This window comes from Phreatobacter sp. AB_2022a (assembly GCF_026847585.1).
Classification (GTDB): domain Bacteria; phylum Pseudomonadota; class Alphaproteobacteria; order Rhizobiales; family Phreatobacteraceae; genus Phreatobacter.
Genome location: NZ_JAPSET010000003.1, coordinates 56,471 through 114,141, shown reverse-complemented (window position 1 = coordinate 114,141; position 57,671 = coordinate 56,471). Strand labels below are relative to the sequence as shown.

The 57,671-nt window shown below is 68.0% G+C and carries 47 protein-coding genes (2 of these 47 running past the window's edge); 33 read left to right on the top strand and 14 right to left on the bottom strand.

What is annotated here, in order from left to right:
- The 5 genes from OZ671_RS03245 to OZ671_RS03225 all read left to right on the top strand — a co-directional run.
- Window positions 1-132: the 3' end of a M20/M25/M40 family metallo-hydrolase gene (locus tag OZ671_RS03245; RefSeq protein WP_268859392.1), read on the top strand. It extends 1,065 nt beyond the left edge of the window; 132 of the gene's 1,197 nt are visible here — the last part of the coding sequence; its start codon lies off the left edge, out of view; the stop codon is at window positions 130-132.
- Between the two features lie 492 nt (window positions 133-624).
- Window positions 625-1,656, top strand: coding sequence for an extracellular solute-binding protein (locus OZ671_RS03240; protein ID WP_268859391.1), 1,032 nt, complete (start codon window positions 625-627; stop codon window positions 1,654-1,656).
- 113 nt (window positions 1,657-1,769) lie between these two features.
- Window positions 1,770-2,900, top strand: a complete 1,131-nt coding sequence (locus OZ671_RS03235; RefSeq protein WP_268859390.1) for an ABC transporter ATP-binding protein — start codon at window positions 1,770-1,772, stop codon at window positions 2,898-2,900.
- On the top strand, window positions 2,897-3,733 hold the full coding sequence (locus OZ671_RS03230) for an ABC transporter permease (RefSeq protein WP_268859389.1): 837 nt from the start codon (window positions 2,897-2,899) through the stop codon (window positions 3,731-3,733). Before OZ671_RS03235 ends, OZ671_RS03230 begins: the two co-directional genes overlap by 4 nt.
- A 5-nt stretch (window positions 3,734-3,738) precedes the next feature.
- Window positions 3,739-4,536 carry an ABC transporter permease gene (locus OZ671_RS03225; RefSeq protein ID WP_268859388.1) on the top strand — a complete coding sequence of 266 codons (798 nt, stop codon included), beginning with the start codon at window positions 3,739-3,741 and terminating at the stop codon, window positions 4,534-4,536.
- Here OZ671_RS03225 and OZ671_RS03220 read toward each other — a convergent pair.
- Entirely contained in the window at window positions 4,471-5,496 is a 1,026-nt protein-coding gene (locus tag OZ671_RS03220) for a LysR substrate-binding domain-containing protein (protein ID WP_268859387.1), read from the bottom strand. The two genes, OZ671_RS03225 and OZ671_RS03220, sit on opposite strands and share 66 nt — an antisense overlap.
- A 245-nt stretch (window positions 5,497-5,741) precedes the next feature.
- Here OZ671_RS03220 and OZ671_RS03215 point away from each other — a divergent pair, with 245 nt between their 5' ends.
- The 3 genes from OZ671_RS03215 to OZ671_RS03205 are packed head-to-tail and all read left to right on the top strand — an operon-like array spanning window position 5,742 to window position 9,741.
- Window positions 5,742-7,448 (top strand): class I adenylate-forming enzyme family protein, encoded by a 1,707-nt coding sequence (locus tag OZ671_RS03215; RefSeq protein ID WP_268859386.1) that lies wholly within the window; start codon window positions 5,742-5,744, stop codon window positions 7,446-7,448.
- Window positions 7,445-8,893, top strand: a complete 1,449-nt coding sequence (locus OZ671_RS03210) for an amidase (protein ID WP_268859385.1) — start codon at window positions 7,445-7,447, stop codon at window positions 8,891-8,893. The genes OZ671_RS03215 and OZ671_RS03210 overlap by 4 nt, the downstream gene beginning before the upstream one ends.
- Window positions 8,890-9,741, top strand: coding sequence for an amidohydrolase family protein (locus OZ671_RS03205; protein WP_268859384.1), 852 nt, complete (start codon window positions 8,890-8,892; stop codon window positions 9,739-9,741). Before OZ671_RS03210 ends, OZ671_RS03205 begins: the two co-directional genes overlap by 4 nt.
- Before the next feature lie 62 nt (window positions 9,742-9,803).
- Here OZ671_RS03205 and OZ671_RS03200 read toward each other — a convergent pair whose 3' ends face one another.
- The 3 genes from OZ671_RS03200 to OZ671_RS03190 form a co-directional block, all read right to left on the bottom strand.
- Window positions 9,804-10,079: a Blp family class II bacteriocin gene (locus OZ671_RS03200; protein ID WP_268859383.1), complete on the bottom strand. Its 276-nt coding sequence runs from the start codon at window positions 10,077-10,079 to the stop codon at window positions 9,804-9,806.
- 231 nt (window positions 10,080-10,310) lie between these two features.
- Window positions 10,311-11,429 carry an ABC transporter substrate-binding protein gene (locus tag OZ671_RS03195; RefSeq protein ID WP_268859382.1) on the bottom strand — a complete coding sequence of 373 codons (1,119 nt, stop codon included), beginning with the start codon at window positions 11,427-11,429 and terminating at the stop codon, window positions 10,311-10,313.
- Window positions 11,423-13,492: a TonB-dependent siderophore receptor gene (locus tag OZ671_RS03190; protein ID WP_268859381.1), complete on the bottom strand. Its 2,070-nt coding sequence runs from the start codon at window positions 13,490-13,492 to the stop codon at window positions 11,423-11,425. The genes OZ671_RS03195 and OZ671_RS03190 overlap by 7 nt, the downstream gene beginning before the upstream one ends.
- A gap of 379 nt (window positions 13,493-13,871) precedes the next feature.
- Here OZ671_RS03190 and OZ671_RS03185 point away from each other — a divergent pair, with 379 nt between their 5' ends.
- Window positions 13,872-14,669 (top strand): AraC family transcriptional regulator, encoded by a 798-nt coding sequence (locus tag OZ671_RS03185; protein ID WP_268859380.1) that lies wholly within the window; start codon window positions 13,872-13,874, stop codon window positions 14,667-14,669.
- Between the two features lie 3 nt (window positions 14,670-14,672).
- On the opposite strand, the gene OZ671_RS03180 is transcribed toward OZ671_RS03185, so the two are convergent.
- From OZ671_RS03180 to OZ671_RS03170, 3 genes are all read right to left on the bottom strand, one after another.
- On the bottom strand, window positions 14,673-15,476 hold the full coding sequence (locus OZ671_RS03180; RefSeq protein ID WP_268859379.1) for an ABC transporter ATP-binding protein: 804 nt from the start codon (window positions 15,474-15,476) through the stop codon (window positions 14,673-14,675).
- On the bottom strand, window positions 15,473-16,555 hold the full coding sequence (locus OZ671_RS03175) for a FecCD family ABC transporter permease (RefSeq protein ID WP_268859378.1): 1,083 nt from the start codon (window positions 16,553-16,555) through the stop codon (window positions 15,473-15,475). The genes OZ671_RS03180 and OZ671_RS03175 overlap by 4 nt, the downstream gene beginning before the upstream one ends.
- 557 nt (window positions 16,556-17,112) lie before the next feature.
- Window positions 17,113-17,499, bottom strand: a complete 387-nt coding sequence (locus OZ671_RS03170) for a hypothetical protein (protein ID WP_268859377.1) — start codon at window positions 17,497-17,499, stop codon at window positions 17,113-17,115.
- Here OZ671_RS03170 and OZ671_RS03165 point away from each other — a divergent pair.
- From OZ671_RS03165 to OZ671_RS03130, 8 genes are all read left to right on the top strand, one after another.
- Complete coding sequence (locus OZ671_RS03165; RefSeq protein WP_268859527.1) at window positions 17,492-18,952, top strand: DUF6212 domain-containing protein; 1,461 nt, start codon at window positions 17,492-17,494, stop codon at window positions 18,950-18,952. The two genes, OZ671_RS03170 and OZ671_RS03165, sit on opposite strands and share 8 nt — an antisense overlap.
- 27 nt (window positions 18,953-18,979) lie before the next feature.
- Complete coding sequence (locus tag OZ671_RS03160) at window positions 18,980-21,667, top strand: glycosyltransferase (RefSeq protein ID WP_268859376.1); 2,688 nt, start codon at window positions 18,980-18,982, stop codon at window positions 21,665-21,667.
- An 810-nt stretch (window positions 21,668-22,477) separates the two neighbouring features.
- Window positions 22,478-23,674 carry a Hint domain-containing protein gene (locus tag OZ671_RS03155; protein WP_268859375.1) on the top strand — a complete coding sequence of 399 codons (1,197 nt, stop codon included), beginning with the start codon at window positions 22,478-22,480 and terminating at the stop codon, window positions 23,672-23,674.
- A 189-nt stretch (window positions 23,675-23,863) separates the two neighbouring features.
- Entirely contained in the window at window positions 23,864-24,877 is a 1,014-nt protein-coding gene (locus OZ671_RS03150; protein WP_268859374.1) for a hypothetical protein, read from the top strand.
- Between the two features lie 48 nt (window positions 24,878-24,925).
- Complete coding sequence (locus OZ671_RS03145; RefSeq protein ID WP_268859373.1) at window positions 24,926-26,050, top strand: calcium-binding protein; 1,125 nt, start codon at window positions 24,926-24,928, stop codon at window positions 26,048-26,050.
- A gap of 84 nt (window positions 26,051-26,134) precedes the next feature.
- A complete protein-coding gene (locus tag OZ671_RS03140) occupies window positions 26,135-26,908 on the top strand; it encodes a SapC family protein (RefSeq protein WP_268859372.1) in 774 nt (257 codons plus the stop codon).
- Entirely contained in the window at window positions 26,905-27,837 is a 933-nt protein-coding gene (locus tag OZ671_RS03135; RefSeq protein WP_268859371.1) for a SapC family protein, read from the top strand. The genes OZ671_RS03140 and OZ671_RS03135 overlap by 4 nt, the downstream gene beginning before the upstream one ends.
- Entirely contained in the window at window positions 27,834-29,123 is a 1,290-nt protein-coding gene (locus OZ671_RS03130; RefSeq protein ID WP_268859370.1) for a glycosyltransferase, read from the top strand. Before OZ671_RS03135 ends, OZ671_RS03130 begins: the two co-directional genes overlap by 4 nt.
- On the opposite strand, the gene OZ671_RS03125 is transcribed toward OZ671_RS03130, so the two are convergent.
- From OZ671_RS03125 to OZ671_RS03105, 5 genes are all read right to left on the bottom strand, one after another.
- Window positions 29,120-31,612 carry a glycosyltransferase family 2 protein gene (locus OZ671_RS03125; protein WP_268859369.1) on the bottom strand — a complete coding sequence of 831 codons (2,493 nt, stop codon included), beginning with the start codon at window positions 31,610-31,612 and terminating at the stop codon, window positions 29,120-29,122. The two genes, OZ671_RS03130 and OZ671_RS03125, sit on opposite strands and share 4 nt — an antisense overlap.
- Before the next feature lie 24 nt (window positions 31,613-31,636).
- The gene (locus OZ671_RS03120) at window positions 31,637-32,269 is read right to left on the bottom strand and encodes a class I SAM-dependent methyltransferase (protein WP_268859368.1); all 633 of its coding nucleotides are present in this window, start codon (window positions 32,267-32,269) and stop codon (window positions 31,637-31,639) included.
- A gap of 111 nt (window positions 32,270-32,380) precedes the next feature.
- On the bottom strand, window positions 32,381-33,457 hold the full coding sequence (locus OZ671_RS03115; RefSeq protein WP_268859367.1) for a hypothetical protein: 1,077 nt from the start codon (window positions 33,455-33,457) through the stop codon (window positions 32,381-32,383).
- A 147-nt stretch (window positions 33,458-33,604) separates the two neighbouring features.
- Window positions 33,605-34,465, bottom strand: a complete 861-nt coding sequence (locus tag OZ671_RS03110) for a beta-1,6-N-acetylglucosaminyltransferase (RefSeq protein ID WP_268859366.1) — start codon at window positions 34,463-34,465, stop codon at window positions 33,605-33,607.
- A gap of 12 nt (window positions 34,466-34,477) precedes the next feature.
- Window positions 34,478-35,329, bottom strand: a complete 852-nt coding sequence (locus tag OZ671_RS03105) for a polysaccharide pyruvyl transferase family protein (RefSeq protein WP_268859365.1) — start codon at window positions 35,327-35,329, stop codon at window positions 34,478-34,480.
- Between the two features lie 541 nt (window positions 35,330-35,870).
- Here OZ671_RS03105 and OZ671_RS03100 point away from each other — a divergent pair.
- The 5 genes from OZ671_RS03100 (at window position 35,871) to rfbA (ending at window position 43,646) form a co-directional block, all read left to right on the top strand.
- Window positions 35,871-37,622 (top strand): type I secretion system permease/ATPase, encoded by a 1,752-nt coding sequence (locus tag OZ671_RS03100; RefSeq protein ID WP_268859364.1) that lies wholly within the window; start codon window positions 35,871-35,873, stop codon window positions 37,620-37,622.
- Between the two features lie 19 nt (window positions 37,623-37,641).
- Window positions 37,642-38,976: an HlyD family type I secretion periplasmic adaptor subunit gene (locus tag OZ671_RS03095; protein WP_268859363.1), complete on the top strand. Its 1,335-nt coding sequence runs from the start codon at window positions 37,642-37,644 to the stop codon at window positions 38,974-38,976.
- Between the two features lie 66 nt (window positions 38,977-39,042).
- Entirely contained in the window at window positions 39,043-41,523 is a 2,481-nt protein-coding gene (locus OZ671_RS03090) for a glycosyltransferase family 2 protein (protein ID WP_268859362.1), read from the top strand.
- Between the two features lie 23 nt (window positions 41,524-41,546).
- On the top strand, window positions 41,547-42,614 hold the full coding sequence (rfbB, locus tag OZ671_RS03085; protein WP_268859361.1) for a dTDP-glucose 4,6-dehydratase: 1,068 nt from the start codon (window positions 41,547-41,549) through the stop codon (window positions 42,612-42,614).
- 168 nt (window positions 42,615-42,782) lie between these two features.
- Entirely contained in the window at window positions 42,783-43,646 is an 864-nt protein-coding gene (gene rfbA / locus OZ671_RS03080) for a glucose-1-phosphate thymidylyltransferase RfbA (RefSeq protein WP_268859360.1), read from the top strand.
- Window positions 43,647-43,673: 27 nt separating this feature from the next.
- On the opposite strand, the gene OZ671_RS03075 is transcribed toward rfbA, so the two are convergent.
- Window positions 43,674-44,414 (bottom strand): GntR family transcriptional regulator, encoded by a 741-nt coding sequence (locus OZ671_RS03075; RefSeq protein WP_268859359.1) that lies wholly within the window; start codon window positions 44,412-44,414, stop codon window positions 43,674-43,676.
- 238 nt (window positions 44,415-44,652) lie between these two features.
- Between OZ671_RS03075 and OZ671_RS03070 the strand changes: the two genes are divergently transcribed.
- From OZ671_RS03070 to OZ671_RS03060, 3 genes are all read left to right on the top strand, one after another.
- Window positions 44,653-45,363, top strand: coding sequence for a fumarylacetoacetate hydrolase family protein (locus OZ671_RS03070; protein WP_328286335.1), 711 nt, complete (start codon window positions 44,653-44,655; stop codon window positions 45,361-45,363).
- Window position 45,364: 1 nt separating this feature from the next.
- Window positions 45,365-46,237 carry a polysaccharide deacetylase family protein gene (locus OZ671_RS03065; RefSeq protein ID WP_268859358.1) on the top strand — a complete coding sequence of 291 codons (873 nt, stop codon included), beginning with the start codon at window positions 45,365-45,367 and terminating at the stop codon, window positions 46,235-46,237.
- Between the two features lie 105 nt (window positions 46,238-46,342).
- Window positions 46,343-47,584: an MFS transporter gene (locus OZ671_RS03060; RefSeq protein WP_268859357.1), complete on the top strand. Its 1,242-nt coding sequence runs from the start codon at window positions 46,343-46,345 to the stop codon at window positions 47,582-47,584.
- 6 nt (window positions 47,585-47,590) lie between these two features.
- On the opposite strand, the gene kynU is transcribed toward OZ671_RS03060, so the two are convergent.
- Window positions 47,591-48,877, bottom strand: coding sequence for a kynureninase (gene kynU / locus OZ671_RS03055; RefSeq protein WP_268859356.1), 1,287 nt, complete (start codon window positions 48,875-48,877; stop codon window positions 47,591-47,593).
- A gap of 593 nt (window positions 48,878-49,470) precedes the next feature.
- Here kynU and OZ671_RS03050 point away from each other — a divergent pair.
- The 8 genes in view from OZ671_RS03050 to OZ671_RS03015 are tightly spaced (at most 58 nt apart) and all read left to right on the top strand, a layout consistent with a single transcriptional unit that may run on beyond the window.
- Entirely contained in the window at window positions 49,471-50,484 is a 1,014-nt protein-coding gene (locus tag OZ671_RS03050; protein ID WP_038309026.1) for a quinone oxidoreductase family protein, read from the top strand.
- Entirely contained in the window at window positions 50,481-50,939 is a 459-nt protein-coding gene (locus OZ671_RS03045) for a PaaI family thioesterase (RefSeq protein ID WP_268859355.1), read from the top strand. Before OZ671_RS03050 ends, OZ671_RS03045 begins: the two co-directional genes overlap by 4 nt.
- A 58-nt stretch (window positions 50,940-50,997) precedes the next feature.
- Entirely contained in the window at window positions 50,998-52,614 is a 1,617-nt protein-coding gene (locus OZ671_RS03040; RefSeq protein WP_268859354.1) for an ABC transporter substrate-binding protein, read from the top strand.
- Complete coding sequence (locus OZ671_RS03035; RefSeq protein ID WP_268859353.1) at window positions 52,595-53,599, top strand: ABC transporter permease; 1,005 nt, start codon at window positions 52,595-52,597, stop codon at window positions 53,597-53,599. The genes OZ671_RS03040 and OZ671_RS03035 overlap by 20 nt, the downstream gene beginning before the upstream one ends.
- A 14-nt stretch (window positions 53,600-53,613) precedes the next feature.
- Complete coding sequence (locus tag OZ671_RS03030; protein WP_038309032.1) at window positions 53,614-54,456, top strand: ABC transporter permease; 843 nt, start codon at window positions 53,614-53,616, stop codon at window positions 54,454-54,456.
- Window positions 54,456-55,457 (top strand): ABC transporter ATP-binding protein, encoded by a 1,002-nt coding sequence (locus tag OZ671_RS03025; RefSeq protein ID WP_268859352.1) that lies wholly within the window; start codon window positions 54,456-54,458, stop codon window positions 55,455-55,457. Before OZ671_RS03030 ends, OZ671_RS03025 begins: the two co-directional genes overlap by 1 nt.
- Window positions 55,435-56,424, top strand: a complete 990-nt coding sequence (locus tag OZ671_RS03020) for an ABC transporter ATP-binding protein (protein ID WP_268859351.1) — start codon at window positions 55,435-55,437, stop codon at window positions 56,422-56,424. The genes OZ671_RS03025 and OZ671_RS03020 overlap by 23 nt, the downstream gene beginning before the upstream one ends.
- Window positions 56,425-56,449: 25 nt before the next feature.
- Window positions 56,450-57,671: the 5' portion of a class I adenylate-forming enzyme family protein gene (locus OZ671_RS03015; protein WP_268859350.1), read on the top strand. 293 nt of this gene lie beyond the right edge of the window; only the first 1,222 of its 1,515 coding nucleotides appear in the window; its start codon is at window positions 56,450-56,452; its stop codon lies off the right edge, out of view.

The following is a 57,671-nucleotide window of genomic DNA, read 5'->3' as shown; positions in this document are numbered from 1 at the left end:
ACCTTGCACGGCATCCCGACCGTCACGTTCGGCGCCGGCCAGAACGAGCCGCACACGGTCGACGAATGGATCGACATTCCGGCTTTCCAGGATGCCTGCCGCCTCGCGCTCGCCCTCGCGACGCTGCGCTGACGGTCTTTGCCCGGGGGCTGCGCGGAGCCTTGCTGCGGCAAGGCTCCGGCTCCGCCAAAGCGGAAGCCGCCCGCGGATCGCCGCGGCGGCCGCCCATGTGCGCGCAAGCCCATATCACGCGCCGCCACCGTCGCGAGCGCTTCAACGATACCCTGATCCGGCCAAACCTGGCGCAGCCCGCGGCGCGCTGCGGACGGGAGGGCGTCCGCAATGGCGGATCGGGCCGGCGCGCGCGATCGTGGCAGCCCGATCGCGTCCTGCGGAGTCCTGCCGCTGCTGCGCCGGCCGGCGAGGTCTCCTGCCGCCTGCCGCATCCTGTTTTGTCAGCCGGCCGGAAACGATAACGCATGTCGGCACCGGTCTCTCGAGATCATAACTTCCAGGAATAAAGTGCGCGCACGTTTGAATTTGCAAAGCCCTGACCTGCATTGGACTGTGCGCTGGCAAGGCCGCGGCTGAGAGCGGCCGGTGGGGAAATTCGGGAGAAACACCATGAAGACGTGGGTCGGTGCCGTCATGGCTCTGGCGATGGGCATGGGTGCGGCGCGCGCCGACATCATTCATGCGACCTGGGGCGGCGGCGGCGCGGCGGTGCTGCGCGACCATTTCCAGGCCCAGTTCGTTCAGCGCACCGGCATCGCCGCCCGCATGGCCGAGGTCCCGAACACGGCCGGCCTCGTCCGCTCGCCCACGGCCTCGCAGTACAATGTCGTCGAGGTCACCTATTTCGAAGCGATCGGCCTCGCCAGGTCGCGCCTGCTCGAAACCTTCGAGGACAGCGAGATCCCGGCCATCGCCCAACTGCCGAAAGAGCTCGTCGTCCGCAATGCGCAGGGCAAGATCGTCGGCCTTTCCACCCATTTCGCCTACTACGGCATCGCCTACAACACGACGCTCGCCAAGGCCTCGGATTTCCAGTCGTGGAACGATCTGGCCGACCCGCGCTGGCGCGGCCGCCTGGCGGTCACCCGCCCGGTCTACGCGACCTCCTACGACCTCACCATCATGGCCCATGCCAATGGCGGCAGCGCCAGCGACGTCCGGCCGGGCCTTGCGCCGCTGCGCGCCATGTTCGCCAATGCGCTGACCACCTATACCTCGCTCGCCCACATGAACACGCTGCTGGCGCGCGCCGAGGTGACCGCCGTGCCGTTCTATTCCACCCGCGTCTGGAACCTGAGGCGCGAGGGGCAGACGACCATCGACATGGTCATTCCCAAGGAAGGAGCGCTGATGCTGCCCTATGTGGTGGTGGTGCCCAAGGGATCGGCCGATCGCGCCCAGACGATCGCCTATCTCAACGCCCTGCTCGATCCGGAGGCGCAGACCCGCCTGTCGGCGCAGAACGGGTCGATCCCGTCGAACAATCAGGCCATGCTGTCGCCGGATGTCGAGCGTGCGCTCGGCATGAGCCGCGCCGACCTGATGAAGCGCATGTACATTCCCGACTGGAATGCCGTGGTCGGCCACTATGAAGAGCGGCTCGACCAGGTCGAACAGATCGCGGCCGGCGCGCGCCGCTGAGACACCGCCGGGCGAGGGGAGGGCATCTCCCGGTCCCGCTTCTCCCTTCCACTGGTTTATCGTTCATGTCCGACGCACAATCAGGGCCTGGCCTCCAGGCCTCGCCGTCCCGCGTGTCCCAGGGTGCCATCGCGATCGCCAAGGTCTCCAAGAGCTACGGCCAGACCGAGGTGCTGTCCGGCGTCGACCTCACCATCGAGGCCGGCACGTTCCTGACCCTGCTCGGGCCCTCCGGCTGCGGCAAGACCACCCTGCTGCGGCTGGTTGCCGGCTTCATCGAGCCGAGCACGGGCGAGATCCGCATCGACGGCCGGCCGATGGCCGGCCTGCCGGCCCAGCGCCGGCCGATCGGCATGGTGTTCCAGAACCTCGCGCTGTTTCCGCATTTCAGCGTGGAGGAGAATATCGGCTACGGCCTGAAGCTGCGGAAGGTCGCGCCGGCCGAGATGCGCCGCAAGGTCGGGATGTTTCTCGACCTTGTCGGTCTCACCGGCCTCGGCGGACGCCGCATCTCGCAGCTCTCGGGCGGCCAGAAGCAGCGCGTCGCGCTTGCCCGCGCCCTCGTGCTGGAACCCTCGATCCTGCTGCTCGACGAGCCGCTGTCGGCGCTCGACCTGCAGCTGCGCAAGCAGCTCCAGGTCAGCCTGAAGGAGATCCAGAAGCAGCTGAAGACCACCTTCGTGTTCGTCACCCACGACCAGGAGGAGGCGACCCTCGTCTCCGACAGCATCGTGGTGATGAGCGCGGGCAGGGTCCAGCAGTTCGGCTCGCCGCGCGCGATCTATGCCCGTCCGGAAAACCTGTTCGTCGCCAAGTTCATCGGCGAGCTCAACGAGATCGCCGGCACGGTGGCGGCTGCCGGCGCCGAGGCGCTGGCCGTCGACACGGCGGCGGGCCGGCTGGTCCTGCCGGCCTCCGCCGCCCGCGCCTTCGCCCCGCGCGAGGGCGCGGCCTGCCTCGTCTGCCTGCGTCCGGAACAGCTCGACGTGCGCCGGCCGGACGACGTGCCCGTGGGCGCGGCCAGCCTCGCGGCGACCGTCGTCGACCGCATCGCGCTCGGGCCGATCATCCGCATCGTCCTCACCTGCGGCGGGCGCCGGCTGACCGCCGTCCGGCTTGCCCGCGACGGCGAGGCTCTGCCGGCGATCGGCGCGGCCTGCGCCGTCACCTTCGCTCCCGCCGACGCCCAGCTCCATGCGCCGCTCGCCGGTGCGATGGCGAGCGCCTTCGGAGAGCGCGAATGACCGACACGCAAGCCTCGTCGCCGGCCAAGGCGCTGCTGCTGGTACCGGTGCTCGTCCTGCTCGGCATGTTCTTCGCGGCGGTGATCCATCTCTTCAGCAGCGGCTTTGCCGACGACGGCGGCTGGTCACTGCGCTATTTCCGCCAGATCCTCAGCCGCGCCGACTATCACGTTGTCTTCCTGCGCACGATCCTGTCGTCGCTCCTGGTCGCCGTTCTCTCGGTCGTGCTGTCCTATCCGATCGCGCTCCTGCTCTGGCGCCTCGACCGCTGGCGCAACCTGCTGCTCATCGTGGTGCTGGTGCCCTGGCTGGTCAGCCTCGTGGTGCGCACCTATGGCTGGCTGGTGCTGCTCGGCCCCAAGGGCGTGATCAACGCCATGCTCGCCTGGCTTGGCGTGATCGAGGCGCCGCTGTCGCTGATGTTCAACGATCTCGGCATCATCATCGGCCTGACCCACGTGCTGATCCCCTTCGCGGTGATCTCGATCCTGTCTTCGCTGCTCGACATCGAGGGCAATCTCGAAGAGGCCTCCGGCGTGCTCGGCGCGGCTGGGCTGCAGACCTTCCGCTATATCGTGCTGCCGCTGTCGCTGCCCGGCGCCTTCACCGCGCTGATGGTGATCTTCCTCGCCAGCATCGGGGCGATCGTCACCCCCATCCTGCTCGGCGGCATGTCGCACCAGTTCGCGGGATCGCAGATCTACCAGGAGGTCATGTACACCTTCAACATCAACAAGGCCGCGGCCTGGTCGATCTGCCTCCTGTCCATCAGCTTCCTGTCCCTCCTGCTGCTCAAGCTGATCGAGCGGCGCCTGCTGGCGAATCTGGAGTAAGCGTCATGGCTTCGCTCAATCCCATCGCCAGGGGCCTCGGCATCGCGCTGCTCGTCTCGCTGCCCGCGCCGATCGCGATCGTCGTCGGCGCCTCCTTCAGCGACAGCGGCTACATCCAGTTTCCGCCCGACGTGCTCAGCCTGCGCTGGTATGTCGAGACCTTGAGCGACCCGCGCTGGCCGCGCGCCTTCGCCATCAGCATCGGCATCGCCGCCGTGACCGCGGTCATCGTCACCGCCTGCAATTTCATGGCGGCCTATTACACCGTGCGCCACGCGCCGCGCATTGCCGCCCTGCTCGAGTTGGCGATCTTCTCGCCGCTGTTCTTCCCGCATGCCGCGATGGGCGTGGCCATGGTCGCGCTGATCGCCAAGCTCGACCTGATCGGCACGGCGCCGGGCATCATCATCGCCCACCTGATCGTGACGCTGCCCTTCTCCTACCGGCCGATCCACGTCGCGCTGCGCAGCATCGATCCCGATCTCATCCGCGCGGCCAACGTGATGGGCGCCAGCGAATGGCAGGCGCTGCGCGACATCGTCCTGCCGATGTGCCGGTCGGGCATCCTCACCTCGCTGCTGTTCGCCGGCATCATTTCGTTCGACGAGGTGACCGTGACGATGTTCCTGATCGGTCCCAACATCACGACGCTGCCGGTGCAGATCTTCTCCTTCGTGCAGGATTCCGCGACTCCCGTGCTGGCCGCGATCTCGACCATCAGCGTGCTCATCACGGTGCTAGCCGTGGTCATCCTCGACCGCGTCGCCGGGCTCACCTTCTTCGTCCGCCGCGACGGCGCCTAGATCGCCGTCGTCCCGGCCGCGCCGGCGCGGCAGCCTGATCGCGAGGCTCGGCGCGGCGCGCGGGTCCTCGCCGCGGGCGAGCGCCTCGGTGCGCCGGCGCAGCTCCGCCAGGAAGGCATTGGTGACGGCCGAGACCCGCCGGCGGCGCGACAGCACCACGTTGAAGGTGAACTCGATCGCCGGCTCGAAGCGGCGCGCCACCAGCCCCGGCCAGAAGCCCTGATGCACGCCCATCGGCTCGACGATGGCAATGCCGAGGCCGCGCGACACCAAGGCATTGGCCTCGACCGATGAGAACACCTCGGCGCGCATCTTGCGCGGCACCCGCTGCTGCTCGAACACGGCGTCGGTGAGGTGGCGCATCCGGCTGTTGCGGCTGAACGAGATGAACTCCGCGCCTTCGAGGTCGCGCGGCACGATCACGTCGCGGCTCGCCAGGGGATGGTCGGCGGTCATCACGCAGACCGCGCTGGCGTGCAGCAACGGATAGGTGACCAGGTCCGGGTGGTGGAACTGGCTGACCGAAAAGCCGACATCGACATTCTGGCCGAGCACGTCGGTGCCGACGACGCTGGAGACGTCCAGCGACACCGCCACCGACGGATTGGCCTTGGCGAAATCGACGAGCGCGTCGGCGACCAGCGTATGACCGATCGATGCCGCCGAGACGATTCTGAGCTCGCCGGTGCGGAAATGCCTGAGGTCGCTGGCGAAGCGCTCGACATCGGCGAGCGAGCCGAACAGCCGGCGCACCTCCTTGTAGAGCAGATGCGCCTCGTCGGTCGGCACGAGCCGCTTGCGCTTGCGCTCGAACAGGGTGAGCGCGAGATCGATCTCGAGGCCGGCGAGGATCTTGCTCATGGCCGGCTGTGACAGCCGCATGCGCTCCGCGGCGGCCGTGACCGTGCCGGTCTCCATGAACTGGACATAGGCCTCCAGCTGGCGGTGGGTGATCCGCAAGGCGCTCCTCCGGGTTCGTCGCTTCAGAACATAACCAGCGTGCATGAACTTCAGTCAAAAAGAAATTTGAAGCGCCTGTCCGATCACGGAATACTGCCGGTCACAGCGGTTTTCGAGCCGCGATTTCGATCAGAAAATCGCGGAATTGGAAGATGCGGCCCAAGCGCCGCGGCTGTGTCCTGACCAACGGTCCATTGTCATAACTTCAGGACCTGTTGGATCGCGCTTTCGACCCCGGGAATGTCATGACGCACGTGTCGATCGAGAATGAACAGCCGGTCTGGGCGGATGCCTATCTGGCGCGCATCGGGGCCATGAGCCTGGCCGACCGGCACCGCGAAATGGAGGCCTTCGTCTTTCCGCGCAATATCGGCGCGCTGCTGCGCGAGGCCGCGGCGGAGACGCCCGGCGCGACCGCCTGGAACTTCTTCGAGACCGGCGAGACGATCACCTACGGCGCGCTCGACGCGATGGTCGATCGCCTCGCCGCGGCGCTCGCCGGCTTCGGCATCGCCAAGGCCATGCGGGTCGGCGTGATGCTGCCGAACTGTCCGGAAATGCCGCTCACCTGGCTCGCGCTGGCGCGCCTCGGCGCGGTCATGGTGCCGGTCAATCTTCGCTATACCGGCCGCGAGCTGGCCTATGTGCTCGGCGATGCCGAAGCCGAGGCGCTCGTCATCCACGACGAATGCGGAGCGCAGTGGCAGGAGGCGGTCGAGATCGCCGAGCCCGGGCGCTTTCCGGCACGGGACAGGATCATCCGCATGCCCGGCGACGCCGATGCGGCGAGCCTGCTGCCGGCCGGCGCGGTGACCTTCGAGGCGCTGCTGGCGAGCGTCCCCGCAGGCGCGCGATATGACGGGCCGGAGCCGGAACACGGCGATCTCATGAACATCCAGTACACGTCGGGCACGACCGGATTTCCCAAGGGCTGCATGCTGACCCATCGCTACTGGCTGGGCGCGGCCTTCGTGAACGGCTTTCGCGATGCCAAGCGCCTGCGCAATGTCCTGGCGTCGACGCCGTTCTTCTACATGGACCCGCAATGGCTGCTGCTGCTGGCCTTCTTCCAGCGCGGCACCCTGTTCGTCGCGCGGCGTCAGAGCGCGAGCCGCTTTGCGCAGTGGCTGCGCGACTACCGGATCCACTTCTGCCTGTTTCCGGAGATCGTCTTCAAGCAGCCCGAAACCCCCGACGACGGCAAGACGGTGCTGCGCCGCGCCAACATCTACGGGCACCGCAAGGAGGTCAACGCGCCGCTGCGCAAGCGCTTCAACGCGCCGGCCATGGAAGCCTTCGGCATGACCGAGGTGGGACCGGGGCTCTATATGCCGCTCGAGGCGCTGCACATGGTCGGCTCGGGATCCTGCGGCATTCCCTCGCCGTTTCGCGAGGCGCGCATCGTCGACGAGAGCGGCAAGGATGTGGCGCGCGGCGAGATCGGCGAGCTCGTCCTGCGCGGTCCCGGCCTGATGCTCGGCTACTACAACCGGCCGGAGGCGAACCGCGACAGCTTCTTCGGCGACTGGTTCCGCACCGGCGATCTCTTCCGCCAGGATGCGGAAGGCTATTTCTACATCGTCGGGCGCCTCAAGGACATGGTCCGCCGGGCCGGCGAGAACATTGCCGCGCGGGAGGTCGAGACCGTGCTGCGCAACATGGTCGAGCTCGAGGAGGTGGCGGTCGTGGCGGTGCCGGACGAGACGCGCGGCGAGGAGGTGAAGGCCTACGTCCAGCCGGCCGCGGGCGTCGCTGCGGACGATGCGCTGATTCAATTGATCACCCGCCACTGCGAGGCCAATCTCGCCTCGTTCAAGATCCCCCGCTACATCGCCTTCGTGAACGACATTCCGCGCACCGCCTCGCAGAAGGTCGCCAAGGCGGCGCTCACCGCCGGCAAGGCGGACCTGCGGATCGGCGCCTATGACCGGGTGGAAGGACTCTGGCGATGAACGAACCTCTCTGGAGCCGCAGTGCCAGCGATCTCCTGCCCGAGCTGCGGTCGGGCCGGCTGAAGGCGGAGACGCTGATGCAGGCGGTGCTTGACCAGGTCGCCGCGCGCAACGGGCCGGTCAACGCCTTTTCCCATGTCGATGCCGGGCGGGCGCTCGCCGCTGCGCGCGCGGCCGACCGCGATCTTGCCGCCGGCCGGCCGGCGGGGCCGCTGCACGGCATCCCCTTCTCGGTGAAGGACCTGCTTGCCGTCGAGGGCATGCCGCTCGAATATGCCTCCGAGGCCTTTGCCGGCGCGGTCAGCGACGAAGATGCCCTGGCCGTCGCCCGGCTGCGCCGCGCCGGGGCCATTCCCTTCGCCAAGTCGACCACTCCCGAATTCGGCCACAAGGTGCTGACCGACAGCCCGCGCCAGGGCATCAGCCGCAACCCCTGGAACCCGGAGCTGAGCTGCGGCGGATCGAGCGGCGGCGCTGCGATCGCCGCCGCCATGGGTTTCGGCCCGCTGCACGTGTCGACCGACGGCGCGGGATCCGGCCGCATTCCTGCCTCCTGCTGTGGCGTCGTCGGCCTGAAGCCGACCTGGAGCGCGGTGCCGCACGAGACGACGACCGACCTCTTCGCCTCGCTCACCTGCATCGGCCAGATGGGACGCACCGTCGCCGACGTCGCCTTGATGTTCAACGTGATGAAGGGCCCCGATCCGCGCGATCCCTGGTCGCATGGCGGATCGACCGAGAAGGTCGCGCTGCCGGCATCCCCGGTCGCGGCGCTCGCCGGCCTCAGGCTGCGCTACGCGCCGCTCACGGTCAATCGCTGGGTCGACCCCGAGGTCGAGGCGGCGGTCGGCGCCGCGGTCGGGCGGCTCGTCGCCGCCGGCGCCAATGAGGTCGCCATGCCCGCCGACATCGTCTTCGACATCGGCTCGGCGCTGATCCTGATGCGCGCCTACCAGCATGCCCGTTTCGGTTCGCTGCTCGCCGAATTCGGCCCGCGCATGGACCGTACCGCGCGGCTCGGCCTGACCTTCCAGCCGGAAACCCAGACCTACCAGCGGCTGGCGGCGGCAACGCGCGCGCGCACCGACATCTTCCGCCAGGTCGAGCGTCTGTTCGACGGCGCCGACATCTTCATCACGCCGACGGTCGCCCATCCGGCGCTGCCGGCGGACCAGGCCGCCGACGCGCCGCTGGTGGTCGAGGGTGTCGACCACGGGCCGCTGCGCGAGGCCTGGTATCCCTACACGATCCCGTACAATGCCAGCGGACATCCCGCGATCTCCGTGCCTTGCGGCCTGTCATCGGCCGGCGTGCCGATCGGCCTGCAGATCGTCGGCCGCTGGCACGACGAGGCCCGGCTGCTCGCGGTCGCCGCCGCGCTGGAAACGCTTCAGCCCTGGGCCGGGCGCTGGGCCCCGCTCGCGGTCAAGGAACCTCAATCATGATCATCGACTATGGCAGCCGCCCGCCGGTGCCGGCCTTCGGCCCGAAGGCCGCCCAGCATCTCAACCGCTATCGCCAGGTCTATTCCAACAGCGAGGGGGCGGCCGAAGCCCTGCAGGGCGATCTTGCCGGCTATCTCGCCGAATACGACAAGGCCGGGGTCAGCCATATCTGCGTCAAGGCGCGCGACCTCGAGAGCACCTATGGCTGGCGCATCCGCAACGAGGATGTCGCCGGGTTCTGCGAGAGCCAGGGGCCGCGCTTCATCGGCTTTGCCGGGGTCGACCCGAACAAGGGCATGACGGCGGTGCGCGAGCTCGATCATGCCGTGCGCGAGCTCGGCCTGCGCGGCCTCAACCTGCAGTGCTTCGAGCACAAGATGGCGATCAACGACCGGCGCATGTATCCGCTCTATGCCAAGTGCATCGAGCTGGACATTCCCGTGAACATCCACTGCTCGATCAATTTCGCGACCTCGACGCTGATGCGCTACGGCCATCCCTCGCTGCTCGACGAGGTCATGGTTGATTTCCCGGAGCTCAGGGTCTGCGCCTCGCCGCCGGGCTTTCCCTGGGTGCACGAGCTCATCGGCGTCGCCTGGCGCCACGCCAATGTCAGCATCGGGCTCGTCGCCGTGCGCCCGAAATACCTGACGGTTGCAGGCTCGGGCTACGAGCCGCTGCTGCAATATGGCCGCACCGTCCTGAAGGACCGGATCATCTTCGGCAGCGCCTATCCGCTCGGCCCGATCGGCCGGACGATCGAGGAGATCCGCGCCTTGCCCATCGGCGAGGACGTCAAGCACCTCTGGCTCTACGAGAATGCGCGGCGCTTCCTGCGTCTGCCCTGACGGCCGGCGGCCCCGCCACCATGGGGTGACGGGGCTGCGCTGTGGCCGGGCAAGGGCGTCGATTACTTCAGCAGGGTCTTGAGGCCTGCAACGGCCTCGTTGACGCCGTCGCCGACAGCGTCCTTGACGCCGCCGATCGCGCCCAAGATAGCGCCGGCGCCCATGCCGCCGAAGGCGAAGACCGGACCGCCGAGGATGCCGATCCTGCCGCCGGTCTTGGCCCCGTCCAGCGTGCTCTCACCGATGTGTTCGAGCTGCTTCACGACATCGAAGCCGCCATTCACGGTTTCGAGGCTGGCATCGGTCAGCGCAACGGTGCCGTCGGTCTTGCTGGTCATCGAGGGTCTCCATCGTTTGGGCTTGTGCCCGGTGTTTCGATGGAACCGACCCTATGAGCGAGCACTTACGCGAACCTTACGCCCCATGCACGCCATGGTGGTCAAGCTGAAGACATTGTGAACGGGCATGCAATGGACAGCGCGAATGGATGTCGCCGTCCGGCAGGCTTGCGTTACGCACGCGATGAGACTTCGTCCAGGCAGCGCGCATCGACCTGAAACGGCCGCGGTTCAGTCGACCCAGAACGTGCCGGTGAGCGGCGCCGCCAGGAAGCGGCTGTTGATCTCGTCGAGCGTCGCGCGCGGATCGATGTCGGCGAAGAGCTCCGGATGGAGCCATTTGGCGAGGAGCTCGACGGCGACGATATGGGCCGGCGTGTGCACGAAGAGGTGCCAGAGGCCATGCGCCCGGCGCCCGGAGACCGCGCCGAGGGCCGAGAGCTCCGGCCTACGGAGCAGGCCGGCGAAACCTTCCGTGGCGCGGTTGGCCGTAACGCCAGGCCCGAGCGCGAAGCCGCTGGGCGCGCCGACGCCGGTTGCGACATAGACGTCCGGATTGCGGGCGAGCAGAAACTCGACGCTGACCTGGCCGATCGGCGCGGTCAGCCGTTCGGCGCCGACATTGCCGCCGCCGGCGGCGCGGATCAGCCCGTCGACGCTGCCGGGGCCGGCGGTGAAGCAGCAGTCGGGACGCGCCGCGAAGGCATGGAGGAAGAGCGAGCGCGGCGCGGGCCTCGCGCCCGCGAGCCGGCCGGCGATGCGGTCGAGCCGGCCACGGTAGAAGCCGATGAAAGCCTCGGCCTCGGTCTCGCGGCCGATGAGGCGGCCGAGGATGCGCAGGCTCGGCTCGGTATGGGCGAGCGGCTCGAGGAAGAAGTCGACGACCACGACCGGAATGCCGGCGGCCTCGAGCCTTGCCAGGACCGGCGGCAGGGCCGCGGGACCCGAGCCGAAGCGCTGGACATCGAAGGTGGAGGCGACGACGAGGTCCGGCCGGCGCGCGATGATCGCTTCGGCGGAAATACTGTCGAGCGTGCCGCGGCCGACCACAGGCACATGGTCGATCGCCGGGAATTTCGCGCGCAGGATGGCGGGCTGGATGCCGTTGGCGCCGCCGTCGGCCCAGCCGGCGAGGAGGCCGACCGGATCGGGATGGATCAGCGACAGGGCATCGAGGCTCACCCAGGCGCCGAGCACGATGCGTCCGGCCGGCCGCGCCAGCACGACCTCGCGTCCGGCAAGGTCGGTGACCCTGATCGGCGCATCGGCGCGCGCCTGGCCGAGCAGGGCGGCGAGGCCGAGCGCGAGAACCCCCAGAATGCGCGCGAGCGCCATCGGCACGGTCACCATCGATAGGTCAGCGTCGCCAGCACGGTGCGGCGCGAGCCGAGCGTGCAGCCGGGCACGTTGCCGCATTGGGACACGTAGTAGGTATCGAACAGGTTCTTCGCCGTCACCGACAGCCGGGCGCCGGCCAGCCGCGGCGAGGCGTTGCCGAGATCGTAGTGCAGGCTGGCATCGACCAGCAGATGCGGCGGGATCGCCACCGTATTGCTCGGATCGGTGGTATTGCCGACATAGCGCAGGCCCGCGCCGACCGTCAGGCCGGCAAGGCCGCCCGATTGCACCGTGTAGTCGGCCCAGAGCGAGGCCTGGTGCACCGGCGTCGCGGCGAGCCTGCGGCCGATTTCGGCGGCGACCGAGCTGCGCGTCACCTTGTGGTCGAGATAGGCGTAGGAGGCGATGAGGCCCCAGCCCTGGCCGAGGCTCATGCGGGCCTCGGCGTCGAAGCCGCGCACCGAGACCTCGCCGAGCTGGACGCGGGCGAAGGGATGGCTCGGATCGGCATCGGCGGTCAGCGTGTTCTGCTGGCGGATGTCGAAGACGGCGGCCTTGAACGAGGCGTTGACCCCGGCCGGCTGGTACTTGATGCCGGCCTCGTACTGGCGCGAGGTGAGCGGCCGGAACACCTGGCCGAAGAAGTCGGTTTCCGCCGTCGGCTGGAACGAGGTGGAATAGCTGACATAGGGCGCAAGGCCGTTGTCGAACACATAGGAGAGGCCGGCGCGGCCGGTGAAGGCGCCGCTGTCGTTGTGGACAGTGGAACGGGCCTGCGTCGCCACCGTGGTGGTGCGCGCGGCGACGCTCGTCCAGTCGTAGCGGCCCGACAGGGTGGCCACCCAGTTGCCGAGCTTGATCTGGTCCTGGGCGTAGAGGCCGAGCTGGCGGAGGCTTGCGCTCTTGGTCTGGAAGTTGATGCCGGGATCGGCGACGGCGAGGCCGTAGGTCGGGTTGAAGATGTCGATCGGGGGCGCCAGGCCGCGGCCGACATTGTAGGTCGTCTGCTCGTTGCGGTAATCGAGGCCGATCAGCGCGGTGTGGCGGAGCGCGCCCGTGTCGAAGCGCGCGACCAGCCGGTTGTCCACCGTGAGCGTCCGGGCCGTCGCGTCGATGCGGAAGGCCGCCCGGTTGAGCGTGCGGTTGTCGGGCAGAAGTTCGCCGTTGCGGTTCAGCGCGCGCAGATAGACATCGGTTTCGGTGAAGCGGACGCCCTGCGAGAAGCTCACTGCGTCGTTGAAGCGATGGTCCAGCGCATAGCCGATCATGGCCTGGTCGCGATCGAACCGGTCGAAGCCGGGCTCGCCGGCATAACGGTTGAACGGCAGGCGGCCATTGACCGGATTGGGGAAGAGCGTGCCCGATGTCGGCAGGTAGTTGAAGCTGGTGCGGCCGTTGCGGTCGCGCAGATACTGGCCGAGCACCGTCAGCGTGGTCGCTTCGCTCGGCCGGAAGGTGAGGGCGGGCGCGAGGAACAGCCGGTCGTCGTGCATGAAGTCGACCTGCGTCTGTGATTGCCTGACGAGGCCGGTGAAGCGGTAGAGCACCTGTCCGCCTGGGTCGACAGGTCCGCCGAAATCGAAAGCGCCCTGCAGCCGCGAGAAGCTGCCGGTCTGGATCTGCACTTCACGCAGCGGCGTCGCGGTCGGCCGTTTCGAAACCATGTTGACGATGCCGCCAGGGCTGCTCTGGCCATAAAGGGCGCCCGAGGGGCCGCGCAGGATCTCGACACGCTCCAGGCCGTAGGGCTCGACCACCGCGGTCGCCCAGTCGGTCGAGGCGCTGCCGTCGGGCAGGCGCATGCCGTCGAGAAACAGGTCGGCCTTGAAGCCGCGGAGCTGCACGTAGCTGTCGAATTGCGAGGCGGCGCCGTAGGTCTCCGGCGCGACGCCCGCCGAATAGCGCAGCGCCTCGCCGAGCGTCTGGGCGCCCTGGTTGCGGATCTGGTCGGCGGTGATGATGTTGATCGTCTGCGGGATCTCGATGAGCGGCGTATCGGTCTTGGCGCCGGTCTGCGTGCGCCGCGCGACATAGCCGCTGTCCGGACCTGCCGGCATCGTCGGGTGGCCCTGCACCTGGATTTCATCGAGCTGAACCGCCCGGCTGTCGTTTGCCGCCTGTTGCGCCCAAGCGGTCGCTTCGATGCCGAATAAAGCAAGTGAAAGCGTGCCGCAAAGGGCGATCTTTGACTTGCATCTGTTCTGCTTGTTCAGGCGCTTCGCACGAAGATACGGCCGAGGGGAAGGCATGTCGCGATTCTTGATGCTGATATCGGGTTCGTGTCTTGTATTTATTCTTTGCAGCGGCTTACATTTGACAGATTCTAATCAGATGAGGCCCGTCACTATTCTAGCCTTGATCCCGTTTCGCACGTGGATCATATTTCACCGAGATCGGGTCAAAATCGATACGCAAATGACGCTCAGGGCGATGCCACCGCGAACGGGTCAGCCGATGCCGGCGGAACGGGTCAACAAGCTGCCGCTCGACGAGGACACGCCGCGTCCCGTGGTCGTGCTCGACCAGTCGTTCGCGAGCGGTGCCCGCACGCGCTGGCACAGCCATCGGCGGACCGAGCTTCTGCATGCTTCGGGCGGGCTTCTGGTGCTCAATACGGAGAACGGTACCTGGACCGCGCCGGCCGGGCACGCGCTGCTGGTGGCTGCCGACGTGCCGCACGAGCTTGCCGCCTATGGCTGCGTATCGATGCGCGCGGCCTTCCTGTCGGACGAGATCCTGGACGGGACGATGAGCCGCGATTGCCGCGTCATTGCCGTGTCCGACCTGCTCGACATCGCCCTGAAGGCACTGGCCGAGGGCCCGCTGCTCTATGATCCCGCCGGCCGCGGCGGCCACCTCGCCGCCCTCGTCGCCGATGAGATCGGGCGTGCCGCCGAGATCGAGATCGCCCTGCCGGTGCCCCAGCACAAGGCTTTGCGCAAGCTCTGCCGGGAGCTGATCCAGACACCTTCGCTGGCCCATGACCTCGACGGCTGGTCGGAGGTCGTCGGCGTCAGCCGCAGCACCTTCACGCGCCGCTTCCGCGCCGAGACGGGGTTGAGCTTCGCCGAATGGCGGCGGCGTCTGCGCATGCTGCATGCGCTGACGCTGAGCGCCGACGGTGTTTCGCTGCGGCTGGCGGCGGAGACGGCCGGCTATCGCAGCACCAATGCGCTGCGCGACATGATGCGCCGGACCATGAGCCGGACGATCAGCAAGGCGGCCGCGCCGGCGCCGCTGCAGCGGGCCTGAATCTCAGGCTGCGGTCGCCGCCGGGCCGTCGACGGCAATGTGCAGGCGGCCGCGCGAGCAGCGCTCGACCCGGGCCGCGACGCCATAGACCTGGCCGAGCAGGGCCGGCGTGATCGCAGCATCCGGCGTGCCCTGGGCGGCACAGCGGCCATGATCGAGCACCACGACATGGTCGGCGTGGGCAGCCGCCAGGGTCAGGTCGTGCAGGACGGCCACGACGATGCGGCCTTCGGCGGCAAGCTCGCGGATGATGGTCATGACGTCGAGCTGATGGCGCAGGTCCAGGGCGCTCGTCGGCTCGTCCAGCAGCAGGAGCTTCGGCGCGCGCACCATGGCCTGCGCCAGGCTCGCCATCTGGCGCTGGCCGCCCGACAGCCGGCCGATGCCTTCGAGCGCAAGGTCGACGATGCCGAGCCGATCGAGCACGTCGACGGCCCGCCGCCGGGCTGCGGCGAGGCCGCCGTCGAATTCGGCGAGCGGTGAGGCCTTGAGCGCGCCGATGACCCCCTCGAGCACGGTGAGCTCGGCGCCCTGCGGCAGGGTCTGCGGCATGAAGGCGACATGGGAGGCCCGCTCGGCGAGCTTCAGGTCCATGAGCTCGGTGTCGCCGAGCCGGACCGAGCCGGTGGCCGGCACCAGCCCGGCCAGCGCCCGCAGCAGGGTGGATTTGCCGGCGGCGTTCGGGCCGACCAGGGCCGTGAAGCTGCCCGGCGCGATCGTCTCGAGCGACAGGTTCTCGATGACCTTGCGGTTGCGATAGCCGGCGCCGAGGTCGCGGACGGCGAGAGGAAAGCCGGTGGAGCTCATGTGCGTTCGCGCCGGCGCAGGATGAGGGCGAAGAAGACCGGCAGGCCGACCAGCGAGGTGACGATGCCAACCGGCAGCAGCACGCCCGGCACGATGTTCTTCGAGGCGGCGTCGGCCAGCGCCATGACCAGCGCCCCGGTCAGCGCGCTGGCGGGCAGGAAGAAGCGATGATCCTCACCGATCAGCAGCCGTGCGATATGGGGCCCGACCAGGCCGACGAAGCCGATCGTGCCGACGAAGGCGACCGAGGTCGCGGCGAGCAGGCTGATGCGGAACAGCGCGCTGAAGCGCAGGCGCCCGACGTCGACGCCGAGGCTGCGGGCGCGATCCTCGCCAAGGCGCAGGGCGGTCAGCTTCCAGGCCGCCGCCACCGAGAACGGGAAGGTCAGGGTCAGCACCGCCGCCAGCACACCGATGGCCGGCCACGAGGCGCGCGTCAGGCTGCCCATGCCCCAGAACACGAGCTGCTGCAGGGCGTCGGCCGAGGCGACGAACTGGATCAGCGCGACCAGGGCGTTGAAGGCGAAGACGAGGGCGATGCCGAACAGCACCAGGCTGTCGGTCCCCGCGCTGCGCGAGGCGGCGATCGTCTGCAGGAGCAGAACCGAGCCGAAGGCGAACAGGAAGGCATTGGTGACCACCAGCCAGGCCTGCGGAATGCCCGGCAGGCCGATGCCGAGCACGATGGCGAGGGCGGCTCCGAGCGAGGCGGCGGAGGAGACGCCGAGCGTGAACGGACTCGCGAGCGGATTGTTGAGGATGGTCTGCATTTCCGCGCCGGCAAGCGACAGCGCCGCTCCGACGAACAGGGCCAGCAGCGCCGGCGGCAGGCGCACGTCCCAGACGATGATCGCGGTCGAGCGGCTGACCGCGCTGGGATCGAGCAGCGCCGTCAGCGCTTCGCTGACCGCCATGCCCGACGGGCCGGTGACGAGATCGAGCAGGAAACCCGCGACGAGCAGAACGGCAAGCCCCGCGACGATGGCGATGCGCCGGCGGACGAGCCGGCCATAGCTGAGGAGCACGGCCTCCTTGCCGGCAATGGCGACGCCGTGCGCGCCGAGGCTCTGGCCGTTCATGCTGGCGAAGGTCCCACCTTGTTACCGCAGGGCGGAGCCATAGCCCAGGATCTCGCGGGTCTTCAAGGCCGCGGGGCGCGGCTCTGCCGTGACCTTCGAACCGTTCGAAACTGCAGCCTCGAATGGTTCGAAACGGCGAGCGCGCGCCGCCGCCGCGACCGTCGGTCCGCGGGGGCGAGACGGGGGAGGCGCCGCCGCCGATCGCACGCGGACCCGGCCGCAGTCCGGTCCGGCGCCGGCGCCATCAATGCTCCCGAGCCCCCCGGTCCTGGTCGGGCGGCGGTCGTCGCGGCATCGCCGCGACAGGCTGGCGGTCCTGCGGCGGGATCTTTTTCGCTCACTTTTTCACCGATCCGTGTGGTCTCTAGGCAGCCACAGTGCCAACTATTGATTCTGCATGCCCGGCCTGCACAAAGCTTAATCAGCGAAGCCTGTCACCAAAGCGACGCATTGACACCGTATTTGATGAAAACTGTGTCACGCAATGGTGAGGAAGATTGTGTGAAGCAGTGCCAATAAAATAGAAAATACTTCGCTCTGGCGCGGTAGAGTAGCACCTACGTGAAATGATCAAGGAAGTGCTTGAAAGATTCGGCGATATAGCGGATGGTCTTGGCCGATTCAGAACGACACAGCGTGACGGCCAGGATCGCTGCGGCGAGGGCGGCGGATGCGTTTTTCCATCGGCCGGCTTGGAACCAAAAGCGTCCCTGGGGAGTGATAGAGCACATCTGACACGGGTGGCCGGTCTTTGTGCCGCCCCCACAGGCGTGCCGCTTTCGGCGCGAGCGCTCCATCGAGACGATCGAGGGGGCGGCCGCGCCGGAAACGGCTTTGAGTTCGTTGTGCCGGTCCGACGATGATCGGTGTGGCGGCACGACTTCAGGCTTTGGCAGACAGGCGTTGATGGCAGGCTCAAGCATGTTGCGATTGGCAGTGATCACGACCGCGCGTGTCGATGAGATCGTCTCCAGCCCGACGGAAAGCCTGTTCGATCCGGTTTTCGTCGATGCCGACGGCGAGCTGGTCGATGCCCTGCAGCAGCCCTTTCCCTTCGCTGCGGTGCTCAACACGCCGTGCGTGGCGCTGGTCGGCTGGTCGGAGGCGGACGCGGCAAGGCTCGAACGCGTCCAGGAGCGGCTCATCGCGGCCAAGGCGCCGATCATTCCCGATATCGTGGTGCTCGAGGACCAGCCGTCCTGGGAAACCATGATGCTGGGCGTCGCGCACTGCCTGGAGGGCTTCATTGCGCTGCAGGCCAAGCTGATCGGCCAGCAGACGCGCGATCTCCTGGAATTGCGCCGCCATCACGATGCCCTGCAGGAGAGCTTTTCCGGCGTCGAGCGCTATCTCGCCGAGCGCGTCGTGCCGATGCTCGAGGAGACCTTCGTCTGCGAGCCCGAGCAGGCGCTGGCATTCAGCGAGTTCAGGCTTGCCGGGAATCGCCCGAAACGCCGGCAATATCTGCCCGTTTCGACCAAGACGCTGGGCGCCGTCGGGCTCCATGTCGCCGAGGCCGACACCGAGGCGACGGGCCATTTCATGGCCGAACTGGCCGTGCCCGAGCTGAACCGCACGATTGGCACCTGGCGGATCCCGGTCGCCTTCCTGCAGCGCGGCTGGATGACGCTCGGCCTCGAACGGACCTTCGGCGGGCTGCCGAAGAGCGCCCATCTCGTCGTCTGGAGCGAGGGCGATGTCGGCCGGACGCGGCTGTCGCTCGGCGCGGTCAATCCGCTGCCGCTCTACCAGCTCTCCACGGCGGCCGGCGAGCCGGTGAGCGCCCGGTCGCTGGCCCTCAAGGTGTTCATCGCGCTGCCGGGCATCGAGCTTCGCCATGACGCGCTGACCTTCCTCGCCGACGACGTCGTCGGCAAGACGCGCGCGCCGCCGCCGCGGCTCAACCGGCTCGCCATTCCGCTGCAGCGGCTTGCCGCCGCGCGCCTGCTCGTGCCGAAAAGCTCCGATCAGGATTTCGAGCTGCTCCGCCTCATCGAGGACGAGGGCGCGGTGCTGGTCCATCCCCGCCAGGACGAGCCGACCATCGCCTATTGCGAACATTGCGTGCCGCCCGGCGCGATCCGGCTGACCGCCGACATCGTCGTCGACAATCCCGCGGCGCAGACCGTCGGCTTCCGGCTGGGCGTCATCGGCGCCCAGGCGGTCGAGCAGATGGACATGCACATGATGGGGGCCGGCCGGAACGGTTCGTCGGCGTTCCGGATGTCGGACTGGGTCTTTGTCGGCCCGGGGCAGCAACAGACCATTTCCCTGTCGCTCCAGGATCCGGTCGGCGCCGATGGCGGCTCGCTCCTCCTGGCAACGCGCATGCCGGACGACACCTCGCCCGATTTCGCCTGGGCGAAGTTCGTCAGGCCGCGCGTCGAGATCGCTTGACGTGCCATTGGACGGGAGGTGTCGCCCGTGGACAGCCTGAACATGCCCGATCACATGACCGGCCTGACGCCGGCGCCGCTTGCGGCTGCACCGCTGGCCGGCCCGCGCGTCGCGGTGGTCATCCCGGTGTTCAAGCATTCGGTTTTCCTGGCCGAGGCGGTGCAGTCGGTGCAGGCGCAGGACGCCGATTTTTCCATCGTCACGGTGATCGTCGACGACGGCTGCCCCTTCGTCGAAACCGCCGTCATGGGGGCGAGCCTCGCCATGGCCTATGACGACGTCGTCTATCTGCGCAAGGTCAATGGCGGCCTCAGCTCGGCGCGCAACCACGGCATCGAGCACGTCGTCGCCAACTACCCGTCGGTTCAGGCGATCTACTTCCTCGACGCCGACAACCGCATCAGCCCGACGACCCTCGCCTCATCGCTGGCGCTGCTCGATCCGGACGGCGGCATCGGCTGGGTCTATCCGAATGTCGACAAGTTCGGCGCCGAGTGGAACGGCAACTATACCGGCGCCTATTCCAAGCTGGTCCATCTCCTCTTCGACAATATCTGCGAGGCGGGCAGCCTCGTCGCACGCGCCGTGTTCGACGCCGGCATTCGCTACGACGAGGCGATGAAGCAGGGCTGCGAGGACTGGGAGTTCTGGCTGCAGTGCCTCGACCAGGGGTTCACCGGCGTCAACAATCCGCATTTCGGCTTCGAATACCGCATGCGCGGCGAGAGCATGGTGAGCGATACCGCGCGCGATATCGCCGGCATCCGGCAATATATGTTCAAGAAGCATCCGGCCCTGTTCGAAACCGGCGCGCTGATCCGGCTCGAACATGAGGAAGCGCCGCGCTTCCTGTGCATTTCGCCGCCGACCGACCAGGCCGCTGTCTTCACCGATCCCGTCGCCGATCATCCTGTGCTGTCGCACGATCTCGTCGTCGCCTCGCTCTATCGCGGCCTGTTCGAGCCGGACAGCTACGGCGCACCGGAAACCGTCGTCTGGCTGCGGCGCGAGCTGCTGGACGCGCTGAAGCGCACGAGCCTCGCCTGGACGCTGTTCCACAATATCGAGAAGACCATAGGCCAGGCCAATTTCCTGTGCCTGCGCTTCGTCTCGTCCGCCGACGAGATGGCGATCGAGTTCCGCACCATTGGCGAGGACGGCGACATGCCGCGGCGTGTCCACGGCTGGGTGGCCTCGCGCGATATCCTGCTCCAGTGCATCACCGATCCCTCGCGCGACTGGGTGGCTTCGCTCGGCGAGCGCCGGCCCGCGCCGCGGGTGATCGAGATGACCGTGCGCGTGCCGATCGCCGAGAGCTTCCTCTCGCGCTACTACCTGCCCGCGCCGATGGCGGTCATGGCGACCATCGAAATGGCCGACGATCTCGGGCTGTCGCTGACCGATCGGCCGCGCTGGAGCTGGCGCGAGCCCTACTATCCGGCGGTCAGGAAGCGGCCGGCGCTGATCGAGGCGCATCTGGCGGCCGAGAGCCTGCTGCCGATGATCCGCCCTGCCGACCGCCTGCAGGTCGGCATCGCCCTGCCGATCGCCGCCTATGGCGGCGTGGAACGCGTCGCCTTCGCCGTCGCCAAGGTGCTGAAGGACTGGGGCTGCGACGTCCATCTCTATTGTTTCGGCAAGTCCAACGTGAAGACCTACAAGGGGCAGGCCGCGGTCTTCAAGAGCATCAATTTCTTCAACGAGCCTGGCTACAATCTGTGGGGCGGCTCGCGCCCCTTCATGGGCCATGAGCTGCGCATGGAATGGGACGAGGCGGCCCATGCCAAGAAGGTCATCGGCTTTCTCGGCCGGCTCGACGTGCTGATCAATTGCCAGGTGGCGCCGCTCAACGCCGTGCTCGGCACCTTGCGCCGGCGCGGCGTCAAGACCGTGTCGCATGTCCACGTCATCGACCAGACCTATTTCGGCCGGGCGGTGGGCCACCCCTATCTGACGCTCGGCTTCGAGCACGCCCACGACATGATCCTGACCTGTTCGCAGGCCCTGAAGGACTGGTTCCACGGCATGGGCGTTCCCGACCAGAAGGTCATCCATATTGCCAATGCGGGCGCCTATACGCCGCCCGACTATCAGCCGGCGGCCGAACTGACGCGTCGTCGCCGGGCCCTCACGCAGGGACGTCCTCTGCGCGCACTGTTCGCCGGCCGGCTCGACGCGCAGAAGGGCGTCGAGCGGCTGCTCGCCTTGGTCAAGGCCGGCCAGGAGCGCGGGCTCGACCTGTCCTGGCGCCTGATCGGATCGGAGCTGATCAATGCCAGCGGCCGCCAGCGCTGGAAAAGCGCCTTTGGCGCGCTGGGCGTTGCCGTCGAGGATCCGATCTACGATCCGCAGAAGCTGAGCGACGTCTATCGCGATGCCGACGTGCTGATCATGACCTCGCGCTGGGAAGGCGCGCCGCTCGCCATCATCGAGGCGCAGCGCTTCGGCTGCGTGCCGCTTGCGACGGGGGTCGGCGCGGTCGCCGAGCTGATCGACGACGGCATTGACGGCTTCGTCATCCCCGACGGTCCGGACGAAGCGGTGGCCGAGGCGTTCCTCGAGCGGATCAAGGTCTTTGCCGGCGACCCGACGCGGCTATTGCCACTCGCCGAGCAGTCCATCGTCCGCGCTTCCGAGGCGGAGTGGACGAAGAGCTGCGCGCCGTTCCTGGAACAGCTGCGCAGCTGGTTTCCGGCCGCGGCCGACGCGGCCTGATCCGACCGGCGCCGGCCGGCGTCCTGCCCTGGCTGGTGTTCCTAGCCGGCTCGCGGTCATGCGCCTTGTCGCCAAGTCGAATCACAGCCGGCGATGTTTCCGTCATGGTTTCGCCCTGCAGATGATTGATAATGCCAAGTCTTGGCCCCAGGAACCGTCGAAGCGGTGTTGGAAAGGATCGTTCCTGTCGCCGCAACGGCTTGTGAGGGAACAGAAATCGGCTTCGCTCGAAATGAAACAATAGCCGGAAAACGAAGTCGAGGAGCAGCCATGGCTGGGCGAGAATTGGCGCGCGGCTTCCGCAAGAGGGGGCTCGACACGCGTGAATGCTTTGCGTGCGCCGCAGCAATTTCTGATTTTCGAACACTGCGTAATGGATCACGTTATGTGTAATAGTGATTCAGAATTTGATCTATAAGGCTTGAGTATAAAGATATTTGTGCTGTTTTGAGCAATATATACCTATCATCGCCATCTATAAGGTCGTTAACAAGCTGATTTTGCATATGCGTCAGTGACGAGAAGCGGATTTTCGTGGCGAAGAATACCGAGATGACAAAGACATGACATTGAGGCAAGCATAAAAAATGGATATTCTTGATATATACATAAGTTTAGAATGTATTTAATGGACTAAAGGTAGCATGGTACGATATGTGGCAGCTATTTATCTAAAGTTGTCGCAGTATGGTCACATTCGACCACAATGTATCCGCTTTACAGTACTGCAGTGTTTTGTTAGCGTTTTGTCAGGTACCGACATTCGGTGCGTTCACGCTCTTTTTGCATCGCACATAGGGAGTCCAAGCCATGGCGATCGACGGAACCAGCGGAGACGACGAATTGCGAGGCACCCCCCGTGCCGACGTGATCAACGGGGGATCTGGAGACGACACAATCTACGGCCGGGCGGGAAACGACATCCTGAACGGCGATGACGGCGACGATGAACTCTTCGGCGGCGCCGGTCGCGATCAGCTCAACGGCGGTGCGGGCGATGATGTCCTGCACGGCGGGGCCGGCAACGACCGGCTCGACGGGGGCGACGGTGACGACGTCCTCAATGGCGGCGCCGGCCACGATGTCCTGATCGGCGGCGCCGGTGACGACGTGCTCAACGGCGGCGCGGGCCGCGACGTGCTGTCTGGTGGCGCAGGCGACGATGTTCTGAATGGTGGTGCCGGCGCCGACATTCTCAACGGCGGTGAAGGCGACGATGTGCTCAACGGCGGTGCCGGCCGCGACCGCTATGTCTTCGACGGTTCCTTCGGCAGCGATACGATCGTCGGCTTCGACAACGGCGATCGGATCGAGCTGTCCGATCTGACCTCCTATTCGATCGCGCAGGACGGCGACAACGTCCTGATCACGACCACCAGCGGCACCATCACGGTGCGCGACGCCACGGTTCAGCAGGTGGCGAGCCGCATCGAGGTGGCCTGTCTCGTCAAGGGCACGCTGGTGCGCACGCCGCGCGGCGAGGTCGCTGTCGAGGCGATCGCGATCGGCGACGAGGTTTCGACCATCGACGGCCGGGTGGCCCGCGTCAAATGGGTCGGGCGCCGCGCCTATTCGCGCAGCTTCCTGGAGGCCAACGACAGGATCCGGCCGGTGCTGATCAGCGCCGGCGCGCTCGGTGCCCATGGCCCCGCACGGGATCTGATGGTTTCACCCGAACATGCCGTGCTCGTGGATCAGGTGCTGGTCCCGGCCGGGCTCCTGGTCGATGGCGAGAGCATTCGCGTCGCGCGCGACCTCGACCGGGTCGACTATTTCCATCTCGAATTCGACGAGCCGCAGGTGATCATCACCAATGGCGCGGCGACGGAGAGCTATGTGGAGCAGGGCAACCGGCGCATGTTCTCCAACTATTCCCAATATGCCGCGCTTTACGGCGAGGCCGATGAGCCGGCTTCGCGCCTGCGGCGCTTCACGCTCGTCGATGGCGGCCCCGCCCTCGACAAAATCCGCGACCGGCTGAATAGCCGGCTCGCTTCCGCCGCCTGATTTTCCGACTTCGACTGTTCTGAGCCGGAACGAGCTTTCGATTCGCGTCAATCGCTGTCGAAAGCTCGTTTCCATTGGCAAGGACGGGATTGTTGCTCGCGCTCCGGCGCAGGCGATCCGGGCTTTTGCCAATTCTGTCGTCGCATAGCGCAACAAGAGCCTTCGATTGTCGGCTGGTCTTGTCTGGAGATGTCCGGACATGGGCTGCGTGAAGCCTATGTCCGGCGCAACAACGTGATGGGGGCACCCGTGCTGGTTTCGCGTTCGAACCGACCTGCAGGCAGCGAACGGCGCGATCTGCGCATTCCGCGTGGGGTCGTCATCGTTCGTTACGCCGCCTCGAAGAGCGGGCGTGCCGCTCCGAGTCTCGTCCTGTCCGTGCCGCACGGTTCCGGCGCGGAACTGATCGACCTCGCCGAGCGGGCGGAGCAGACGTTGCCGAAGCCCGGCACCGCGACGGTCATCCGCGCGCAGCGCGACACGATGGTCTCGCTCGAGGTCGTGCCGGTCCAGCCCGGCGGCAGCCTCGATGCGGAAATCCACATCGAGCGCATGGTGGTCGGCGCGGCGGAACCCGAGAGGGCTGCCATGCCGTCCATCCCGGCCGCGCCGGCCCTGGTCTCCGTCGATGCACTCACGGACTTCCAGATCCTGGCTCATGTCTCGCGCCGCGGCGACATCCTCGCCGGCAATGGCGAATGGATCTGTGGGCCGCAGGTCCCCATGTCGATCGAAGGCATCGAATTGAGACTCGGCCGCCTCGCCCCCGATCTCGACATCATGATGTCGGGGTCCTCCCGTTCGCGGGCGCCCGTCGCCTTCCCGGTCTCTCCGGCCGGCACCTTCATCGGCACGCGCGGCCGTGCCGCGCCGCTCACAACGCTGTCCTTCTCGCTGATCGGACGCGCGGCGCCGGCATTCCAGCTGTCGGTTGACGCCCTGTTCCTCGCCTCACCGATCGTGTCCCGGCTCGGCAATGCCATCGAGCTGTCGGGGCCGACCGGCAACGAACCTCTGGTGGGCCTGCGTCTCGCGCTGCGGGCGGTCGGCCAGCCAGGAGTGCAGGCCCCGACGATGCAGCCCGGGGCGGTTCTGCCGGTCCGGCGGGCTGTAGAGAGGGTCAATCAGGGAGACGCTTTGGGAAGTCTTGCGACCGGCTCGGCCGGACGCGTGCGCGTGTTCAAGGCCTCGCGGATCCGGTGAGACCAGGCCGCGCGGGTTTGATCGCTTGGTATAGAAGGGAGTGCCGCCATGGCAACTTACGACTACACCCAAGCCCAGTTGAATGAAAAGTTGAGTTCAACAGGGACGTTTTCACAGGCGGACGTCGATGCGATCCTGAAGGGATTGCAGGACGGCGGCGTCTTCGACGCCGACAGCCCGGCCGGCGAGCTTGGCCGCGGGGAGAGCCTGTTCATCGGCGACCCCTCGCAGTCCAACAATGCCGAGTTCCTCCTTTATGAGGGCGACGCGACCGGACCGGTCGAGATCACCGGCGACAACAAGTTTGTGATCTTCGAATCGACCAACAGCATCGACGTCGACGTCAAGGCGACGGGCTCCACGCTCGTCGCGACCGGTGCCGGTGACGACACGATCAACTCGACCGGTTCGAGCAGCGACTACCTCGTTGCCGGCGACGGCAACAACCAGGTCGATGCCGGCGCCGGCAACGACACGATCATCTCCGGTACCGGCAACGACACGCTCGATGGCGGATCCGGCAATGACTGGATCTCCGCCGGCGACGGCGACGACTCGCTGTCGGGCGGAGCCGGCAACGACACGCTGCTGGGCGGCGCGGGCGATGACACCATCAACGGTGGCTCGGGCAGCGACAGCATCGACGGCGGTTCCGGCGACAACACGATCGATGCGGGTTCCGGCGACGATACCGTCCTCGGCGGTTCCGGCAACGACACGATCCTCGGCGGTTCCGGCGACGATACGATCGACGCAGGTGCCGGTGACAACTCGGTCGATGGCGGCTCCGGCGCCGACACGATCACGGCCGGTTCGGGCAACGACACGCTGCTCGGCGGTGCCGGCGACGACACCATCAACGGTGGCGGCGGCGACAACGTCATCGACGGCGGCTCGGGCAGCGACACGATCAGCTTCTTCGGCGGCGACGATTCGGTGCACGGCGGTGCTGGCAACGACACGTTCTATGCCAATGCCGAGGGCGGCTCGATCGGTCACGACACGATCTATGGCGGCTCGGGCAGCGATACGCTCTACATCGATCATCTCGAGAGCGACATTGCCGAAGGCGGCATCACGGTGTCCGGTTCGACCACCGAGATCACCTTCAACAACGGCGATACGCTCAAGATCTTCGACGTCGAGAATATCGTCTTCAAGACCACGACCTGATCGTCGCGGTTTTCCTAAACGCCAGCATGCGAAGAGAGGTCCTCACCGGACCTCTCTTTCATGCATTTCACGGACCGGCGATCGATGTCACTTCTGCGCCATCTCTACGAACAGGCGACCCCGGTGGAGGCAAGCTGGGGGCATCATCGCATCTTCGCGCAGGCCGCCTACGGCATCGTCCGCACCACCCAGTTCGCCCCGATCATCATGGCCGAGGCGCAGGACCTCGCGCGCTGGTTTCCGCTCTGCTGGCGGCGCGACGCGAGCGGCGAGCCTGTCCTCGTCGTCTTCCGCAGCCTGCTGGACGACGGCCAGGGCTATCCGGGCGATGCCAGCTATCGCGAGGACTGCCTGCCCCTGGTGTTCAAGGCCTTCCCGCTCGTCGTTCCCGACCGCGACAGCATCGAGCAGCGCCAGGTGCTGGCCGACCGGGTCATCTGCGACAAGCCGACCGACATTGGCGCGCCGCTGCTGACGCCCGAAGGCAAGTTCACGCCGGCGGCGCTCGCGCGGGCCCGTCTGGCCATCGATGTGGCGCGCGGCCTGCCGGCGACGACCGCATTCTCCCGCGCGCTCGGCGACCACGGCCTGCTCGAGCCCTGGGCGGTCGATCTCGATCTCGGCCGCGGTCGCAGGGCGCGTTTCGACGACCTGCTGATCCTGGCCACCAGCCGCCTCGACGATCCGCTTCTGCACGGCCTCATCGCCGAGCACGGGGCCGAGGCGGGCCTGCTTCTTGCCGTGCACCGGCTGTCGCTGTTTCGCATGAGCGCCTTGCTCACCGCGGCCCGCCGCGACGTGCAGAAGACGGCGGTACCGGCGCCCGCGCCGCTGGAAGAGGCGCTGAGCCTGCCATGACGACCGAGACGATGACCACCGCGACAATGACGGAGAGGCTGGACCCGGAGGTGGTGACCGCGGAGACGGTCAGGACCGATGCCATCGCAGCGGCGCCGGCGCCGGCCGGCGGCCTTGCCTTCGTACCGCTGCGCCAGGCCGGGCTCAGCCATTGGAACCGGCTCGTCAGCTTCGGCTGGCTGGACACGGTCGGTGTCCTGCCGATCGCCGATACGGAGTTCATGGCGCTCGCCCATTTCTGTCCGCTGGCGGTGGAGATGCACGCCGGCGGTCCGCGCCTCGTCGTGGTGATGCATTCCGGCATGGTCGTCCACCGCCTGGTCGGCCCCGATGGCCGCTGGCGCCCGCCCTATGCGCCGCTGGCGCTGCGCAGCCTGCCGTTCCGCAACGGTGCGGCGCTCGCCCAGAACGCCATCGAAATCTGTCCCGACCTGGCCGGCCAGGGCACCGACCCCGCGCTGCGTCAGGTGATCTTCGGCGAGAAGGGCAAGCCCAGCCCGTCCTATGCCACCATTCTCGGCATGCTCGACCGGCTCGCCCGCAGTGCCCCGCGCCTGCGCAATGCGGTCAAGGTGCTGATGGCGGCCGACCTCCTGGCGCCGCTCGCCACCCCCGCCGACGCGACCTTCGGCGCGCTGCACTCGATCAGCCAGGACGCGCTGCTGGCGCTGTCCGAGCATCGGCTGATGGCGCTCACCTCGGATGCCTGCTGTCCGCTGGAGCTTGCCGCCGCCATCTGCTTCTCCAGGCGCTGGCTGACGCGCGACAGCCTGGCTGCGGAGGCGCCGCTCGCCGCCAACCTCGCCGGCATCCGGCCGGTTCCGTTCGATCACGGGCCGGCATCGCCGCTCGACCTTTCCGTCGGCCTCGACGACAGCGCCCTCTTCTCGTTCGACGACTTTGTCAGGAGCACCGCGGCCTCGCCATGAACGGCATCGACATCCTGTTCGTTCACAACAATTTCCCGGCGCAGTTCCGCAATCTCGCGCAGCGGTTCGCCTCCTATCCGAACATCCGGGTCAAGGCGATTGCTCTCGCAACCGCTCCCGGCATGCCGGGCATCGAGGTGCAGAAGTACAATTTCTCCGGCCGCGAGCTCGCCCAGGTTCATGCCTTCGCGCGCCGCTTCGAGATCGAGGCCCGGCGCGGCGAGCAGATCATCTATGCCGCCAATGCTCTGAAGCTTCAGGGTTTCCACCCCAAGCTCATCTATGTCCATCCCGGCTGGGGCGAGGCGCTGCCGCTGCGCTCGTTGTTTCCGGGCGCGACCATCTGCAGCTATTCGGAGTTCTACTACTGGCCGTTCGGCGCCGATGTCGGCTTCGACAAGGAGTTCCCGGCCTTCGGCGTCGACGGCGAGGTGCGCATCTCGCTGCGCAACGCGGCGACCCTGCTGGCGCTCGTCGATGCCGACCTGTCGATCGCGCCGACCCATTGGCAGCGCACGGTGTTCCCGAAGGAATTCCACCGCAAGATCCATGTCATCCACGACGGGCTGGACATTGCGCGGCTGCAGCAGCTCGCCGGGCAGGGGATCGGCCAGATCAACGGCGCGCCGATCGCCCCCGGCGACGAGATCGTCACCTTCGTCGCCCGCAGCCTCGAACCCTATCGCGGCTTCCACATCTTCATGCGCGCCTTGCCCGAGATCCTGAGGGCGCGGCCGAGGGCACGCATCTGCATCGTCGGCCAGGACAATATTTCCTACGGTATCCGGCCCGAGGGCCACGCCAATTGGCGCGAGGCGATGGTGGCCGAGCTCGGCGGCGGGCTCGACCTTAGCCGTGTGCATTTCCTCGGCCACCTGCCTTACGAGAAGTACCTGAAGCTGTTGCGGGTCTCCTCGGCGCACGTCTATCTGACCTACCCCTTCGTCCTGTCCTGGTCGATGCTGGAGGCGATGGCGCTTGGCTGCCTGATCATCGGCTCGGACACGCCGCCCGTCACCGAGATGATCCAGGACGGGGTCAACGGCGTCCTGGTGCCGTTCTTCGGCATCGGGGAGATCGCCGCCGCGGTCGTCGCGGCCCTCGAGGACCCCGCGCGCTACGTGCCGCTCCGGCGTGCCGCCGCCGAAACCGTCCGCGCCAACTACGATTTCGACAGCGTGATCTGGCCGACCCACATCCGCCTGCTGCAGGACTATGTCCTGTCCAACACCCTGCTCGACACGATCGGTGTCACGACGCCCGAGGAAGCCCGTCGCGCCAGCTAGCCGGCCCGGCGCGTCAGCCGGGCCATCCAGGCCAGCACCGTCGCCGCGACGGCATCGTCTGCAGCATCGTGCGGCAGCCGCAATTGCAGCCCTTCGGACTGCGGTTCCTGCGTCTCGGGATCGAAAAAGGCGACAGGGATGCCGGCCTGTGCCCACAGTTCCGTGCGCTCGTCGGCGATGCCGTGGCGGCGGGAGGCGAACAGGGTTGGGCCATGGCCGGCAAAATGCAGCCAGTCGACCAGGTCGTCATCGTCGATCGCCCCGACCCAGGCGACGTGATCGGCAAGCCGCTCGGCCGTCGGCTCGGCAAGCACCGCGAGCGTGAAAGGGATCTTCGGAGCGGCGGCGAGCGCCGCGCTGAGCCGCGTGATCAGGCGGTCGGCCGGAGCTTCGCCCGCCGCCAGGACGAGATAGAGCACATCGCCGCGCAGCGGCCGGCGCGGCGCCGGCACCAGAAGGGGCCGCGTGTCGACCAGGGAGACACCGAGGCCGGTCTTGCGCAGATGGCTGGCGAGGCGCTCGGTCGGGACGTGGCGCGGAGCGAAACGATCGGTCCAGCCGGCTCCGAGCGACAGGCCGCCGACATGGCTCGTCAGCAGCGCGGCGGGCCGGACGCCGGCCTTGCGAACGAGGCTGACCGCGGCCTGCGGCAGGTGCTGCGGGTCGACCGCCAGCACCGCCGCCGCGCGCGACAGGTATCGCGTGGCTTGGGCGGCCTCGGCCTCGACATCCAGCCTGAGGTCGAGATTCTGCGGCATGGCCTGGCCGACGCCGCGCAGCTTCAGCAGGGATCCGCTCTCGCCGGTCGCGATGGTCGCGAAGAGGAGCCGGTCGGACGGAAGGCCGAGGCTCGCCGCGGCGCGACGGATGGTGGCGGGGTCCTGCGCGCGGTCGGTCAGGACGATGCCGAGCCCGCGTTGCCGGCCGAGCCAGGCGGCCTCCAGGCGTGCGGCCTGCGGCAGCAGCGGATCATTGGCGAAGAAGCGGTCGGTCTCGGCGCGATAGTCCGGAAAGTGCCGGCTCAGGCGCTCCAGATTGTGTCGCACGAGCCAGCGCTTGTCGTCCTGGAACGAGCGGGAGCCGGCATGGCCGACATAGACGCCAGTGGCGCAGACATTGGCAAAACCCAGCTCGCGTGCGGCGAGGCAATAGGCGACGTCCTCGAAATAGCCGCGGCCGAAGGCGGTCGGCAGATAGGGCTGGGCGTCCAGCAGCCGCGCGGCGATCAGCATGCAGAAGCCGACGCCGTTCGGCAGGGGGACGGTCGTCTCGCCGTTCGCCTGCCAGGCCAGCGTATTGAGTGCGGCCACATCCTCCGCCGTGCCGAGCGGGCTCGACCGGAAGCGGCAGGGCACGCTGGTGTCCTCGCCATTGTTGGAGAGGGGCGTCACCGTGCCGATGTCCCGCCGCCGGTGCAGGATGGCGCGCAGCCGGGCCAGAGCCTCGGGCGGCACGACGGTGTCGGCATTGACCAGCGCCACATCCTCGCCGGGCCGCCGCATGGCCAGGGCTCGGTTGACGCTGGCGGCGAAGCCGAGATTGACGCGGTTGCGGACGAGCACGATCCGCCCCTCTGCCGCGAGCACGTCGAGGAACGCGGCGATGGCCGGATCGGGCGTCTTGTCGTCGACGGCGATCACGCGCACGGCACCCTCGCGCGGCAGGTTCGCGAGCAGCGCCGCGAAACAGGCGCGCGTCGCATCGGCGTCGTCGTAGACCGGCACCACCACCATCAGTCCCGGCGCGGCGGCTGCGGCGGCGGCCAGGGAGGGGAGGGTCTCGGCCGGCCGCAGCACGGTCGCCGGATGGACCAGCACGTCGGCCCGGTCCGGCGTGAAGGCGACCGCGGTCTCGTCCGAGGGCCAGGCCAGTTTGACCTGGCCGATATAGGGCGGCTGGCCGTCCGCCCCCGGGGTTGCGAGGGCCAGGTCGATGGCGTCGCTCTGCCGTTCGCCGGACCAGCCGACACGCAGGGTCATCAGCGCGGTCGCAAGGCCGAGCAGGGTGATGCCGGCTTCGTCCGCCTCGCAGCGGATCAGCGCCGTCTTGCCGCGCCGCTGGAGATGGGCGGCGAGCGAGGAGGGGGCGGGCGGTTCGGTCGCAGCGGCAAGGCGCAGGAGCGCTTTTTCGCCCGCCACGATGTCGGCCGAGGCGATCAGCGCCTCGTTGGCGAACCGGTCCGAGGGGTCGGCGAAGGCGGCGCGGGCAAGATCCTCGCTGCTGCGCGCCGCATGGCCGAGGCGCGCGAGCGCCGAGGCGCGCAGGACCAGGGGCAGGGGATCGGCGCCGCCGCTGATCCGCACCAGCCGGTCGCTGATCAGCCAGGCGGTGGCGTAGTCGGCGCGGCGAAAGGCATCGCGGGCGAGCGCGAGCAGGTCGGCGGGGCGGAGCTCCTTCCGGCCGCTGATGCCGGCAAATGCCGCCGGCCGCCAGACGCCGGCGGGCCTGCCCGTGCCGGCCCGCGCCGCGCTCGCCGTCTTATCCGCCATGGCCGGTCGCGCTCATCCTGGATCCTAGGGCGTGTCGAACTCGGTGCCGCTCGCCGCGAGCTGGTCGAGCACCTCCTGCGTGCGCCCGGCATCGGCGACCGCAACTGCCCACAGGTCGAAGGCGGCGCGTTTGGTCCTCACCTCGGCAAAGCCGGCCTCGATCAGGAGGCGGCCGAGCCTGAGATCGGTGAAGCCGGTCTTGTGCGCCATGAAGTCGTTGCCGCGGGCGATCGAGGGGCGGAAGCCGTAGAGCATGTCGAGCGGTGTCACGGGGCCGGCCGGCGCCACATAGGACACGGTCTCGATACCGCCCGCCAGCGCCGTCTCCAGGATCGCCTGTAGGTCCGGGCAGCGGATCAGCGCGAAGCCGGAGCGCTTGAGCACGCGGCGGAATTCGGCCAGGGCGAGCTTCACCTCGTGGTCGTAGAGATGCTCGATATTGTGCGAGGACCAGAGCGCATCGAAGCTCTGGTCGACGACCGCCCGGCGCATGTCGGTGGTGGAGCAGACGATGTCCGGCACGACCCGCGGATCGACGTCCAGGCGCACTTCGCGCCAGCGCTCGGCCGCGTGGAAGATCGGGTGAAGACGCTCGATGCCCGGCGCGCCGCAACCGACATGGAGCACGCTTCGGGTCGTCTCGGTGATGCCGTCCAAGTGCTGGTTCCCTCAAGATCAAATGGATCGCCGAGCGCGGCCGGGATCTCTCTCAACCCGAGCAGCCCGGCCCTGGTTCCACCGCCGATCGCTTGAATCGACCATGGAGCGCTAGTCCAGCACGATCCGCCCCGAGGGCGTCAGCTGGTTGCAGCGCCAGATGCTGAAGCGGCGGTCGCTGTCCCAGTCGTAATAGATCAGCGCCTTGACCCGGCCGGCCCGCGCCTGCGCGAGGAATTCCGCTTCGATCTGCCGGACCTGTTCGGCCCGCGCCTGGTCGTTGGAAGGGCAGGTCGTATCCATGTTCTTCACGCCCCATTCCGTGATCCAGCACGGTGCGTGCGCCGGTCCGCCGGTGCCGCAGAGCGTCATCTGACGGCGCAGATGCGCTTGCCATTGCCGGCCCTCCGGATAGAGATGCAGTCCGATGCCGTCGACGAGGTCGAACAGGCCGCGCTGCTTCAGGGCGGCAAGGAAGACCGCGCCGTCGACGGCGTCGCCGCCGGAACGGCCGGCCCAGTCGGGGGGAATGTCGGCAATGCCGGCCGACAGGATCGGAACGCGGGCGAAGGTCTGGCTCGCATCGCGCAGGCGGCGGGCGACCTTGAGCACGCCGACATAATTGTCGAGGCCGCGCTCGAAATCGCTCAGGCCGGGCATGCGCGCGAGCGAGGCTGCATCATAGACCGTCCCGCGTTCGCCGACATTGAGATCGCCGTTGAAATCGGCCCAGTTCAGCTCGTTGCTGAACTCCACCGCCACCAGGCTGACGCCGGTTCTTTCGATCTCGTGCCAGAGCGCCGCGAAGCGCTGCTCGAAGCGGGCCGGGTCGAGCTGCGAGAGCCGCGGCCGGGCGCTGAAGCGGCGGATCGCCGGGCGCTGCGGCGCGTCAGCCCGCATGTATTCGGGCGCCAGGACGCCGATGTTGAGGATAACGGCAAGCCCGTTCGCCTGGGCGATCCTGAGCGTCTGGATGCCTTCCGGCGTCGGCCGGACAATGTTGAGTCGCGCCACCTTCACGCCGTTGGCGACCATCTCGCGGATGATCCGCTCGCGCTCGGCTGGCGGCAGGCCGTTCAGGTTCACTCTGTTGACGCCGATCACCACGCCTTGCGTGTCGGCCTTGGCAGGCTGAGCGGCGAGACCTGTGAGGATCAGCGCCGCGACGAGCAGGAATCGGAACCGCATGTCTCAACTCTCGCTAATGCCCCACTTCGCTGTTCTGGCCGCGTTGCGTGGCGGGAGGGCGGCGAAAAGCGTGCTTTTGCTTGAGGCTCCGTCCGGCGCCCGGCCGGTGGCCGCCGCGACGAGCGCGTCTCCCGAGCCGCCGGCGCGCTACCAGAGCTCCTCTTCGATCCGCGCGACGAGATCGTCGGACGCATCGCCGAACTTGCGGGCAAGCGGCCGCTTCTGGTCCTTCAGGAAAACGATGTCGTCGACCTTCTCGAACGTGTAGGGCGCGGGCACGGTGTCCCATTTGGCCAGCACCAGGCTCGGCCGGATCGTCTCGTGCAGACCGAGCCTGGCAATGGCGGTCTGGAAGAAGGCTTCGTCGGGAATTGCCGAGAAGCGCATGGCCTCGACCAGCCGGGGATCCTCGGCGACCAGGCCGAGGATCTTCTCGGCGGTCGCGCGGGTCAGCGACCACCATTGGGCGCCCTTGGCGTAGCGGTAGTCCTTCAGGAAGGCGGGGCGCGCGAGGCGCGAGCGCTCGGCTTCGGCGACCAGCTGCGTCAGGTCCTCGTCGAGGTGCCGGTGCAGGAAATGCATGCCGGGGCGCAGCTCGCCGATCCGGGTGTCCGGCAGATAGGTGTTGACGATTCTCTGCGCGGTTTCCGACGTCGGCGCGACGAGGTCGGAATCGATGCAGTCGATCCTGAGGTCGAGGATCTCCTTCAGCCGCTGCGGCGAGCAGATCGGATAGGTATCGCCGGAAATGAGCGTGAAGGTCTCGGTCCCTTCCAGCGTCAGGCCGTGACGCAGCAGGTCGAGCGCCGCGGCGATCATGGCGTAGGAGCCCCAGCGGATCCGGTGCGACCGCGGCAGCAGCGTAATGTCCTCCGTGGCGAAGGCGTCGCGGTCGGCAGAGGCGTCGACATGGGCGATGACGGCAAAGTCGGGCGCGAGCCGGGCGCCGAGCCGCTTGAACAGTTTCGGCGCGCGGTGCGCCAGGATCATGATGCAATGGGCGGACATCTGGCTCCCCGGTCAGTCCATGAAGGACACCGAACTCCACCGGCGCAGGCTATGCCGGAATACCTCCCGGTTCTTTCCGTAGGAATTGTCATAGAGCTTGCAGGGCTTGCCGAGGATTGCCGAGGCGATGCTGACATGCAGGCGGTCGGTGACGACGGCCTGCGCGATCCTGATCGCCTCCACGAAGCACCAGGACGACTTCTCCGAATTGCGCGGCCAGACGCCGAACTCGAACAGCGAGGAGATGTCGACGTCGCCGCCGCCGTGCTTGCCGGTCGATTCGCCGTCGAGGCGGAAGAACCGCATTTCCGTGCGGCGCGACAGGTCCGTGGTGGTGGTCCCGGCCTCGGCGAGCTTGCCGAGAAAGACGGTCTGGAACTCGGCAGCGTCGGGATCGTTGATGAGGAGCTCCTCGGGATCGAGGTGGAACGCCATGTCGTGGGCGAGCGCCACCTCGCATTTGGGATTGACGTTGATGACGTGGTCGTAGCTCGGGATTTCCCTGCAGATCAGCAGCGTCGAGGCCGGCAGGTCGGCGATCAGATCCTCATTGCCGCGAATGGTGTGCGGCAGCAGCACGATGCGCTTGGCGCGTCCGGCGAAGCGGGTGAGGGCGTTCCGGATGGTGGCATAGAGCGGTATGAAGTTGCCGCCGCCGCCGAGAATGACGACCTTGCCGTCGACATTGGCCTCGAGCGTGATCGGCTGGTAGGAAATATTCAGTCGGCGAAACAGCTGCATCGTCGCCGTCGAGATCAGCGAATCGCCCGCATTGCCCGAATTCGGCAGGTAGAGCACTTCGGTATTGCGAAACTCGCGCAACAACTCGATGGCTTCGTACTGCCTCAGCCAACGGGAGTTCATTCGATCCATTAGCCTCATTCCTCAGGAATTGGCCGGAAGCGGCCGTTCGATTCGTGTCAGGACGTCATTGAGAAGCCGGGCGACAAGGCGAGATCGAGCCCGGGAGGGAGCTTCAAACCCGTTCGGCCTGGCCGCTTTTCCCATTGCCGTGTGTCGGATTTGTTAAACCCGCCCAGCCTCAGGACACCGTTCCAGGACGCGCATTATGGCAATGCAGCAGGCGTTGTCCATCGGGGATTGAGCAGAAGAGGCGCTGCGCGTTATGGTGAAGGCCCGTCACAAGCTTGTTTTCTGGAGAAAATATAGAAGTATTTCCAAAAATTTATCCGGCGGTGGCGGTATCATTTGTCGAACTATGTCACACCCGTGCCATGTTCGCCCCAATCTTGGCCTTAATCCTCCGGCAGGACTGCTTGTCGAAGGCACCCGACATTTGTTCGGAGGCAGGGCCGAGTGACGGTTCCTGACAGCGCCGGATGCGCATCAGGAGCCGCCATGCCCATGCCGCCGGTCGCGCCCCGAAGCGAAGGAACACGTCGCTGTGAGTCTGATCGCCGACGATCATTTCCTCCGGCAGGAATTGCCGAAATTCCGGCCGGCTCTCGCCGCGCTGCTCGTGTTCAGCGCGATCATCACCGTGCTGTTCCTGATCCCGTCCATCTACATGTACCAGGTGTTCGAGCGGGTCATGCAGAGCCGGAACATCTCCACCCTGGTCTTCCTGTCGCTGATCGCGGCGGCGCTCACCGTCATCTGGACCGCGCTCGAAGTGGTGCGCCTGCGCATCCTCTCCCAAGTCGCCAACGCACTCGACGAGAGCATCAGCACCCGTGTCTTCGACGCGGTGAACCGGCAGACCAAGGCACTGAACGCCGATGCCCGCACCATGGTGGTGCAGGACCTGGCGATCCTGCGCGACTTCATTTCCGGCAACCTGCCGATCCAGTTCATGGATCTGTGCTTCGTGCCGCTGATCGTGATCGCGGTCTTCCTGTTCCACCCGCTCATGGGCTGCGCACTGCTCGCCTTGAGCTTCGTGGTCGTCGGCCTGTCCTACTGGACCCAGCGCGCCGCCCGCCACGAGGTCCGGCAGTCGCTGGTCGCATCCTCGCGCGCCAGCGAATTCGCCCGCACCGTCATGGCGACGTCCGAGCCGGCGCGCGCCATGGGCATGATGCCCGCGCTCACCGAGCGCTGGCGGCGCGAGGTGCGCACCGGCCTCGGCTGGCAGGAGGCGGCGAGCCGGCACACGGCGCTGCCGTCCTCGCTGCTCAAATATATCCGGCATCTCTACACGCCGATCATGCTCTGCGTCGGCGTCCTCCTCTTCCTGGCCGAGCAGGTCGGCCCGGGCGTCATCTTCGCCGCCGTCATGGTGGTCGGCCGCGCCATCCAGCCGGTCGACGCGATCGCCAACAACTGGCGCAGCTTCTGGAGCGCGCACATGTCGATCGACCGGATCAACCGGCTGCTGCGCGAGATCGGGCCGCCGCGGGCCAAGATCGCGCTGCCGGCGCCGGACGGTCCGCTGCAGGTGTCGCGCATCGTCGCGACCCCGTCGGACCGCGACAATATCGTGCTCACCGACGTGTCCTTCGCAGTCCCGCCCGGCACGATCACCGCGGTGGTCGGTTCGAGCGGCGCGGGCAAGTCCTCGCTCGCCAAGGTGCTGGTCGGCGCCTGGGGTGTGCGCAAGGGTTCGATCACGCTCGACGGCCATGACCTGACCCATTGGGACCAGGACAGGCTCGGCCGTCATATCGGCTACGTGCCGCAGGACGTCGTGCTGCTGCCGGGCACGCTCGCGGAGAATATCGCGCGGTTCGATCCGCTCGGCGGCGACGCCGACGCCAAGGTGATCGAGGCGGTGAAGCTCGCCGGCATCCAGGACATCGTCGGCAAGCTGCCGGACGGGCTCAACACCCGGATCGGCCCGACCGGCCATGTCCTCTCCGGCGGTCAGCGCCAGCGCGTCGCCCTGGCGCGCGCGGTCTATGGCGATCCGAGCCTGATCGTGCTCGACGAGCCGAACTCCAATCTCGATGCGATCGGCGAGAAGGGACTCGCCGAGACGCTGGAAGCCCTGCGCGACCGTGGCGCCATCGTCATTCTGGTGACGCATCGGCTGAACATGCTCAGCTATTGCGACCACGTGCTGGTGATGAACAGCGGGACCGTCCATGCCTTCGGCCCGCGTGATCATGTCGTCAGCCGCCTCTCGCTCGGCCAGCCGGTCCGCCAGATCGGCCAGCAGAAGAGTACGGTGGGCGAGGCCGGGTCCACGGCCGCTTGAGACAATCGAGGGCATTCTGATGTCGGTCACTGAACTCGCAGCACCGCCACATGCGGCCATTCCCGTGCCGTCGACCAACTGGCGGCGCACCGTGCGGATCGGCTACGGCATCGTCATCGGTGCCTTCGGCACCTTCGTCGCCTGGGCGAGCCTGGCCCGCCTCGACGGCGCGGCGATCGCCAACGGCGTGGTGGCGAGCGAAAGCTACCGGCGCACCGTCCAGCACCTGGAGGGCGGCATCGTCCAGGAGATCCTGGTGCGCGACGGCGACCGGGTGAAGGCGGGCCAGGTGCTGCTCAAGCTCGACCCGACGCGGGTCACCGCGCAGGGCGATCTGTTCGGCAACCAGCTCGCCATCTTCGGCGCGCAGGAAGCGCGCCTGCTCGCCGAGTTCGAGGGCCGCGACAGCTTCGAGTTTCCCCCCGACGTCCTGGCGCGGCAGAACGATCCCGCGGTCAAGCCGGTCATCGACGACCAGCGGCGCCTGTTCGAGAGCCGGCGGCGGGCGGTGAACGGCAATGTCCAGATCGCCGAGGCGCAGATCGAGCAGGCGCGCCGCGAGATCGACCAGGTCGCGTCCGAGATGCAGACGGCGCGCGCCACGCTCGAACAGGTGGAGGCCGAGCTTGCGCAGCTCCGGCCCCTGTTCGCGCGCCAGCTGGTGCCCACCACCCGCATCGCGCCGATGGAGCGCGAGCGCCTGCGGCTGACCGGCACCATCAATACCGGCAACATCCAGACCGCCAAGCTGAAGGAGCGCTTGTCGGAGGCCGAACTCAGGCGCCAGCAGGTGCTGCAGCAATACCGCGAGGAGACCTCGTCCCAGCTCGTCGACGTGCGCAAGCTCCTGAACGACACGCGCCAGCAGATGCTGCTCAGCGCCGACAGCCAGCGCCGCGCCGACATTCGGGCGCCGATCGACGGCACCGTCCAGCAGCTGCGCATCTTCACCGTCGGTGGCGTCGTCCGGCCGGGCGATCCGATCCTCGACGTGGTGCCGGCCAACGACGTGCTGGTGGTGCGGGCGCGCGTGCTGCCGAACGATGCCGACCGGGTCAGCGAAGGCATGCATGCGGAAGTGAAGTTCCCCGCCTTCAACTATGTCGGCACCCAGGTCATCCGCGGCGAGGTCCGCTCGCTGTCCCGCGACCGGATCATGGATGACGGCCAGAAGGATCCCTATTTCGCGACCGAGGTCGTGGTCGACCGCACGACCATTCCGCCGACCATCGCCCAGCGGCTCAGCGCCGGCATGGTCGCCGACGTCATCATTCCGACCGGCGAGCGTTCGGTGATGACCTATCTGCTCCGGCCGATCATGGATCGCTGGACGGCAGGCATGCGCGAGAGGTGACCGCTTGACCTCGCCTTTCGAAGCGACCTGGACGCCGCGCGATCGGGGGCTGGGCAAGGAGCGGCCATGCTGACCGGCCATCTCGACCATGTCGGTATCGACCGGATCGCCGGCTGGGCGCGGGACGAGGCCGATCCTGCGCGCCGCCTGGTGCTTGAACTCTATGACGGCGACCGGCCGATCGTACGCTTCGTCGCCGACCGGATGCGGACCGACCTCGCCGGCGCCGGGCTCGGCGACGGGCGGTATGGCTTCTGGCTGTCGTTGCCGGCCGGGCTGTTCCCCATGCCGGTCCATCGGATCGGTGTCCGTTTCGTCGACACCGGCGCCGATATCGGCGGGTCGCCCCGCCATCTCTACCGGGCCGATCCGGCGCTCGACGAGGATTTCTCCGCTTTCGTCGATGCCCAGATGGATGCGGCCATCGCCGCCGCCGAACGACCGGAGCAGCTCGAGCCGCTGATTGCCTTCGCAACCAGCCTGACCTCGCGGCTGGTCGGCGCGATCGACAGGTTCGACACGCTCAACCGCAGCACACCGCTGCGCGACATTGCGCTATCGACCTTGCCCGACCGTCTGCGTCGCTCGGCTGACAAGCTCGCCGGCGGCCCGAAGCCGGTTCACGTGCCGCTGCACCCCGACCCGCGCGTCTCGGTCGTCGTCGCCTCCAGCGGCCGGCTGGGCGACGACCATGGGCTGATCCGCTCGCTGGTGGAGACCTCGACCGGCATTCCCCTGGAGATCATCGTCGTCGACAATTCCGGCGTGGTCGAAACGACGCTTCTGCCCTTCCTCCTGCGCGGCGGCGCGCGGGTGGTCCGCGTCGCGCGATCGGCGCCGGCCGCCGGCAGCTCCGCACTCATCGCCGCCTATGCCGAAGGCCAGCGTCTGGCGCGCGGCGAGATCCTGGTCTTTCTGAGCGGCCTTGCCAGCCTTGCCGACGAAGCGCTCGCCACGCTCGTCGAGACGCTCGACCGGGCAGGGCCGTCGGCCCTGGTGGCGCCACGTCTCGTCGATGCCGACGGGCTCGTCCGCTCGGCTGGCCTCGCCGTCGATCCGCTCGGCAACAAGTCGCCGGTCGGCCAGGGGGCCGACGCGGCGCTCACCCGGTTCCGTGTCCTGCGCCCGGCCGACGACGTCGCGCTGAATGCCCTCGTCATCCGGCGCGAGGCGCTTCTCGCCCAGGGCGGCTTCGAGGCGCTGGAAAGCCTGGAGGACTACGCCACCACCGCCCTTGCCTTCGTCCTGCGCGCCGCCGGCGGCGCCGTGCTGGTGCAGGGAGCGGCGGAGGCGGTGCTGGCCGGCCCGCTCGCCGGCATCGCGATGAGGAGCGCCGGCCGCAGCCGGTTCCTCGCCCGCTGGACGGGCACCTTGCCGCGGATCGGCGAGGAGGCGGCCGGCGAGGCGCGGACCGTCCTGTTCATCGACGAGCATTTCCCCGCGCCCGACGAGGACGCCGGCTCCGTTGCCGTGTTCAGCCACGCCAGGGCTTTTGTCAGGCTCGGCTATCGTGTCGTCTTCGTCGCGACCGAGCGGGCCGGGCACGCGGCGGCGCGAGCCCGGCGCCTGCGCGCCCGCGGCATCGAGGCCGAGGACGGCATCGGCAGCATGGAGCAGTTCCTGGCGACCCGGGCCAATCAGTTCGATGTCGTCTATGTCCATCGTTTCCATGTGGCGCGGCAGGTGCTGGAGGCGGCGCGTGGCGCCAATCCCAAGGCAAGGATCCTGTTCAGCCTGGCCGACCTGCACCACATCCGCGAGGAGCGGGCGCGGGCCGTCACCGGCCAGGGCGACGACCACGCGGTCGCGGCGACACGGGCCGACGAGCTCTCCGCGATCGCCGCGGCGGATGTCACCATCACCCATTCGGACTGGGAGCGCGACTACATTGCCGACCATCTGCCGGAGGCGCGCGTGGCGGTCGCCCTGTGGGATCTTCCGGGCCTGCCGGTCCGGACGCCCTTCGCCGAGCGGCAGGGGCTCTGTTTCCTCGGCAGCTATCGCCACGCCCCGAACGGCGATGCCATCGCGCACTTCATGACGGCCGTCTGGCCGCGCACCGCCGAAGCGGTCAGGCGGGACGGCCTCGACATTGTCGGTGCCTATACCGATGCGCTGAAGCTGGGCGCCTTGCCCGACGACATCAGGCTCGTCGGTTACGTCGCGGACATCGCGGCCTATCTCGACCGCAAGCGGCTGATGGTGGCGCCGCTGCGGTTCGGCGCGGGGGTCAAGGGCAAGGTCCTGCTCGCTTTGTCGCAGGGCCTGCCCTGCATCATGAGCCCGGTCGCCGCCGAAGGCATCCCGCTCTCGGCGGAGCTGACCGAGGCGCTGGTCGCCGCCGACGACGATGCGCTCGGGGCGAGGATCGAGGCGCTCTATGCTGATCCGGTGCGCTGGCAGGCCGTGTCCGAAGCCGCGGTCGACTGGGCGCGCAGGACCTTGAGCGAGGAGGCGGTCACCCGGGCCATCGCGGAGGCGCTCGCCGAGGCGCCGGCCGCGGCCGGCCGGGATCCGGCGCCGGTCGCCGCCAAGGCATTGGCCTGAACGCCGGGATGAGAGGGGGCCTCATGCGAGTTCTCGTCACCGGCGGAGCGGGCTTCATCGGATCGGCGGTCTGCCGCCATCTCGTCGGCGCCGGCATCGGTGTCGTCAATGTCGACAAGCTCAGCTACGCAGCCAATCTTGCCTCGCTCGCTTCGGTCGCCGAGGATCCGCTCTATGCCTTCGAGCGGCTCGACATCTGCGATCGGGCCGGGCTCGACCGCGTCTTCGATCGGCATGCCCCGGACGCGGTCATCCATCTTGCCGCCGAGAGCCATGTCGACCGCTCGATCAGCGCGGCGGGGGCTTTCGTCGCGAGCAATATCGTCGGTACGTTCACGCTGCTGGAGGCAACGCTCGCCTTTCTCGGGCGGGTGCCTCGCGCGCGGCGCGAGGCCTTCCGCCTCCTGCATGTCTCGACCGACGAGGTCTATGGTTCGCTCGGCGAGGGCGGGGCCTTCACCGAGACGAGCCGCTACGATCCGAGCTCGCCCTATGCGGCGAGCAAGGCGGCTTCGGACCATCTCGTCATGGCCTGGCATCGCACCTACGGGCTGCCGGCGATCATCTCGCACTGCTCGAACAATTACGGGCCCTACCACTTCCCGGAAAAGCTCATTCCGCTGACCATCCTCAACGCGCTGGAGGGCAGGGAGCTGCCGGTCTACGGCGCAGGGCTGAATGTGCGCGACTGGCTTCACGTCGAGGACCATGCACGCGCGCTCGCCCTGCTGCTCGCCCGCGGCCGCGTCGGCGAGACCTACAATATCGGCGGCGGCTGCGAGCGGCGGAACATCGACGTGGTCAGAGGGATCTGCGCGCTGATGGACCGGCTCGCGCCGAAGCCTTTCGCCCATGCGACGCTGATCCGTCATGTCGCCGACCGGCCGGGCCACGATCTGCGCTACGCCATCGACGCCGGCAAGATCGGCGTCGAGCTCGGCTGGCGGCCCGTCGAGAGTTTTGACAGCGGCCTCGAGCGCACCGTGCGCTGGTATCTCGACCGGCGCGACTGGTGGGAACCGTTGAGGCACGGCGTCTATGGCGGCGAGCGGCTCGGCCTCGTCGTATCGCAGGCCGAGCCGGTGCCCTGAACGTCGGCCGTCACGACTTGTCCCGCCCGCGGGCGGGACGAACTGCACGGATCAGGACGACACCGGTCGTCAACCGGGTGCTGATAGTCTGGCCGTCGCCATGCACGGTCGCGCGGCGGCGCCTGACGAGAGGCGGAGATGGGTACGGCAAGCCATGGGAGCGGCATCATGAAGGGCATCATCCTCGCCGGCGGCAACGGCACGCGCCTGCATCCGATGACCCTCGTCTCGTCGAAGCAGCTCCTGCCGGTCTACGACAAGCCGATGATCTATTATCCGCTGTCGACGCTGATGCTCGCCGGCATCCGCGAGATCCTGATCATCACGACGCCGCAGGATCGCGCGGCTTTCGAAGGGCTGCTCGGTGACGGTCGGCGCTGGGGCCTGCAGCTCTCCTATGCCGTCCAGCCGCGGCCGGAAGGCCTTGCCCAGGCCTTCATCATCGGGGCGGACTTCATTGCCGGCGGGCCCTGTGCGCTGGTTCTCGGCGACAATATCTATTACGGCCACGGCCTGCCGCTGCGCCTCGCCGCGGCCGCGCGGCGGACGGAAGGGGCAACCGTCTTCGCCTACCACGTCACCGATCCGCAGCGTTACGGCGTGGTCGCCTTCGACGCCGACGGCAAGGCGCTGTCGATCGAGGAGAAGCCGGCGCGCCCGCGATCGAACTGGGCGGTCACGGGGCTCTATTTCTACGATGCCGAGGTGGTCGAGATCGCCCGCTCGATCCGCCCTTCTGCGCGCGGGGAACTGGAGATCACCGACGTCAACGGCGCCTATCTCGCGCGCGGCAAGCTCACCGTCGAGCGGCTCGGCCGCGGTTTCGCCTGGCTCGACACCGGCACGCCCGACAGCCTCCTGGAGGCGAGCGAATTCGTCCGGGCCCTGGAGAAGCGCCAGGGCTTCCGCATTTCGTGCCCCGAGGAGATCGCCTACCAGCTCGGCTATATCAGCCGCGACGAGTTCGCCGCCCTCGGCGAAGCCCTGTCGCACAGCGACTATGGCCGCTATCTCCTGAGCCTCGTCGGCTGACGGCGCGCATGGCGGTGGCGGGCGCGGTCAGACGGCGCCCGGTGCCGGCGCGGGGGCCGCCGCCTCGCCCGGCAAGCGCCGGGCGAAGGCCCGCGCCATGGACAGCTTCACCGACAGGACGTGCTGGCGCATCAGCGCCTCGGCCTCGCGCGGCTCGCGGCCGAGGATCGCATCATAGATCCGATGGTGCAGGGCATGGCGCTGGCGCATGTCGTCGAGGTCGAAGGCGACGATATTGTGAGCCGAGGCCTGCGGCACGCGCTGGCAGAGCCGCACCACGTCCCTGACGAGGCTCGACCCTGCGGCCTCGTGGATCGTGCCGTGGAAGATCTCGTTGGCCGCGGCATAGGCGGCACGGCGGGCGGCCGGCTCGGCTCCGTCGGCGAGCGCAGCGTCGCCCGCGGCCAGCGAGGCGTCGAGTGAAGCACGTTGGGCCTCGCTCAGGCCGCGCTCGGCCGCCAGCCGCGCCGCCAGGCCCTCGGCGAGCGCCCGCATCTCATAGGCGTCGACGATCGTCGCAAGCGACTGCTCGGGAACGGTGAAGCCCTTGTTGGGCGTGTAGTGGAGCAGGCCTTCGCCGGCGAGCATCTGCAAGGCCGAGCGCAGCGGTGTGCGCGAGACCTCGAGCGATCGGCTCAGATGCACTTCGTTGAGGCGGCTCCCCGGCGCGAACTGCCCGTCGAGCAGGGCCTGGCGCAGCTGTTCGACCAGCGCGCCGGAGCGGGGCCGCCGACCCGGGCCGGCCTGGATGCTGGAGGCTTTCGCCATCGGCCCTGATTCACCTTTCATCGTTGGGCAGGGAATGTCCGTTCTGGGGCTGGCGGCCGGGGCGGTCAAGGGACGCCAACCGCCGATCCCGCGCGATATGCATCAACTTGCGTTTCTGGTAGTCAAAATTGTACACACTTTGCCGTTGACAATGAATAATTGTGCGCACATGCTCATGAGCAACACGGTGCCGATGCCCGCCGCATCGAGCCGATTTTTCTCTGGGAGGATGAGGATCGTGCAGATCCAGCAGCGCAAATTCATCGTCGCGCCCGAGCCGGTCGTGCTGCCGGTGACGGGCGAGGACGCCGTCTTCGCGGTCCGCAGGCTCTACTGCGTCGGCCGCAACTATGTCGACCATATCAGGGAGATGAAGGAGGGCGACGAGCGCGATCCGCCCTTCTTCTTCCAGAAGCCGGCCGACGCCATCGTGCTGGACGGCGAGGCCGTCGCCTATCCCGCCTTCACCGACGATTTCCAGCATGAGGTCGAGCTGGTCGCCGCGATCGGCAGGGGCGGCCGCGACATTCCGGTCGCGCAGGCGCTGGAGCACGTCTTCGGTTATGCCGTTGGCATCGACCTGACGCGCCGCGACCGCCAGCGCGAGGCGCGCGAGGCGCGCCTTCCCTGGGAGGTCGGCAAGTCGTTCGACCGGTCGGCGCCCTGCGGTCCGATCCATCCGGCGGCGGCGGTCGGGCATATTGGCGCCGGCACCATCGCGCTCAGCGTCAACGGCGTGGTCAGGCAGACCGGCGACATCGGCCAGATGATCTGGAACGTCGCGGAGATCGTCGCCAATCTGTCGCGCCACTACGCGCTGGCGCCCGGCGACCTCGTCTTCACCGGTACGCCCGCCGGCGTCGGGCCGGTGGTCCCCGGCGACCGCCTGGAGGCGACCGTCGCGGGCCTTGCGCCGCTGGTCATCACCATTGCCGAGCAGGAGCGCTGACATGCTGCCGACGGAACGCATCGCCTATTCGGCCATTGCCGACCGGCCCGCTCTGGCGTTGCCCGACAACGCCCGGCTCGCGGTCTGGGTGATCGTCAACATCGAGGAATGGAACGCGCGCGAGCCGATGCCGCGCACGGTGCTGACGCCGCCGGCCGGCGGCTCGCCGAGCCCCGACATTCCCAACTGGGCCTGGCACGAATACGGCAACCGCGTCGGCTTCTGGCGCATGCTGCCGGTCTTCGACGCGCTGAAGATCCGCGCGGTGCTGGCCATCAACGGTTCGGCGATCGGCACCTACGAGCCGATCGCGCGCGCCGCCCGTGATCGCGGCTGGGAATTCATCGGCCACGGCTTCACCCAGAAGAACATGCAGAAGGTCGCCGACGAGCGCGAGGACATCGTGAGGACCACCGAGGCGATCCGCGCCTATGTCGGTAGGCCGCCGCGCGGCTGGCTGGGACCGGGCCTCACCGAGACTTGGGAGACGCCGGACATCCTGGTCGAGCAGGGCTACGACTATGTCTGCGACTGGGTGCTGGACGACCAGCCGGTCGAGCTGAAGACGCGCTCGGGCCCGATCGTCAACGTGCCCTATACCCAGGAATGCAACGATGTCGCGATGATGCTGATCCAGCATCACAAGGCCTCGGAATATCGCGACCGCGCGATCGACCAGTTCGAGCAGCTCTACGCCGACGCCGAAGGCTCGGCGCGCGTCATGGCGCTGGTCGTGCATCCCTACATCATGGGCGCGCCGCATCGCCTGCGCTATTTCCGCGAAGCCCTTCAGCACATTGCCGCGCGGCCCGGGGTCGCCTTCATGACCGGCGAGGAGATCCTCGACTGGTACCGGACGCCGCGCGCCGGCTGACGCCGCACGGCCCGACGAGGCGGACCGCGCGTCAAGACGCGGCCGTAACGGGATGAAACCTGAAGATGCCCGTGCGACAGCCGGGCCGGCCGCAAGGAGGCCATGATGAACGAGGCAACCACTGCCGCGGCGCCCGCGCGCGCCGGTGCCGATCCCGACACGCGCCTTGTCGTGCTGCTGATGTTCGGCGTGCTGCTGCTGTCCTATGTGATCAATGCCATGGACCGGCAGATCTTCCCGCTGCTGGCCGCCGACGTCAGGCGCGACTACGGCTTCTCGCTTGCCGATACCGGCCTGCTCTCCACCATCTTCACGCTCGGCATGGCGGTTGCCGGCTGGCCCACCGGCTATCTCCTGGCGCGCTATTCGCGCAAGGCGGTGCTGCAGATCGGCATCGCCATCTTTTCGGTGGGAACGGTGCTCACCGCCTATGCCGCCGGAATGGCCGACATGCTGGTCTACCGTGCTGCCACCGGCATCGGCGAGGCGATGCAGCTGACCGCGCTGATCGCCGTCGCGACCAGCTATTTCGTGCGCTATCGCGCGGTCGCCGTCGGGGCCATCAACGCCTCCTTCGGCGTCGGCGCGATCCTGGGGCCGATCGCCGCCGCCATGCTGCTGCAGCTCGAAGGCAGCTGGCGCGGCCCGATCATCGGGTTCGGCCTGATCGGTTTCGTCGCCATGGCGGCGATCTGGCTCTGCGTCTCGCCGGCTCTGACCGAGGTCGTCGACCGGCGCGACGGGCGGGCCGCCATGGGCGGCGCCGCGAGCCTTGCCAACCGCAACACGGTGCTGCTGACCGTGCTCAGCGTCATCGGCGGCCTGATCATCTACGGCTATCTCGGCATGTATCCGACCTTCCTGCGCGAGGAGCTCAAGTTCTCGCCGGCCGATACCGGGCGCGTCATGAGCATCTACGGGCTCGGCGTGCTCGCCTCGCTCGTCGGCGGCTGGCTCGGCGACCGCTTTTCGCCGCGCCTCGTGTTGGGAGCCGCCTTCCTCGCGGCGGCGGCGCTCGGCTATTTCATCTTCCAGGGCGCGACGGCCTTTGTCGCGCAGGCCGCGCTCTCCTTCGTCTGGGGCTTCGTCATCAGCGGCACGATCTATGTCAATCTCGCCGGCTATCACGTGAAGGCGGTGGTGCCCTCCGAGGCCGGCCGCGCCACCGGCATCTTCGTCACCAGCCTCTACGGCGCGGGCGCTTTCGCCGGCTATCTCATCGGCTTCATCGCCGGCAAGGCGGGCTGGGTGAGCGCCGGGCTCGTCCAGATCTCGTGCCTCGCGCTCGTCGGTGCGCTTCTGTCGCTGGCGCTCAGGCCGCAGGCGATGGCCGGGGCGGGGCGCTGAACCCCCTCAGGTCACCCGCTTGCGCTCGGCGAAGGCCGGCGCCTGCCAGAGGCCGGTCGCCATGATCCGCTCCAGCACGGCGACCGCCGCCCAGACATCCTCGAAGCGGGTATAGAGCGGGGTGAAGCCGAAGCGCAGGATGTCGGGTGCCCGGAAGTCGCCGATCACGCCGCAGGCGATCAGCGCCTGCATGATCTCCCAGCCCTTCGCGTGGGTCAGCGCGACCTGGCTGCCGCGCCCGTCGGGATCACGCGGGCTGATGACGGCAAGGCCGTGGCCGGCGAGGCGCGTTTCGACGAGGCTGATGAACAGGCTGGTCAGCGCGACCGACTTGGCGCGCACCAGGCTCATGTCGGCCGCCTCGAAGATCTTCAGGCTCTCGATCAGCGGCAGGTAGGAGAGGACCGGCGGCGTGCCGCAGCGGAACTTCTCGATGGTGGCCGCCGGCCGGTAGTCGATCTCGAAGGCGAAGGGCGCGGCATGGCCCTGCCAGCCGGTCAGCGGGCTCTCGATGCCGTCGAGATGGCGCGCCGCGACGAACAGCCAGGCCGGGCCGCCGGGGCCCGAATTCAGATATTTGTAGGTGCAGCCGACGGCGAAATCGACGCCCGCGCCATTCAGGTCGACCGGCAGAGCGCCGAGCGAATGGCAGAGATCCCAGATGACGAGCGCGCCGGCGGCATGGGCGGCCCGGGTGAGACGCGCCATGTCGCGCAGCTGGCCGGTGCGGTAGTTGACGTGCGACAGGCAGACCACCGCCGTGTCGCCGTTGATGAGCGCCTCGACCGAGGCATCGTCGTCACCGGCGAGCGCGAGATGCGCATGCCGGTGCACATTGGCGATCGCGCCCTGCAGGATATGGATGTCGGTCGGAAAGTTGTTGCGCTCGGATATGACCCCGGTCCGGCCGGGCCTCAGGCCCATGGCGGCGCAGAACACCTTGAACAGGTTGACCGAGGTGGAATCGCTGACCAGCACCTCGCCGCTCGCCGCGCCCATGAGCGGCGCCAGCCGGTCGCCGACGATGACCGGCAGCATGTGCCAGTCGCGCTCGTTCCAGCTGCGGATCAGCCCTTTGGCCCAGCCGTCCTCGAGCGCTTCGGCAAGCGTCGCTGGCACCGTGCGCGGCATGGCGCCGAGCGAATTGCCGTCGAGATAGATGTCGTCGGGCGGAAGCGCGAAATGGTCGCGCAGCCCGGCCAGAGGGTCCTGCCGGTCTCGCTCGATCGCCGCCATCCTGTCGGGCGTCGCGGCAAGGCGCACCGCCCGGGCGGCTTCGACCTCGGCATGCATCGGCAGATCTCCCTCAGAGCCGCGCCGACGTTAGCCGAGCAACCCGGCCGCGGCCAGCCCGAACGAGCACGCTTCGCCCAGTCGACACCGCGGAATAGATCGTTCTTCTAAAAGAACGATGGCTCAGAGACCATTTCCCTTTCATGTTCTATATGTGAGACAGGTTTCTTCCAAAATCTATCGCGAATGACACCACAGGCCGGGAGATTTTTGTCTCATTCTTGCCAAATATGCGCAAAAATGGTGCATTTTTGGAAATTGAGGGGCCGAACTTCTCCTTCGGGCGTGAACAGGAGAATCCTTCTTCCCGGCTGGATTGTTCGTCAAAAAGAACATTCTGGTTGACTTGACCGGCTCCCGGCAGAACACTTGGGCTCATTCTGCGGGGTGCGGCCGAGAGGTTCGGCGGACCCGAAGCGGAGCTTCTATTGAACGCCCCGACGCGGCGGACCGGCGATAGCCGGCCAGCGTCGGCTGCGTCGACGGATGCGCACGGACAAGGCGACGACCGAAGCCGGGCTGACGAAGCCGCGGGGCGGCGGCGCCATGCCGGGAGCAGGCGGCGGCGCCATGACAGGGAAAGCTTTCATACGATGCGTGCAGTGGTCCTGAGAGAACATGGCGGTCTCGACCGCCTCCGCCTGGAGCCGGAGTTTCCGACGCCGACTGCGGGCGAGGGCGACGTCGTGCTGCGCGTTCGCGCCAGCTCGCTCAACTACCACGACGTGTTCACACGGCGCGGCATGCCGGGCATCAAGATCCCGTTTCCGGTCATCATCGGCCTCGATGTGGTCGGCGAGATCGCCGAGATCGGACCGGGCGTCACCGGCTGGAAGGTCGGCGATCGCGTGCTGGTCGACCCCATCAACCGCGTCGAAGGCGGGCTCATGGGCGAGACGGTCAATGGCGGACTCGCCGAATATTGCCGCGCTCGCGCCCACCAGCTGATCGCCATTCCCGACACGGTCTCCTTCGAGCAGGCCGCGGCGCTGCCGGTCGCCTATGGCACGGCGCTGCGCATGATGACGACCATCGGCAAGGTTTCCGCCGGCGAGAAGGTGCTCATCCTCGGCGCCAGCGGCGGCGTCGGCGTCTGCTGCGTGCAGCTCGCCAAGCTCGCCGGCGCCCATGTGATCGCGGCGGCCGGATCGCAGGACAAGGCCGACCGGCTGCTCGCGCTCGGCGCCGACGAGGTCATCCTTTATCGCGACGAGGACTTCCTGAAAGTCATCCACGAGCGGCACGGCAAGCCGCAGCGCCGCCGCCACGACAAGAGCGGCGGTGTCGACGTCGTGGTCAACTTCACCGGCGGCGACACCTGGGTGAAATCGCTGCGCACGCTGAAGCTCGGCGGCCGGCTGCTCACCTGCGGGGCGACGGCGGGCTACGCGCCCACCGAGGACATCCGCTTCATCTGGACCTTCGAGCTGCAGATCCTCGGCTCCAACGGCTGGGAACCCGACGACATCCTGCGCCTGTTCGAACTGGTCGGCTCGGGCCAGCTGAAAGTGCCCGTCGACCGGACCTATCCGCTCGACCAGGCGGTCGAGGCCCTGCGGGTCATCGAGGACCGCGAGGTCATCGGCAAGGTCGTGGTGACGCCATGACCGAAGCGACCGCCACCCTGGCGAAGCCGGCTCCGGCCGCGCCCTTGAGCATCGCCGCGCTGCAGGCCAAGCTCGACGAGTCGCCGTTCAGCGCCTTTCTCGGCCTGACCGTGATTGCCGCCGATGCCGCACGCGAGGAGATCACCATCCGCGCGCCGTTCCGGCCGGAGCTCGAGCGCGGCGCCGGCACGAGGCAATGGCACGGCGGCCCCATCGCTTCGGTCATCGACACGGTCGGCGACTTCGCCCTGATCATGCTGATCGGCCGCGGCCTGCCGACCATCAATTTCCGCGTCGACTATCTCAGGCCGGCGATCGGCGCCGACCTCGTCGTCACCGCCCGCGTCCGGCGCAACGGACGCAGCGTCGGCGTCTCCGACGTCGACGTCTTCGACGAGCGCGGCACGCTGCTGGCGATCGGCCGCGCGAGCTACGCCACCCAGGACAAGAACTGATAGCGCGCCGGGCCCGACCTGCGGTTCCGCGGCCGGCGCGGCTTGAAAGGTGAAGAGAATGTTCAGCCTCTCCCGACGCAATCTTCTCGCCGGCGCCGCCGGCGGCGTCATCGCGGTCGCGGCCGATGGCAGCCGCGCCGTCTTCGCCCAGGGGACGACAGCCGCGCCGAAGCGCGGAGGCACCCTGACGGCCACCTGGGGCGGCCTCGAACCGCAATCGCTGTTCGTGCCGCCGGGCGGCGGCTCCAGCCCCTATTTCACCTCGACCAAGGTGCATGAGCGGCTGCTCCGGCTGAACAACGACCTGGCCTTCGAGCCGGTGCTCGCGCTCGACGTGACGCCCGCGGAGGACTTCCGCAGCTACACCATCAAGCTGCGTCCCGGCGTCGTCTGGCACGACGGCAAGCCGTTCACCGCCGACGACGTGGTGTTCAGCGCGCTCTCCTACTGGAAGCCGATCTCGGCGGGCGTCGCGCTGAAGGCGCTGAGCCATGCCGAAGCGGTCGACCCGACCACCGTGCGCCTGACTTTCGATGCCGCCGTGCCCGACTTCTTCCTGAAGTCGATCCTGGCCGGCAAGTCCGGTCTCGTCATCGCCCGGCACCTCTATGAAGGCCGCGACATCCTGACCAACCCGGCCAACAACGCTCCCGTCGGCACCGGGCCCTTCAAGGTCAAGGAATGGGTGCGCGGCAGCCATGTCGAATTCGTCCGCAACGAGCGCTACTGGGATCCGCAGCTGCCCTATCTCGACCGCCTGGTGATCCGCTGGTGGCGCGATCCCGCCTCGCGCTCGGCCGCCTTCGAAGCCGGCCAGCTCGACATCGGCGTGTTCAACCCGACGCCGGCGCCCGACATCAAGCGCCTCGGCGCGACCGGCCGCTTCACCTCGACCACCAAGGGCTACGACAATTCGGCCTGGGTCTCGACCATCGAGTTCAATTCGCGCCGCGACATCGTCAAGCGCGCCGAGGTGCGGCGTGCCATCAACCATGCGATCGATCGCAGCTTCATTGCCGAGACCATCTTTTTCGGGTTGGCGAAGCCCGCCGCCGGGCCGATCCCGAGCAGCAATGCGCTGTTCTTCAACAAGAACGTGCCGGCCTATGCCTTCGACGTGAAGAAGGCCGGCCAGCTGCTGGATGCCGCCGGCCTGCCGGTGCGCAACGGCAGCCGCTTCAGGCTCACCGTCGTGGCCGCGGGCTGGTTCGAGGAGAACGTCAAGCTCGGCCAGTACGTCAAGCAGGCGCTGGAGGACATCGACATTGCCGTCGACCTCGCCATTCCCGACCGGGCGACGTCGCTGAAGCGCATCTATGCCGACTACGACTACGACATCGCCCTCTCCAACAATTCCGGCGCGGTCGAGCTGGTGCCGCAATGGACCCAGTTCGTCACCACCGACGGCATCCTCAAGGGCGCCGCCTTCCGCAATGCCAACGGCTATTCCAATCCGCGCGTCGACGAGATCGTCGCCCGTCTGTCGGTGGAGATCGACCCGGCCAAACGGGTCGCGCTGGCGCACGAGCTGCAGACGGTGCTCGCCACCGACCTGCCCTGGACCTCGCTGGTCGAGATCGAATCCGTGACGGTCGCCCGCTCGGACGTGCGCGGCCACTCGCAATTTGCCGACTTCATGGGCGAGAGCTGGGGCAATGTCTGGCTCGATCGCTGACGGACGGGGCACGGCCATGGGCCGGATCCTCGCACGGCGCCTTGCCCAGATCGTCCCGCTGCTGCTGGGCGTCATCGTGCTGAACTTCGCGCTCATCCAGCTCGCGCCGGGCACGTTTCTCGACGTGATGACGGCCGAGCAGCAGGTCAGCGATCCCGCGCTGATCGAGCGGCTGCGCGTGCTCTACGGCATGGACCAGCCGGCGATCGTCCAGCTCGGCAAATATATCTGGTCGGTGCTGACCCTCGATTTCGGCTTTTCCTACCGCCAGAACGCGCCCGTCCTGGACGTCATCCTGCAGCATTTGCCGGCGACCGTGATCCTGATGCTGGCGAGCATCGCCATCGCCCTGGTGGTCGGCCTCACCGCGGGTGTCGTCGCCTCGGTGAAGGTCAATACCATCTGGGACAACTTGATCTCGCTCGGCGCGGTGTTCTTCTTCGCCGCGCCGACCTTCTGGCTGGGCATCATGCTCACCGTGCTGTTCGCGGTGAAGCTCGGCTGGCTGCCGGTCGGCGGCATGCGCACGATCGGCTCGTCCGGTGGACCGATCTCCGATGCGCTCGATGTCGGCCGTCATCTCCTGCTGCCGGCCGTCGCGCTCGGGCTGTTCTATGCGGCCATGTATGCCCGCGTCATGCGCGCCGCCATGCTCGAAGTGCTGCGCATGGAATTCGTCCGCACCGCCCGCGCCAAGGGCCTGTCGGGGGCGGCCGTCGTCGTCCGCCACGTGCTGCGCAACGCGCTGCTGCCGGTGGTGACGCTGCTCGGCCTGCAGCTCGGCACGGTGGTCGGCGGCAGCGTCGTCATCGAGGCCGTGTTCAGCTGGCCCGGCATCGGCAGCCTCATGCTCGACAGCGTGATGAGCCGCAACTACCCGGTCGTGCTCGGCGTCATGGTGCTGTCCTCCCTGGTGGTCGCGCTCGCCAATGCGGCGGTCGACCTTGCCTATCTCAAGCTCGATCCCCGGATCCGGGTTCGATAGCGGGCTGCCCTCAGATGACCGTCCTCCTCCAGTTTCTCGGCCGTTTCGGCCGCAACCGCGCGGCTCTGGTCGGCCTGCTCGTCATCGTCGTCGTCGCCGGTTTCGCGCTCGCCGCGCCCAGCCTGTTTCCGCGCAACCCGCTGCGCATCGTCGGACGGCCGGAAATCTGGCCGTTCCTCAACCCGCGCTTTCCGTTGGGCACGGATTCGCTTGGCCGCGACATCGCCGCGATGGTCGCCCACGGCGCCCGCACGACGCTCCTCATCGGCCTCTTCGCCAGCCTGACCGCGACCTGCATCGGCGTCGCCGTCGGTGCGAGCGCGGCCTATTTCGGCGGCTGGGTCGACGAGGTGCTGATGCGCTTCGCCGAGCTGTTCCAGACGGTGCCGAACATCATCTTCATCCTCACCATCGTGTCGATCCTCGGCCAGACCATCGGCAACATCACCCTTGCCGTCGGCATCGTCACCTGGACGCCGATTGCGCGCCTCACCCGCGCCGAATTCCTGTCGCTGCGCGACCGTGAATTCATCCAGGCCTGCCGCGCCATGGGCATGAGCGACTGGCGCATCATCGTCGGCGAGATCCTGCCCAACGCCCTGCCGCCGGTGGTGATCCTGTCGTCGCTGGTGATCGCCAGCGCCATCCTGTTCGAATCGGCGATCTCTTTCCTCGGCCTCGGCGATCCCAACGTCGCGAGCTGGGGCGGCCTGATCGGCGACGGGCGCACGCTCATCCGCACCTCCTGGTACATCTGCGCGGTGCCGGGCGTCGCGATCATGCTCACCGTGCTGGCGCTCAATCTGATCGGCGACGGCCTGAACGACGCGCTCAACCCGAAGCTGAGGGACCGGTGATGGCGCGGCTGCTCACCGTCACCGACCTTTCGGTCGAGCTCGTCACCCGGCGCGGCCGGCTGCCGGCGGCCGACAAGGTTTCGCTCGCGGTCGATGCCGGCGAGACGCTGGCGATCGTCGGCGAATCCGGCTGCGGCAAGTCACTGACCGCACTTGCGCTGATGCGGCTCCTGCCCGAGCCGCCGGCGCGCCTCGCCGGCGGCCGGGTGGAGCTCGGCGGGCGCGACCTCACCGCGCTGCCCGAGCGGACCATGCGCGACGTGCGCGGGCGGGAGATCTCGATGATCTTCCAGGACCCGATGACCTCGCTCAACCCGGTCGTCAGCATCGGCAGCCAATTGATCGAGGCGATCCGCCAGCACGAGCCGCTGTCCACCCGGGACGCGGCGGATCGCGCGCTCGAACTGCTGCGCCAGGTCGGCATTCCCGATCCCGAAGGGCGGCTGGACGACTATCCGCACCAGCTCTCCGGCGGCATGAACCAGCGCGTGATGATCGCAATGGCGGTCGCCTGCCGGCCGCAGCTGCTGATCGCGGACGAGCCGACCACCGCGCTCGACGTGACCATCCAGGCGCAGGTCCTCGCGCTCATCAAGGCGCTGCAGGCGGCCACCGGGATGGCGCTCATCATCATCACCCACGATCTCGGCGTGGTCGCCGAGACCGCCGACCGCGTCGCCGTCATGTATGCCGGCCGCAAGGTGGAGGAGGGGCCGGTCGACGACATCTTCGAACGGCCGCTGCACCCCTATACGCGGGGCCTGATCGGCGCGACCCCCTCGGCCGCGCGGACGCGGCGCGACCGGCTCGTCGAGATCAGCGGCAGCGTGCCGGGCCTCGACGCCCTGCCGGTCGGCTGCGCCTTCGCCAACCGCTGCCCGATCGTGATGGAGCGCTGCCTCGGCCACCGGCCGCCGCTGGTCGCGCGCGCCGGCCGACGGGTCGCCTGTTTCGCAACCGCGGCGGAGGAGACGCCTGATGTCGCTTTTGTCGGTGCGTGAGCTGAGCGTCGCCTTTCCCTCCGCGCGCGGCGTGGTGCGGGCGGTGACCGATGTCAGCCTGACGGTCGGGCCGGGGGAAACGGTGGCGCTGGTCGGCGAGTCCGGCTGCGGCAAGTCGAGCCTCGGCAAGGCGATCATGCGGCTCGCGCCGATCGCCGCCGGCACGGTGTCGATCGAGGGCACCGACATCACGACGCTCGGTCCCCGGGCCCTCCGGCCGTTCCGCCCGCGCGTGCAGATGATCTTCCAGGATCCCTACAGTTCCCTGAACCCGCGCCACACCGTCGGCGAGATCATCGGCCAGCCGCTGGCCGTCGCCGGCCGGCCGCGTGCCGAGATCCGCGAGCGCGTCGCCGCCGTCATGGCGCGGGTCGGCCTCGCGGCCGATGCCGCCGCGCGCTATCCGCACGAATTCTCCGGTGGCCAGCGCCAGCGCGTCGGCATTGCCCGCGCCCTCGTGCTCAATCCGAAAGTCGTCATCTGCGACGAGCCGGTGTCCGCGCTCGACGTCTCGGTGCGCGCCCAGGTGATCAATCTGCTGCGGGACCTGCAGCAGGATTTCGGCGTGTCCTATCTGTTCATCTCGCACGACCTGTCCGTCGTCGAGCATGTCGCCGACCGTGTGCTGGTCATGTATCTCGGCCGCGTGGTCGAGAGCGGGCCGGCGGCGGAGATCTTCGCGAGCCCCGCTCATCCTTATACCCGCGCCCTGATCGAGGCCGCGCCGGTGGCCAATCCAAGGCTCGCCCGTACGCGCTCGCGGACGATCCTCGGCGGCGAACTGCCGAGCCCGCTCAAGCCTCCCGCCGGCTGCGCCTTCCATGCCCGCTGCCCGTTCGCCCAGGCCGTCTGCCGCGAGCGCGCGCCGCGGCTCGAGCCCGGCGCTAGCGGGCGCGCCGTCGCCTGTCACTTTCCGCTTCTCCCGCCCATCGGCGCCGCCGCCCTCGCCGACCGGCTCGACGCCTGACTTTCGACTGAAGGATATCGCCGCCATGTCGCGCTGGACCAATCTTGGGGATCTCGTCGACCGCTCCCGCGATCTCGATCGCATCGCCGTCATCGACCTCCTGCGCCGGGACGCGCCGCGCGAATGGTCGCATCGCGCGATCGACGCCCATGCCAATGGCGTTGCCCGCCTGCTGACGGATGCCGGCCTGCCGCGCGGTGCCTGTGTCGCCATCCTCGCGCTCAACCGCGCCGAATACGTCATCAGCTATTTCGGCATCATGCGCGCCGGCTTCGTGGCCGTTCCGGTCAACACCAAGCTGCCGCGCGAGACCATCGACTATATTTTCGAGGACGCCCGCATCGCCTTCGCCTTCACCGACGGCGCGCGGCGGCACCTCGTGCCTTCGGCCGTGCCGGCGATCGATTTCGACGATGCCGGGCCCGATGGCTTTGCCGCGCGGGTCGTGCCCGGAGCTTTCGATACGTTGCCGGCCGGCGCCGACGAGATCGGCCAGATCCTCTATACGTCGGGCTCCACCGGCCGGCCGAAGGGCGTGCCGCTCAGCCATGCCGGACAGCTCTGGGCGCTCGAAACGCTCACGGCCGCGACGGTGCCCGAGACCGAGCGCTCGATCATCGCCCAGCCGCTGTTCCACATGAACGGGCTGTTCCAGTCGAAGTCGGTCTTCGCCACCAACGGATCGGTCGTCTACCTCCCGGGTTTCGACGTGGCCGACTATGTCGATGCGCTCGAGCGCTATCAAATCACCAATGTGATGGCGGTGCCGACCATGCTCGCCCGGGTGGTCAAGGACGAGGCGGCGCTGGCGGAGCGCGACTTCTCCGCGTTGAAGCGCATCCGGCTCGGCTCGGCGCCGCTGACGCTCGGGTTGATCGAGCGGATCCGTGCCGCGTTCCCCGGCATTCCCGTGACCAACGGTTTCGGCACCACGGAGGCGGGGCCGGCCGTGTTCGGGCCGCATCCCGACGGGCTGCCGCAACCGCCGCTGGCGGTCGGCTACCCCCTGGCCGGCGGCGAGGTGCGCCTCGTCGACGGGCCGAGCGACGATGAGGGCGTGCTGCTCATGCGCAATCCTGCGGTCACGCCCGGCTATCTCAACCTGCCGGCGCAGAGCGCCAGGGTTCTCGATGCCGGCTGGTATCGCTCGGGCGACGTGTTCCGCCGCGACGCGCAGGGCTTCTATTATTTCGTCGGCCGCGCCGACGACATGTTCGTCTGCTCCGGCGAGAACATCTATCCGGGCG

Coding starts and splice junctions, on each gene's coding strand:
- OZ671_RS03065 (WP_268859358.1), top strand. CDS start 45,365: ATGCTGCCGACGGAACGCATCGCCTATTCGGCCATTGCCGACCGGCCC.
- OZ671_RS03060 (WP_268859357.1), top strand. CDS start 46,343: ATGAACGAGGCAACCACTGCCGCGGCGCCCGCGCGCGCCGGTGCCGAT.
- OZ671_RS03030 (WP_038309032.1), top strand. CDS start 53,614: ATGACCGTCCTCCTCCAGTTTCTCGGCCGTTTCGGCCGCAACCGCGCG.
- OZ671_RS03180 (WP_268859379.1), bottom strand. CDS start 15,476: ATGAGCTCCACCGGCTTTCCTCTCGCCGTCCGCGACCTCGGCGCCGGC.
- OZ671_RS03040 (WP_268859354.1), top strand. CDS start 50,998: ATGTTCAGCCTCTCCCGACGCAATCTTCTCGCCGGCGCCGCCGGCGGC.
- OZ671_RS03240 (WP_268859391.1), top strand. CDS start 625: ATGAAGACGTGGGTCGGTGCCGTCATGGCTCTGGCGATGGGCATGGGT.
- kynU (WP_268859356.1), bottom strand. CDS start 48,877: ATGCATGCCGAGGTCGAAGCCGCCCGGGCGGTGCGCCTTGCCGCGACG.
- OZ671_RS03230 (WP_268859389.1), top strand. CDS start 2,897: ATGACCGACACGCAAGCCTCGTCGCCGGCCAAGGCGCTGCTGCTGGTA.
- OZ671_RS03215 (WP_268859386.1), top strand. CDS start 5,742: ATGACGCACGTGTCGATCGAGAATGAACAGCCGGTCTGGGCGGATGCC.
- OZ671_RS03135 (WP_268859371.1), top strand. CDS start 26,905: ATGACGACCGAGACGATGACCACCGCGACAATGACGGAGAGGCTGGAC.
- OZ671_RS03205 (WP_268859384.1), top strand. CDS start 8,890: ATGATCATCGACTATGGCAGCCGCCCGCCGGTGCCGGCCTTCGGCCCG.
- OZ671_RS03075 (WP_268859359.1), bottom strand. CDS start 44,414: ATGGCGAAAGCCTCCAGCATCCAGGCCGGCCCGGGTCGGCGGCCCCGC.
- OZ671_RS03140 (WP_268859372.1), top strand. CDS start 26,135: ATGTCACTTCTGCGCCATCTCTACGAACAGGCGACCCCGGTGGAGGCA.
- OZ671_RS03195 (WP_268859382.1), bottom strand. CDS start 11,429: ATGGTGACCGTGCCGATGGCGCTCGCGCGCATTCTGGGGGTTCTCGCG.
- rfbA (WP_268859360.1), top strand. CDS start 42,783: ATGAAGGGCATCATCCTCGCCGGCGGCAACGGCACGCGCCTGCATCCG.
- OZ671_RS03110 (WP_268859366.1), bottom strand. CDS start 34,465: ATGTCCGCCCATTGCATCATGATCCTGGCGCACCGCGCGCCGAAACTG.
- OZ671_RS03130 (WP_268859370.1), top strand. CDS start 27,834: ATGAACGGCATCGACATCCTGTTCGTTCACAACAATTTCCCGGCGCAG.
- OZ671_RS03020 (WP_268859351.1), top strand. CDS start 55,435: ATGTCGCTTTTGTCGGTGCGTGAGCTGAGCGTCGCCTTTCCCTCCGCG.
- OZ671_RS03025 (WP_268859352.1), top strand. CDS start 54,456: ATGGCGCGGCTGCTCACCGTCACCGACCTTTCGGTCGAGCTCGTCACC.
- rfbB (WP_268859361.1), top strand. CDS start 41,547: ATGCGAGTTCTCGTCACCGGCGGAGCGGGCTTCATCGGATCGGCGGTC.
- OZ671_RS03150 (WP_268859374.1), top strand. CDS start 23,864: ATGTCCGGACATGGGCTGCGTGAAGCCTATGTCCGGCGCAACAACGTG.
- OZ671_RS03145 (WP_268859373.1), top strand. CDS start 24,926: ATGGCAACTTACGACTACACCCAAGCCCAGTTGAATGAAAAGTTGAGT.
- OZ671_RS03095 (WP_268859363.1), top strand. CDS start 37,642: ATGTCGGTCACTGAACTCGCAGCACCGCCACATGCGGCCATTCCCGTG.
- OZ671_RS03050 (WP_038309026.1), top strand. CDS start 49,471: ATGCGTGCAGTGGTCCTGAGAGAACATGGCGGTCTCGACCGCCTCCGC.
- OZ671_RS03105 (WP_268859365.1), bottom strand. CDS start 35,329: ATGAACTCCCGTTGGCTGAGGCAGTACGAAGCCATCGAGTTGTTGCGC.
- OZ671_RS03225 (WP_268859388.1), top strand. CDS start 3,739: ATGGCTTCGCTCAATCCCATCGCCAGGGGCCTCGGCATCGCGCTGCTC.
- OZ671_RS03175 (WP_268859378.1), bottom strand. CDS start 16,555: ATGAACGGCCAGAGCCTCGGCGCGCACGGCGTCGCCATTGCCGGCAAG.
- OZ671_RS03045 (WP_268859355.1), top strand. CDS start 50,481: ATGACCGAAGCGACCGCCACCCTGGCGAAGCCGGCTCCGGCCGCGCCC.
- OZ671_RS03200 (WP_268859383.1), bottom strand. CDS start 10,079: ATGACCAGCAAGACCGACGGCACCGTTGCGCTGACCGATGCCAGCCTC.
- OZ671_RS03125 (WP_268859369.1), bottom strand. CDS start 31,612: ATGGCGGATAAGACGGCGAGCGCGGCGCGGGCCGGCACGGGCAGGCCC.
- OZ671_RS03090 (WP_268859362.1), top strand. CDS start 39,043: ATGCTGACCGGCCATCTCGACCATGTCGGTATCGACCGGATCGCCGGC.
- OZ671_RS03155 (WP_268859375.1), top strand. CDS start 22,478: ATGGCGATCGACGGAACCAGCGGAGACGACGAATTGCGAGGCACCCCC.
- OZ671_RS03185 (WP_268859380.1), top strand. CDS start 13,872: ATGCCGGCGGAACGGGTCAACAAGCTGCCGCTCGACGAGGACACGCCG.
- OZ671_RS03210 (WP_268859385.1), top strand. CDS start 7,445: ATGAACGAACCTCTCTGGAGCCGCAGTGCCAGCGATCTCCTGCCCGAG.
- OZ671_RS03035 (WP_268859353.1), top strand. CDS start 52,595: ATGTCTGGCTCGATCGCTGACGGACGGGGCACGGCCATGGGCCGGATC.
- OZ671_RS03115 (WP_268859367.1), bottom strand. CDS start 33,457: ATGCGGTTCCGATTCCTGCTCGTCGCGGCGCTGATCCTCACAGGTCTC.